At 61.0% G+C, this 57,671-nt stretch carries 48 protein-coding genes, 1 tRNA gene, 1 pseudogene and 1 riboswitch (1 of these 51 running past the window's edge); of the genes and pseudogenes, 23 read left to right on the top strand and 27 right to left on the bottom strand.

Annotated features, from left to right (window positions below):
* Positions 1 to 64 carry the final stretch of an alpha/beta fold hydrolase gene (locus tag CRI94_RS14570; protein WP_245846209.1) on the top strand. Its footprint begins 833 nt before the window's first position, so 64 of the gene's 897 nt are visible here — the last part of the coding sequence; the start codon falls outside the window, past its left edge; the stop codon is at positions 62 to 64.
* Here the strand turns inward: CRI94_RS14570 and CRI94_RS14565 are convergent.
* The 4 genes from CRI94_RS14565 to CRI94_RS14550 form a co-directional block, all read right to left on the bottom strand.
* Complete coding sequence (locus CRI94_RS14565) at positions 39 to 797, bottom strand: SDR family NAD(P)-dependent oxidoreductase (protein WP_098077392.1); 759 nt, start codon at positions 795 to 797, stop codon at positions 39 to 41. The genes CRI94_RS14570 and CRI94_RS14565 overlap by 26 nt on opposite strands.
* A 58-nt stretch (positions 798 to 855) precedes the next feature.
* A complete protein-coding gene (locus CRI94_RS14560; RefSeq protein ID WP_098077389.1) occupies positions 856 to 2,043 on the bottom strand; it encodes a DUF2914 domain-containing protein in 1,188 nt (395 codons plus the stop codon).
* A gap of 126 nt (positions 2,044 to 2,169) precedes the next feature.
* A complete protein-coding gene (locus CRI94_RS14555; protein ID WP_098077385.1) occupies positions 2,170 to 2,745 on the bottom strand; it encodes a DUF2480 family protein in 576 nt (191 codons plus the stop codon).
* 261 nt (positions 2,746 to 3,006) lie between these two features.
* Positions 3,007 to 4,164, bottom strand: coding sequence for a cysteine desulfurase family protein (locus tag CRI94_RS14550; RefSeq protein WP_098077382.1), 1,158 nt, complete (start codon positions 4,162 to 4,164; stop codon positions 3,007 to 3,009).
* 238 nt (positions 4,165 to 4,402) lie between these two features.
* On the opposite strand from CRI94_RS14550, the gene CRI94_RS14545 reads away from it, so the two are divergent.
* The 3 genes from CRI94_RS14545 (at position 4,403) to CRI94_RS14535 (ending at position 7,920) form a co-directional block, all read left to right on the top strand.
* Positions 4,403 to 6,046, top strand: coding sequence for an aspartate:alanine exchanger family transporter (locus tag CRI94_RS14545; RefSeq protein ID WP_098077379.1), 1,644 nt, complete (start codon positions 4,403 to 4,405; stop codon positions 6,044 to 6,046).
* A 73-nt stretch (positions 6,047 to 6,119) separates the two neighbouring features.
* A complete protein-coding gene (locus CRI94_RS14540; protein ID WP_098077376.1) occupies positions 6,120 to 6,773 on the top strand; it encodes an HD domain-containing protein in 654 nt (217 codons plus the stop codon).
* Positions 6,774 to 7,452: 679 nt separating this feature from the next.
* On the top strand, positions 7,453 to 7,920 hold the full coding sequence (locus CRI94_RS14535; protein ID WP_098077373.1) for a GNAT family N-acetyltransferase: 468 nt from the start codon (positions 7,453 to 7,455) through the stop codon (positions 7,918 to 7,920).
* Between the two features lie 119 nt (positions 7,921 to 8,039).
* On the opposite strand, the gene CRI94_RS14530 is transcribed toward CRI94_RS14535, so the two are convergent.
* Positions 8,040 to 9,116 (bottom strand): peptidylprolyl isomerase, encoded by a 1,077-nt coding sequence (locus tag CRI94_RS14530; RefSeq protein ID WP_098077370.1) that lies wholly within the window; start codon positions 9,114 to 9,116, stop codon positions 8,040 to 8,042.
* A gap of 249 nt (positions 9,117 to 9,365) precedes the next feature.
* Here CRI94_RS14530 and CRI94_RS14525 point away from each other — a divergent pair.
* Positions 9,366 to 9,440: transfer RNA gene (locus CRI94_RS14525), tRNA-Glu, on the top strand.
* Positions 9,441 to 9,667: 227 nt separating this feature from the next.
* On the opposite strand, the gene CRI94_RS14520 is transcribed toward CRI94_RS14525, so the two are convergent.
* The 5 genes from CRI94_RS14520 to CRI94_RS14495 form a co-directional block, all read right to left on the bottom strand.
* Positions 9,668 to 10,378, bottom strand: a complete 711-nt coding sequence (locus tag CRI94_RS14520) for an ATP-dependent Clp protease proteolytic subunit (protein ID WP_098077367.1) — start codon at positions 10,376 to 10,378, stop codon at positions 9,668 to 9,670.
* A gap of 211 nt (positions 10,379 to 10,589) precedes the next feature.
* Positions 10,590 to 12,005, bottom strand: coding sequence for a trigger factor (tig, locus tag CRI94_RS14515; RefSeq protein WP_098077364.1), 1,416 nt, complete (start codon positions 12,003 to 12,005; stop codon positions 10,590 to 10,592).
* Between the two features lie 1,093 nt (positions 12,006 to 13,098).
* Positions 13,099 to 14,403: an ABC transporter permease gene (locus tag CRI94_RS14505; RefSeq protein WP_098077358.1), complete on the bottom strand. Its 1,305-nt coding sequence runs from the start codon at positions 14,401 to 14,403 to the stop codon at positions 13,099 to 13,101.
* Between the two features lie 54 nt (positions 14,404 to 14,457).
* Positions 14,458 to 15,402 (bottom strand): ABC transporter ATP-binding protein, encoded by a 945-nt coding sequence (locus CRI94_RS14500; RefSeq protein WP_098077356.1) that lies wholly within the window; start codon positions 15,400 to 15,402, stop codon positions 14,458 to 14,460.
* 282 nt (positions 15,403 to 15,684) lie between these two features.
* Positions 15,685 to 16,020: a hypothetical protein gene (locus CRI94_RS14495; protein WP_245846208.1), complete on the bottom strand. Its 336-nt coding sequence runs from the start codon at positions 16,018 to 16,020 to the stop codon at positions 15,685 to 15,687.
* A gap of 202 nt (positions 16,021 to 16,222) precedes the next feature.
* Between CRI94_RS14495 and CRI94_RS14490 the strand changes: the two genes are divergently transcribed.
* The gene (locus tag CRI94_RS14490) at positions 16,223 to 16,495 is read left to right on the top strand and encodes a DUF4290 domain-containing protein (protein WP_098077351.1); all 273 of its coding nucleotides are present in this window, start codon (positions 16,223 to 16,225) and stop codon (positions 16,493 to 16,495) included.
* Positions 16,496 to 16,902: 407 nt separating this feature from the next.
* On the opposite strand, the gene ruvC is transcribed toward CRI94_RS14490, so the two are convergent.
* The 3 genes from ruvC to CRI94_RS14475 all read right to left on the bottom strand — a co-directional run bounded on the left by ruvC (position 16,903) and on the right by CRI94_RS14475 (position 20,160).
* Positions 16,903 to 17,448 carry a crossover junction endodeoxyribonuclease RuvC gene (ruvC, locus tag CRI94_RS14485; protein WP_098077344.1) on the bottom strand — a complete coding sequence of 182 codons (546 nt, stop codon included), beginning with the start codon at positions 17,446 to 17,448 and terminating at the stop codon, positions 16,903 to 16,905.
* Positions 17,449 to 17,808: 360 nt separating this feature from the next.
* Positions 17,809 to 18,561 (bottom strand): YebC/PmpR family DNA-binding transcriptional regulator, encoded by a 753-nt coding sequence (locus tag CRI94_RS14480; RefSeq protein WP_098077340.1) that lies wholly within the window; start codon positions 18,559 to 18,561, stop codon positions 17,809 to 17,811.
* 420 nt (positions 18,562 to 18,981) lie between these two features.
* Positions 18,982 to 20,160 (bottom strand): TMEM43 family protein, encoded by a 1,179-nt coding sequence (locus CRI94_RS14475; RefSeq protein WP_098077336.1) that lies wholly within the window; start codon positions 20,158 to 20,160, stop codon positions 18,982 to 18,984.
* 292 nt (positions 20,161 to 20,452) lie between these two features.
* Between CRI94_RS14475 and CRI94_RS14470 the strand changes: the two genes are divergently transcribed.
* The 3 genes from CRI94_RS14470 (at position 20,453) to CRI94_RS14460 (ending at position 23,568) form a co-directional block, all read left to right on the top strand.
* On the top strand, positions 20,453 to 21,835 hold the full coding sequence (locus CRI94_RS14470) for an APC family permease (protein ID WP_098077333.1): 1,383 nt from the start codon (positions 20,453 to 20,455) through the stop codon (positions 21,833 to 21,835).
* Positions 21,836 to 21,916: 81 nt separating this feature from the next.
* A complete protein-coding gene (locus CRI94_RS14465; protein ID WP_098077330.1) occupies positions 21,917 to 22,663 on the top strand; it encodes a universal stress protein in 747 nt (248 codons plus the stop codon).
* A 50-nt stretch (positions 22,664 to 22,713) separates the two neighbouring features.
* Positions 22,714 to 23,568 carry an alpha/beta hydrolase family protein gene (locus CRI94_RS14460; RefSeq protein WP_098077327.1) on the top strand — a complete coding sequence of 285 codons (855 nt, stop codon included), beginning with the start codon at positions 22,714 to 22,716 and terminating at the stop codon, positions 23,566 to 23,568.
* A gap of 164 nt (positions 23,569 to 23,732) precedes the next feature.
* Here CRI94_RS14460 and CRI94_RS14455 read toward each other — a convergent pair whose 3' ends face one another.
* Complete coding sequence (locus CRI94_RS14455) at positions 23,733 to 24,050, bottom strand: TfoX/Sxy family protein (protein ID WP_179862333.1); 318 nt, start codon at positions 24,048 to 24,050, stop codon at positions 23,733 to 23,735.
* Between the two features lie 323 nt (positions 24,051 to 24,373).
* On the opposite strand from CRI94_RS14455, the gene CRI94_RS14450 reads away from it, so the two are divergent.
* The 3 genes from CRI94_RS14450 (at position 24,374) to CRI94_RS14440 (ending at position 27,657) form a co-directional block, all read left to right on the top strand.
* Positions 24,374 to 25,150 carry a VOC family protein gene (locus CRI94_RS14450; protein ID WP_098077321.1) on the top strand — a complete coding sequence of 259 codons (777 nt, stop codon included), beginning with the start codon at positions 24,374 to 24,376 and terminating at the stop codon, positions 25,148 to 25,150.
* Positions 25,151 to 25,254: 104 nt separating this feature from the next.
* Entirely contained in the window at positions 25,255 to 26,547 is a 1,293-nt protein-coding gene (locus tag CRI94_RS14445) for a T9SS type A sorting domain-containing protein (RefSeq protein WP_098077318.1), read from the top strand.
* A 75-nt stretch (positions 26,548 to 26,622) separates the two neighbouring features.
* Complete coding sequence (locus CRI94_RS14440) at positions 26,623 to 27,657, top strand: glycosyltransferase family 4 protein (protein ID WP_098077315.1); 1,035 nt, start codon at positions 26,623 to 26,625, stop codon at positions 27,655 to 27,657.
* Here CRI94_RS14440 and CRI94_RS14435 read toward each other — a convergent pair.
* A complete protein-coding gene (locus CRI94_RS14435; RefSeq protein ID WP_098077312.1) occupies positions 27,644 to 29,437 on the bottom strand; it encodes an LTA synthase family protein in 1,794 nt (597 codons plus the stop codon). The two genes, CRI94_RS14440 and CRI94_RS14435, sit on opposite strands and share 14 nt — an antisense overlap.
* 211 nt (positions 29,438 to 29,648) lie before the next feature.
* Between CRI94_RS14435 and CRI94_RS14430 the strand changes: the two genes are divergently transcribed.
* The gene (locus tag CRI94_RS14430) at positions 29,649 to 31,760 is read left to right on the top strand and encodes a glycoside hydrolase family 97 protein (protein ID WP_098077309.1); all 2,112 of its coding nucleotides are present in this window, start codon (positions 29,649 to 29,651) and stop codon (positions 31,758 to 31,760) included.
* A 121-nt stretch (positions 31,761 to 31,881) separates the two neighbouring features.
* On the top strand, positions 31,882 to 32,085 hold the full coding sequence (locus tag CRI94_RS14425; protein WP_098077306.1) for a hypothetical protein: 204 nt from the start codon (positions 31,882 to 31,884) through the stop codon (positions 32,083 to 32,085).
* A gap of 248 nt (positions 32,086 to 32,333) precedes the next feature.
* Here the strand turns inward: CRI94_RS14425 and CRI94_RS14420 are convergent, their stop codons facing one another.
* The gene (locus CRI94_RS14420) at positions 32,334 to 33,029 is read right to left on the bottom strand and encodes a CDP-alcohol phosphatidyltransferase family protein (RefSeq protein WP_143815424.1); all 696 of its coding nucleotides are present in this window, start codon (positions 33,027 to 33,029) and stop codon (positions 32,334 to 32,336) included.
* A 119-nt stretch (positions 33,030 to 33,148) separates the two neighbouring features.
* Positions 33,149 to 34,072: an ABC transporter substrate-binding protein gene (locus CRI94_RS14415; RefSeq protein ID WP_098077300.1), complete on the bottom strand. Its 924-nt coding sequence runs from the start codon at positions 34,070 to 34,072 to the stop codon at positions 33,149 to 33,151.
* Between the two features lie 77 nt (positions 34,073 to 34,149).
* A riboswitch (TPP riboswitch) is annotated at positions 34,150 to 34,245 on the bottom strand.
* A 340-nt stretch (positions 34,246 to 34,585) separates the two neighbouring features.
* Between CRI94_RS14415 and CRI94_RS14410 the strand changes: the two genes are divergently transcribed.
* Both CRI94_RS14410 and CRI94_RS14405 read left to right on the top strand, forming a co-directional pair.
* Complete coding sequence (locus tag CRI94_RS14410) at positions 34,586 to 38,239, top strand: T9SS type A sorting domain-containing protein (RefSeq protein ID WP_098077295.1); 3,654 nt, start codon at positions 34,586 to 34,588, stop codon at positions 38,237 to 38,239.
* A 317-nt stretch (positions 38,240 to 38,556) separates the two neighbouring features.
* Positions 38,557 to 40,287 (top strand): ATP-binding protein, encoded by a 1,731-nt coding sequence (locus CRI94_RS14405; protein WP_179862332.1) that lies wholly within the window; start codon positions 38,557 to 38,559, stop codon positions 40,285 to 40,287.
* Positions 40,288 to 40,366: 79 nt separating this feature from the next.
* Here CRI94_RS14405 and CRI94_RS14400 read toward each other — a convergent pair whose 3' ends face one another.
* The 4 genes from CRI94_RS14400 to CRI94_RS14385 form a co-directional block, all read right to left on the bottom strand.
* Complete coding sequence (locus tag CRI94_RS14400; protein WP_098077289.1) at positions 40,367 to 41,179, bottom strand: T9SS type A sorting domain-containing protein; 813 nt, start codon at positions 41,177 to 41,179, stop codon at positions 40,367 to 40,369.
* 53 nt (positions 41,180 to 41,232) lie between these two features.
* Entirely contained in the window at positions 41,233 to 43,449 is a 2,217-nt protein-coding gene (locus CRI94_RS14395) for a hypothetical protein (RefSeq protein WP_098077286.1), read from the bottom strand.
* A gap of 149 nt (positions 43,450 to 43,598) precedes the next feature.
* Positions 43,599 to 44,456 (bottom strand): DUF6920 family protein, encoded by an 858-nt coding sequence (locus tag CRI94_RS14390; RefSeq protein ID WP_098077283.1) that lies wholly within the window; start codon positions 44,454 to 44,456, stop codon positions 43,599 to 43,601.
* 390 nt (positions 44,457 to 44,846) lie between these two features.
* A complete protein-coding gene (locus tag CRI94_RS14385; protein ID WP_098077280.1) occupies positions 44,847 to 45,617 on the bottom strand; it encodes a hypothetical protein in 771 nt (256 codons plus the stop codon).
* Positions 45,618 to 46,089: 472 nt separating this feature from the next.
* On the opposite strand from CRI94_RS14385, the gene CRI94_RS18055 reads away from it, so the two are divergent.
* The 6 genes from CRI94_RS18055 (at position 46,090) to CRI94_RS14355 (ending at position 51,254) form a co-directional block, all read left to right on the top strand.
* Positions 46,090 to 47,166, top strand: a complete 1,077-nt coding sequence (locus CRI94_RS18055) for an alpha/beta fold hydrolase (RefSeq protein ID WP_143815423.1) — start codon at positions 46,090 to 46,092, stop codon at positions 47,164 to 47,166.
* Positions 47,167 to 47,321: 155 nt separating this feature from the next.
* Positions 47,322 to 48,704: a selenium-binding family protein gene (locus CRI94_RS14375; RefSeq protein WP_098077274.1), complete on the top strand. Its 1,383-nt coding sequence runs from the start codon at positions 47,322 to 47,324 to the stop codon at positions 48,702 to 48,704.
* A gap of 13 nt (positions 48,705 to 48,717) precedes the next feature.
* A complete protein-coding gene (locus tag CRI94_RS14370) occupies positions 48,718 to 49,038 on the top strand; it encodes a 2Fe-2S iron-sulfur cluster-binding protein (RefSeq protein ID WP_098077271.1) in 321 nt (106 codons plus the stop codon).
* 1 nt (position 49,039) lies between these two features.
* The gene (locus tag CRI94_RS14365) at positions 49,040 to 49,702 is read left to right on the top strand and encodes a sulfite exporter TauE/SafE family protein (RefSeq protein WP_098077268.1); all 663 of its coding nucleotides are present in this window, start codon (positions 49,040 to 49,042) and stop codon (positions 49,700 to 49,702) included.
* A 48-nt stretch (positions 49,703 to 49,750) separates the two neighbouring features.
* The gene (locus CRI94_RS14360; RefSeq protein ID WP_098077265.1) at positions 49,751 to 50,353 is read left to right on the top strand and encodes an OsmC family protein; all 603 of its coding nucleotides are present in this window, start codon (positions 49,751 to 49,753) and stop codon (positions 50,351 to 50,353) included.
* A 52-nt stretch (positions 50,354 to 50,405) separates the two neighbouring features.
* Positions 50,406 to 51,254 carry a class I SAM-dependent methyltransferase gene (locus CRI94_RS14355; protein ID WP_098077262.1) on the top strand — a complete coding sequence of 283 codons (849 nt, stop codon included), beginning with the start codon at positions 50,406 to 50,408 and terminating at the stop codon, positions 51,252 to 51,254.
* 282 nt (positions 51,255 to 51,536) lie between these two features.
* Here CRI94_RS14355 and CRI94_RS14350 read toward each other — a convergent pair whose 3' ends face one another.
* From CRI94_RS14350 to CRI94_RS14325, 5 genes are all read right to left on the bottom strand, one after another.
* Positions 51,537 to 52,736, bottom strand: coding sequence for a serine hydrolase domain-containing protein (locus CRI94_RS14350; protein ID WP_098077259.1), 1,200 nt, complete (start codon positions 52,734 to 52,736; stop codon positions 51,537 to 51,539).
* A gap of 355 nt (positions 52,737 to 53,091) precedes the next feature.
* On the bottom strand, positions 53,092 to 53,637 hold the full coding sequence (locus tag CRI94_RS14345; protein WP_098077256.1) for an OsmC family protein: 546 nt from the start codon (positions 53,635 to 53,637) through the stop codon (positions 53,092 to 53,094).
* Positions 53,638 to 54,124: 487 nt separating this feature from the next.
* Positions 54,125 to 54,544: a DUF3224 domain-containing protein gene (locus tag CRI94_RS14335; RefSeq protein ID WP_179862331.1), complete on the bottom strand. Its 420-nt coding sequence runs from the start codon at positions 54,542 to 54,544 to the stop codon at positions 54,125 to 54,127.
* Positions 54,545 to 54,726: 182 nt separating this feature from the next.
* Positions 54,727 to 55,626: a hypothetical protein gene (locus CRI94_RS14330; RefSeq protein ID WP_143815422.1), complete on the bottom strand. Its 900-nt coding sequence runs from the start codon at positions 55,624 to 55,626 to the stop codon at positions 54,727 to 54,729.
* Positions 55,627 to 56,224: 598 nt separating this feature from the next.
* A complete protein-coding gene (locus tag CRI94_RS14325) occupies positions 56,225 to 56,665 on the bottom strand; it encodes a hypothetical protein (RefSeq protein ID WP_098077244.1) in 441 nt (146 codons plus the stop codon).
* A gap of 289 nt (positions 56,666 to 56,954) precedes the next feature.
* On the opposite strand from CRI94_RS14325, the gene CRI94_RS14320 reads away from it, so the two are divergent.
* The gene (locus CRI94_RS14320; protein ID WP_098077241.1) at positions 56,955 to 57,563 is read left to right on the top strand and encodes an IS110 family transposase; all 609 of its coding nucleotides are present in this window, start codon (positions 56,955 to 56,957) and stop codon (positions 57,561 to 57,563) included.
* Between the two features lie 3 nt (positions 57,564 to 57,566).
* Here the strand turns inward: CRI94_RS14320 and CRI94_RS18095 are convergent.
* Positions 57,567 to 57,671, bottom strand: a pseudogene (locus tag CRI94_RS18095) (IS110 family transposase); the annotation flags it as partial.

Here is a 57,671-nt window from a genome sequence, read left to right as displayed (position 1 = left end):
AACGGACGAAGATCCTGGCCCGCGCGTGACGGCAGGTGCTAGTGCACGTAACTCCCTGCGTTGATGTCGATCGACGTGCCGGTGGCATGATCCGCGTGCCCGCTGGCGAGGAAGACGACCGTCGGAGCGACGTCTTCCGGCTCGGTTAGCTGCGAGAGGGCGAGGTCGCTGGTGGCGTAGTCCTCGCCGTACGTGTCGATGAAGTCCTGCGCCATGTCCGTTCGAGTGAAGCCGGGCGCGATGGCGAACGCCTTGATGTTGTCCTTGCCGAAGCCGCGGGCGAGCGACTTCGTGAGGGCGACGACGCCGGCTTTCGACGCGGCATAGGCCATGTAGTCGGGCGTGTCGCCGCGGAAGGCTGCGCGGGAGGCGATGTTGATGATGCGGCCGCCGCCATGCTCCTGGAAATGCGTGACGGCGTGACGGCAGAGGAGCTCCGGCGCGCGGAGGTTCACCATCATCGTCCGCGTCCACGCGTCATCCCACGTCGGAGTATCGTCTTCGAGCGGGGCGGACAGGGCTACGCCCGCGTTGTTGACCAGCACGTCGAGTCCTCCGAGCGTGGCAATCACGTCTTCGATCAGGCGGTCGGTGTCACCGAGGTCCGAAAGGTCCGCCTGAAAGGTCTGAGCCCCGTGCCCGCATGCATCGGCGACCTCCTCGGCTGCATCGCGGCTGCTGGCGAAATGGACGCCGACGGTGGCCCCGGCCGATGCGAGGGCGAGTGCGATGGCGCGCCCGATTCCACGGCTGGCGCCGGTGACGAGAACCGTCTGATCCGACAAGTTAAGCTGCATGTATTGACGTGTGAATGTGTGGAAGTATGGAAGGTTGGACGTGTGGTACGTTCGTGCGTCAGTAGTAGAGGCGGGTGCCGTATTCGCGGGTTTCCGACGTGTCGGCGCGAACGATCTCAAAGTTGACGCGGCCGATCGGGCGCCTGTCTTCCGTTTCGATTGTCACTCGCCACTTGCCGGGCTGCACGTTTCGCTTGAAGGTCGACCCGCGATAGCCGTTGTCGCGGCCGCCCTCCACGCCGTAGCCGATCCGGTCCGTGCTGACCCACGATTCCGTCCTCTGATTCCACGTCTGCCAGCGGTGATAGACGTTGGTCTCCAGCTCCGTCGGGGCGAAGACAGCGGCAAAGCAGTGGACCTCGTCGCCCGGCGCATACTCGATGACCTCCTCGTCCGGGTCCTCCCAGAATGCATACCAGTCTGGCTTGGCATATTTCAGCGCGTACGCCTCACCCTGGACCTCCACACCGCGATACATGCCACCATGACGGAGTGCGAGGGGAACCGGCGGAATCCAGTGCTGCACGTAGAACAGGTTGACAAGAAGCAGGAGGCCGACCACGACGCTCGCAGCCCCGGCATAGGCGCGCGTCGATGGGAAGACGCCGGCTTTGAATAGCACGAAGAGCATGGAGCCGACGATCAGGGCGCTCACGATGCCGCTCAGGATGAAAAGGCCGTATCCCATCGTGCCGAAGACGATCGGCAGGAAGAAGGTGAAATAGCAGAAGACGGCCAGAAAGTAGATCCCGAACAGGATGTAGAGATTGCCGGTCCCGGTCCGTTCCCACATAAACTCGTTCGCGACCAGTAGCGTCACCAGCACGAGTAAGAAGAGTGACGCCGTTGTGAGCGACGCGCTCTGCGTGTAGTAGATGACGTATGCGCTGAAAAGGCCCCCGCACAGAAACTGAATTGCGCCGGTCGACCAGCCGCTGATTTGCTTGAGCGGCTTCAACTTGAGCTTTTCGGCCCGGTCGAACGCCGTGAGCATAATGAACGCCCCCAGTAGCGCTAGATAAACGGCCAGGAAGACGTTATCGACGATAGCATCGATACGACGGAGCGTGGCTGCATCCCAGCCCACGCCGCCGAGGAAGAGCGTCGGGGGAAGGAGGTTCTCGTGGCGACGGTAGAACAGGCGCGCCAGCCGGTAGCGAGGGCTGGCGTCGAGGCGATTCATGATGGAGCCCAGAAAGCCTGCAGCAGATCCAGCCGCTTCAGTGGCGGCAACGTCGGTCGACATGGAAGGGAACGCGGGAACGAAGGAAGGAGAGACAGGGGAACGGACATTTCGCAGAAGCCATGCCAGTCCGTCGGAAATGTAGGGAAACGTACAGAAAGCCGCGAATCCGTTCCAGAGGGACGGAGGTCACGAGTTCGGGGACGGGAGGTCCGGCTTCTTCACGCCGGTGGCTTTTGCTGCCGGTTTCTCTTTCTGTGGCTTCTGTTTCCGCCAGAGCGGTACGGACGAGCACGGCTCTCCGTACATCAGCTTGCGGCCCACGCCCTGGAGCTTCTGCGTCGCGATGAGATACGCGACTTCCGGGACACGATCCGAGCCGCAGCCTTTGATGACGACGGGACGATCTTCGTAGTCGGACCAGTCCTGTGCGTCGAGCGCGCGGACGTAGTAGTCTCGCACGAGATCATCCTCCCGGCCGAAGCTCACGGACGCCGCGATCCCCTCAAGCTTGGAGGCGATCAGCATGTAGCCCCACGTCGGGACGATGGCATCTGTCGAGCAGTACACGGCCACGTGCTGATCGTCGTACTGCGACCAGTCGTGCTCGCGGACGTCCTCGCGAAAGGGCTTTTCCTTGAGCATCAGGCCTTTCACCAGAAAGGGGCTGAGGTCCAGTTCGGTCACGGTCCGGTCGTCCCACAGATTGTCGAGGTTGAAGACCGCAATTTCGCTTTCCGCGACGCGGTTGGTAATGGGTTCCATGGTGGGTTTTCGTTGATGCGTTAAAACGTTGGGACGTTAAGGCGTTGGAACGTTCTGACGTTAGGCGTTGATGCGTTGGAACGTTCTAGCGTTGGTCGTTGATGCGGTGGAACGTTAGGACGTTATGGATTGGGGATTTGGAATTGGGGAGCGCAGGCGATCTGTACGGCGACAAATCCAACCAACCATAAACGATGTACGATCGACCCGTGTACCGTTGAGCGTTAGAACGTTGAAACGTTGGTCCGTTTGGCGTTCGTGCTATCGCAGGGCGGGTTGGCCTTTCATGCGTTTGGCTGTCTCGATCAGGACCTCCGCGGCGTGGTCGATTTCTTCCTGTGTCGTGTGTCGGCCGAGGCTGAGGCGGACCGTCGAGCGTGCGTCGGCATCCGACAGGCCGTGCGCTTTCAGGACGTGGCTCGGACGGTTCGAGTGGGAGGCGCAGGCGCTCCCGGTCGAGCAGGCGACGCCACGCATGGCGAGGAGCAGGTCTTCCGCGGAGACACCCGGCAGCGTGAGGCTCGTCGTGTTGGGTAAACGGGATGCATCGGCTCCGTTGACCCAGGCATCGTCAATCGCGTCAAGAATGCGGTTCTCCAGTCGGCTCCGCAGGCGCTCCATACGCTCCGCATCATCGGCCTGCTCATCGACGGCAATCTCGAACGCGCGGCCCATCCCGACAACAGCTGGAACGTTGAGTGTGCCCCCTCTGTGGCCGTCTTCCTGTCCGCCCCCATGAATCATCGGGCTCCACCGCACGCGGGGACGGCGATCCCGTGCGTAGAGGATGCCGGCACCCTTCGGCCCGTACATCTTGTGCGCAGAGGCGACGAGAAGGTCGGCCGGGTCGGCGGTGACGGGCAGCTTACCGACGGCCTGGGTCGCGTCCACCAGAAACAGAGCGCCGTGGTCGCGAACGACCTTCGTAATCTCCTGGATTGGCTGGATCACGCCGGTTTCGTTGTTCGCCCACATGACCGCCACGAGGATCGTGTCGTCGCGCAGGGCGGCTTCTACCTGTTCTGCCGTCACACGACCGGATTCATCCACCGGGAGGCGCGTGATGTCGGCGCCCTTGGTCTCCACGGCGTCGCATGTGTCCATAACGGCTTTGTGCTCCGTCTCAACCGTCACGATGTGCTGTCCCTTGCGTCGATAGGTCGACAGCACACCTTTGATCGCGGCGTTGATCGCTTCCGTCGCGCCGCTCGTGAACGTGAGGGTCGAGGGCTGAACGTCGAGCCCGTCCGCGACTTGCTCGCGGGCAACGCTGACCGCTTCCTCCGCCGCCCACCCGAATGAATGGCTGCCGCTTGAGGCATTGCCGAACTGATCGGTGAAGTACGGCATCATGCGTTCCAGCACCCGATCATCGACAGGCGTGGTCGCGTTGTGATCGAGGTAAATGGGGCGGTCCATCGAGAAGAACGATGCGTCTGGTAAAACACCGGGCCAATTCGGGCTTTGTCCAACCTCTGCTACAGACGTGAGTTTCTGCCACTTCGACCGGGGGCCGGCCGCGACGCGCTTCCGAAGGGGCACTACACGGTGAGAGGGAGGCATCAGAATATTCGCTGTCTTCGATTCACATCCGATCGCGAATTTCGTACTCTTCCGTCGAAACCCACCGCCTGCTGTCCGGATCGGATCTGCCCCTATGATTGACTTTCTGGTGGAAACGCCTATTCTCCTGCTCGTTCTGGTGTCCGCGCTTGGGTACCTGCTCGGTCAGATCAAGGTCAAAGGGAGCAGTCTCGGGGTGGCGGCCGTGCTCTTCGTCGGGCTCGCGTTCGGTGCCCTCGACCCGCGGCTCGGTCTGCCGGAGTTCACGACCCTGCTCGGCCTCATCTTGTTCGTTTACGCCGTCGGGCTCAGCAGTGGCCCGGGCTTCTTCGCGGCATTGCGGAGAAAAGGCGTCCGTGACAACACGTTCGTCGTCGGAATGCTCGCCGCGGCCGCACTTCTGACGGCCGGACTCGGGCTGGTGGTTGGTCTGCCCAACACGGTCACGTCCGGCCTATTTACGGGTAGCCTGACGAATACGCCGGCCCTCGCCGCTCTGCTCGAACGCATTGAGGCAAAGGCGCCGCCGGAGCTGGTGGAGACGATGCTGAGCGAGCCCGTGGTCGGGTATTCGATTACGTACCCGGTCGGGATTGCGGGCGTCATTTTGGCGATCGTGATTGCTCAGAAAGTCTGGAAGATCGACTACGCGGAGGAGACCGATGGCGTCGCCGGCGCGAAGACGACGGGCGAGGATCTTGAGAGCGTGTCGATTCTCGTGACGAATCAGGACATCGCTGGGGCGACCGTGCGCGACCTGATGCAGCGGCACGACTGGGACGTTATTTTCGGGCGCATCCGCGTAACCGGCGCCGGGCAGGAGCTGGTCGAGGCCGATACGGTTGTGCGACCGGGCAGCGTGGTGAGCGTCGTGGGCACGCGCGAGAACATCGCCCCGGTCGTCGAGCTGCTCGGGGAGCCCGCGCGGGAGCGGCTGGAGAAACGCCGGCACGAATACGACTTCCGCCGCATCTTCGTGTCGAACCCGGACGTCACGGGTCGTCCAATCCGGGATCTGCGCTTCCTGCAACAGGTCGGTGCCATCGTGACGCGGGTGCGGCGCGGGGACGTCGAGTGGCTCGCTACCGGCGATACGGTGCTCGAACTGGGCGATCGTGTCCGTGTCGTGGCGCGCCCGAGCGATATGCCGCTCATGAACGAGCGGTTCGGCGATTCCTACAAAGCGCTGAGCGAAGTCAACTTGTTCACCCTCAGCGTCGGCATCATGGCAGGCATGCTGATCGGCTTGATTCCCATCCCGCTGCCGGGCGGACTCGAATTTAAGCTGGGCCTCGCCGGCGGTCCGCTCATAGCGGGTCTGATCCTCGGAAACGCCGGGCGAACCGGACCGCTTGTCTGGTACCTGCCGTATAACGCGAACCTGCTGCTCCGACAGCTCGGGCTCGTGCTCTTTTTCGCGGGTGTGGGGACGAAGTCCGGGTATGCGTTCTTCAACACGCTGATGGCAGGTGGGACGGGGCTTGTTATCTTTGGCGTCGGTGCGGTGATCACCTGCGTCACCGCGCTGACGGCCCTCTGGATCGGGTATCGGATGCTGAAGATCCCGATGGGCGTTCTCGTGGGCATGCTGGCCGGGATCCACACACAGCCCGCCGTTCTCAGCTACGCCGTGCAGCAGTCCGGAAGCGATCTACCCAACCTCGGGTATGCGACGACCTTCCCGATGGCGACCATAGCCAAGATCCTCTTCGCTCAACTGCTGCTGTTGCTGCTGTAGGGACGCATCGCCATCCGTCCCTACAGCTGCCAAACCCCGAATACCATCCCCCATCCTCCGCACCCCAGACCCCATGGATACTTCCTGGCCCGAACAATTTGCGGCATTCCTCGACGAGCAGATGAACGATGCCGACGCTGCGCATGATCGGGCGCACATCCGCCGCGTCGTGACGGCGGCCCGGGCGCTGGCGGAGCGAGAGGGTGCTGACCTGGACGTGGTCGAGCCGGCGGCGTGGCTGCATGATTGCGTGGCGATGGCGAAGGATGATCCGGAGCGCGATCAGGCCTCGCGCCGGGCGGCGGAGGTGGCAGTGCGGTTTCTGAAGCGGATCGGCTACCCGGAGGAGACGCACGAGGCGATCCACCACGCCATTGAGGCGCACAGCTACTCCGCCGGCATCGTGCCTGAGACGACGGAGGCGCGCGTTGTTCAGGATGCCGACCGCCTGGACGCTATCGGCGCCATCGGCATCGCGCGTTGCTTCATGGTTGGCGGTGCGCTTGAGAGCGAGCTTTACAACGTCGACGATCCGTTCTGTGAGGACCGGAAACCAGACGACCACACCTACACGATCGACCATTTCTACGAAAAGTTGCTCGGACTGCCGGAGACAATGCAGACACAGGCGGGACGCAAGGAAGCCGAACGCCGCGCCGACGTCATGCGTGACTACCTCAACGACCTGCGCCGAGAGATCACTGGGGTTTCCAACCCTGAACTCTAAACCCCAGCTACCAGGCACTTTCACTGGGGGCCTGCATCACTTTCCCAGTCCCCGGCGCGGCTGCTCCCAAATGTGTGGGTGTGAGAGTATGGAAATGTGAGAGTATGAAAAGCTGTTTGGCGGACTGTCACTGGCCACCCCAAGGGCACTCGGTCGCTACGCTCCCAGCGGTGCGACTTCGTGGCTCTCGCCCTGTGAAGCTACTTCGCTCGTGTCGGCTACCGATCCATCCGCCAAACAGCTTATGAAGGTGCAAAACCACCGTCGCACGGCCGTGCGACGGTGGTTAACCTTGAACCCTGAACCCTGAACAAAAAACAGACGTCCCTTCGCGAGAAGAGACGCCTGCTGAATGCCGGGATCTGCGCGCGGTGCCTGCTCCAAAGACCCGATCGCATGCGTCCGGCGAAGACGTCAGGGTTTGCCCCTGAACGTATCTTCGAAATGTGGCTGCAGCCGGCGGTGGAGCACGTTCCGACAATTCAATACCACCCCGCCGCTCTTTAGCCGACAGACAATTGAAGGTAATACCTAATTTAGACTAGTTCTACATACGGGCCGGCTTTCAAGGAGAAGTTGGTATGAAGACCCGTTTGCGGTCTGGGGGTAGGTTCCGTACAATCATCGTCTTCAGATAATGAAGCCGTTCTACCCTTTTCGCCTTTGCCGCACGCGTCCCATGTCAGACCTGCACATCGCAATCATATCGACGACCGACGACGACTGGGCATCCGCACGGGCGGTGCGGGAGGTCGTTTTCGTGGAGGAGCAAGACTGTCCGCCGGACGAGGAGTGGGACGGCTACGACGAGAGTTGTCGGCATCTTATCGGGCGCGTCGGAGACGATGTCGTCGCCACGGCGCGCTGGCGTGCGGTCGAGCACCAGGGCCGAACGATGGCGAAACTCGAGCGGTTTGCCGTGCTCGATGCACACCGCGGCAGGGGCTACGGGCGAGAACTCGTGCAGGCCGCGCTGGACGATGCGCGAGAGGCCGGTCACAACGCGTTCTTGCTGCATGCTCAGGCGCACCTCGAAGACTTTTACGCCTCGTTCGGGTTTTCGTCCACAGGTCGACGCTTTACGGAGGTCGGAATCTCCCACGTCGAAATGATCATGGAGGTCGAGACGGATCCCTCGGCGACGTGAGCGGTCGCTTGGAGAGCGTGGCGACGGCGATTAGGGAGAAACATCAAATCAAAAGAAGAACGGCGCTGCCTCCAGATGTGGAAGCAGCGCCGCTTCGTTAGAACGTAACGTCCCAACGGTTACTCGTCGAGGTTGGCCTTCACGACCGTCGGGTTGACCCGGACGACGAGCTCCGAAGATCCTCGTAGCTCTTCCACGCGGTCCTGGAATGCCTGGCGCTGCTTCTGCTGCTCGAGGGCCTGGCGGACGCGAGCGGTGTCGGCGGGTTCGCCGCGGTCGAGCAGACGAATGACGTGGAACCCGAACTGGGTGCGAACCGGCTCCTGCGTGACCTCGGTCGAGTCGTTCAAGGCGAGAGCAGCATCCGCGAACGGCTCCGCGAGGCGCTGACGCGGCGTCGGCGGGAGGCGGCCTCCGCGCGTTGACGACGGTCCGTCGCTGTGGCGCTTGGCGAGCGAATCAAACGAAACGCCGGATTCAACGCTGTCGATCAGAGCGCTGGCGAGCTGGCGGGCGGAATCAACTTTCGCGTCGGCCGCCGTATCGCTTACCTGGATCAGGATGTGCTGGGCCTGAAAGCGGCGGTTGCGTTCGCTAACGGCTTCGATGCTGTCTTTCGACGGTGACTCCGCGTTCTTCATGATCTCCTGACGCTGGCGCTGCATCGTGAGCTGCGTCGCGATCATCTCGCGGAGACGTTCCGGGGAGAGGTTTTCTGCAGCGAGTGCATCCGCGAATGCCTGCTCGTCGAGGTTTCCATCCTCGTCGGTAAAGCGCTGCTTTGTGGCCTCGAAGCGCTGTGCGATGGCAGCGGAGTCCGCAACATAGCCGTCGGCCTTTGCGGCGCCCGTGACCACGTGCTGCGTGATCAGCTGGTCGAGAACGCTCGAGTGGATGAGCGAGTCACTGATCATGGCGCGACGCTGCGGCGGGACGCTCTGCGTTGCCATCTGCGTGTGGCTCATGAACCGCGACGTCTGTACGGTGTCGGTCCCGTACTCCGATTCAAGGATCACGGCGATCGTGCTGTCGGCGATCTCGTCGCCGATCGTGTAGGCCGGACCGCTCTCCTCCTCGCTGGCTTCGTCGGACTCCGACGCACCGTTACTGCATCCTACCCACGTGAAGAGGGAAATGACAAGAATACCCGCCAGAAGCAGCGTAGAGCGGCGGGACGTTGCGAAAGGTAAAAACATGTTAGCAGGTTCCAGTCACAGGAGAACAATGGAGGTCGACACGGCCGATCTCACGACACGAGATCGAAATCAAACCGCTTGAGTGCACGCCAGCAGTAACAATGTGTTTCTAACGTGACGCAAAATCCGGTCCTGATGCACGTATAACCGCAGATTGGAAACTGTGTGAACGGGAAACCTGCAGCCGGGCGTCAAGTTTTACGGTTTGCAATTTCGAGACGGACACCCCGGCCTCGATTTGCTAGATCTGCCGCGTTCGTCTAGCCTGGTCCAGGACGCTGGCCTCTCACGCCGGTAACACGGGTTCGAATCCCGTACGCGGTACTTATGAATACGAGCCTTTCGAGGCGCTGGCCTTCCTCCTCCCTCCCCCCGGGCCAGTGCCTCATTTTTTGTCTGTACTCAGGTTGTTGAGACAGCTGAAAGAAGGCGAGTCTTGTTTCTTTCGGCGCCTCTCGTGCGCCTACCAGCACGTAAAGACACAGAAACGGCGACGTCCCACAAGGGGCGCCGCCGTTGTTCGTTTCAGCAGGTGTTACAGGCCGACGCGCTTATTCGTCGTCCGGGCTGCCGTTCGACTTGATGTTCTTCAGGTTACCTGGATTTAGCACGTTGTCAACGAGGCCATATTCGGCAGCCTGCTCTGCGCTCATCCAGTAGTTGCGATCGGCATCCTTCTCAATCTGGTCGACATCTTTGCCTGTGTGGTGGGCGAGGATATCGTAGAGGCGCGATTTCAGCCACATGATCTCTTTCGCCTGGATCTCAATGTCCGAGGCCTGTCCTTCCGCTCCGCCGAGCGGCTGGTGGATCATCACGCGGGAGTTCGGGAGTGCGGCACGGCTTCCTTCTTCGCCGGCAGCAAGCAAGACCGATCCCATAGATGCAGCGAGGCCGACGCAGATCGTCGCGACCGGCGAGCTGACGTACTGCATCGTGTCGTACACACCGAGGCCGCTGTAAATCACGCCGCCTGGCGAATTAATGTAGAGGTTGATGTCACGGTCTGAGTCGTCGCTCTCCAGGTAGAGCAGCTGCGCAACCGTCAGGTTGGCAATCTGGTCGTTGATCGGCGTGCCAATGAAGACAATCCGTTCCTTCAGCAGGCGGCTGAAGATATCGTACGACCGCTCGCCGCGTGTGGTCTGCTCGACCACCATCGGGACGAGGCCAGACATGGGCTGATCGCCCAGTCCGCCTTTATAGATACTGCTCGGGAGAGAGGTCAGGCTCTTACTGAATTTGATAAAGTCCTCGACCATAGCGGCTTCTTCGTTCCTCAAGGGTGGAATTCGGTGAAGATGAACCTGAGGTCAAACGGGATGGTTCCTCTCGGTTCGTCGTGTGATGGGCGCATTGCAGGTGTGTTACGCCATCGGGCTCCGACCCCGTCACTGGATGATCGACCCGGCCCGCCTGCAGCGGAGTTGGCCTACATCGGGCCGAATCGGTATCCGGAACCCTGACCGTCGATCAGTGCGAGTGGTCGTGGTCATGATCGTGGCCGTGCGCATGCCCGTGTCCGGCTGGTGCACCGCCTGCGAGTGCCTGGCGCTGCTCGTGCTTTTCCTTGAGCTCGTCTTCGAACTCATCCAGCGACTTGCGCTGCGTGTCGAAGGCGTCGATCAGATAATCGTAGACCTTGTCGCTGAGGATCTGCTGGTTGGCGCGCTCCTGCATCTGCGGCATCTGGCTGTAGAACTGCTCCAGCTGATCGACCGTCAGACCGGCCTGTTCGTCGGCCTGATCCTCGTAGAACGCCTGCAGGTCCTCGTCCGTTACCTCAAGCTCGGCGTAATCGATCACGGCGTCGCGGACGAACATCCAGCGGGCCTGGCGTTCGGCGTCGTCGCGATTCTGCTGGCGGAAGGCCTGCTTGTCGAAGTCGTCCGGCAGCTCGCCGTCGTTTTGCTGCTTGACCTGGTTCTCGAAGGAATCCAGGTACATCTCGATGACGGATTCCGGAACGGGAATCGGGTGCAGTTCCAGCATCCGGTCCACGATGTCCCCCTGGACCATCTCGCGAGAGCGGTCACTCCACGCCTCCTTCAGGCGGTCGCGGATCTCCTCGAGGAAGGAATCGACATCCTCGAATTCGCCTTCCGTGATATCCTTGACGAACTCATCGTCGAGCTCCGGCATGTCGCGGCGCTTGACGTCGTTGACCGTCACCTCGTAGAGGCGCGTCTCGGTCGGCGCGTCGGCACCGGCTTCCGGCGGGGCACCCGGCGGAAGCTCCACGCGGAACGTGTCGCCAGCCTTCTTGCCGGCAATGGCCTCGCGCAGTTCGTCGCGGAGGCGATCGTCGTCGAGGAAGAACGTCATGCCTTCCTCCTTATCGCCGATGATCGGCGTGTCCGTTTCCGCATCGATGCGCTGAAGATCGATGTCGACGAAGTCTTCCTCGTCGGCGGCTTCATCATCGAGCGGGATGAGGTCGGCACGCTGCTGAAGGAGGCGCTGTACCTCCTTGTCCACGTCCTCGTCCGAAACCTCGTGGTCAAGCATCGACAGCTCCTCGTCGGAGAGGTCGGCGAGCTCAACTTCGGGACGGACGCCGAAGCGAATCGTCGCGTTCAGGTCGCCGTCGAGCTTGTAATCCAGATCGGTCAGCATCGGCTGGCCGACGGGCTCAATCTCGTCGTTCCCCTCGATCTCGTTCTGAAACGCTTCCTGAACGTAGCCTTCAGCCAGGCGGTAGCCGATGGCCTTGCCGTGCATCTGTTTCACGAGATCCATGGGCACCTTGCCCTTGCGGAATCCCTTCATATCCATCTGGGACCGCTGGGCCTGAAGCGCCTCATTCACTTTGGGCTTCAGCTCCTCAGCTGTGGCGTGGATCTCAAACTCGTATTCGACCGGAGTGGCCTGCTTGATCTTTGTTTCCATAAATGCGGGACAGAAAAAATCTGGACGAGGGTCGTGCGACGAATGTCGGCGGTACAATCGTCATCGACCGTGGGCATGCACATCGTTCACATTGCATCATCAGCCGGATGCGGAGCGGTACCGCATGCCGAAACGGCAGATGATTGGAATGCATGATGCATCGAAAAGATCACGGCAGCTTCCGTTCTTACGACCGAGACCGGGAAATCCCGTGTGAAAAGCAGATAGCAACGGATTGAGGGTTGGGGATTGAGGGTTTTGCGTTGAAACGTTGGACCGTTGGACGTTAGATCGTTCAACTCCAATTCCACGCGTTCGCCATCACACCCTTCCCCCATTCTCCCGTTCTCACATTCCTCCAATCCATAAAGGGGCCTGCTTGTCCCGGATTTCAGCGGCACCCAAGCTCTGAACCGTGACCTCTATGGGCCCGGCGACATCGGTAACACGTTGCCTTGGCAGCATGGGTAAGACCTTAGCCCCCGACTCATCCTTTCCCATTTGCTTAGATGCTGGCCAATCGGTTCTCTCGACCGGCATGTTGCTTTTTGGCTTGATCCAAAAAGCAACTCAGACGAGCGAAGCGACTCACGAAGTAAAAAGATCACGCGGCGGTGCCAACCGGCATGACCTCTCTATCGTCGGCCCTCGCGCTTAGCCTGATGTCCACGCCCGAAGCGCGCAAATGCTCAAAAGGGCCCGAAGGGTCATCCCGGTGACTCGACCTCTCTGTAACCCACTTTGCTTGAGCACGGATGACTGCTTCGAGGTCTCAGACAGTGAGCATTTGCCCCTCCGGTCGGTTTCGCTATCCTGCAATCGTTGGCGACGGTTGGAGCGCGCGTCGTCTGTGGCCATCCGGGCGGCTCACCGCGAGGGCCGAGTGCAACGAGGTCATGCCGGTTGGTAAAGGCCGCGGAAAACGAGTTTGTCAGGATGAGAGGCTATCCGTTCATTTTCGATCGGACCAAGCGTCGCAGCGCCGTGCGACGCTTCTTCGTTGAATACCTAGGTCGACATTCCCTTCAGGTCATCCGGCAGCCCGTAAAACCCTGAACCCTGAACTCTGAACTCTGAACGTTGAACCCTGAACCTATCCGTGTTGCCGTGTCGCCCAGCGCGCAATCTCGGACAGGCTGGCGGCTTTTCCATACATGAAGATGCCCACGCGGTAGATACGGCTTGCGAGCCAGATCATCACCATGAAGGTGGCGCCGAGCAGGGCATACGCAATTAGCACCTCCCAGGTCGGTACCGTGGTCGCTGACATGCGCACGGGCATCAGGACCGGCGAGAAGAACGGGATGTGGGAGAGCACCACCGACATCGTGCTGTTGGGAAGCTGAAGGACGTACGTCGCTGCGATGATCGGGATGACGAGCGGGAGGACGACAACGTAGAGCAGGTTCTGGGCGTCCTGTTGCTGCTCCACCGCCGAGCCCACGGCGGCAAACAGGCTGGCGTAGAGCAAGTAGCCGCCGAGGAAGAACATGATGAACCAGAAGATCAGGCTCAGCGGCACGGTCGGAAGAGTGACGCCAGCGGCCTCCATCATCGCCTGGCTGGACGCGTCCGGCGCGACGCCGAGATCGGCCGGGTCAAGAAACAGGGCGAGGATCGTCCCGCCGAAGGTGAGTCCCGCTCCCGCAAGTACAAGCCAGACCACCATCTGCATGAGGCCAAGACTTCCGATGCCCAGGACTTTGCCCATCAGCAACTCGAAGGGTTTCACGGAGGACACCACAACCTCGACGACGCGATTGCTTTTCTCTTCGATGACGCCCTGCATCACGTACTGACCGTAGACAAAGACGGCGATGTACACGGCGAGTGCCATCATCAGCCCGAGTAGTCCGCTGAGTGCGCTCTGCTGCTCGGTGCCCTCTTCCGTGATCGTGTGCGCCGAGAGGTTGAGGTTCGCATTCATGATCTGGCGCACCTCATCCGGCACGTTACGATCCGTGAGGCGGGTGTTGCGCACCGTTCGTTCGATCAGGTTCTCGAGTCGCATCGGGCCGGTCATACCGCCGCTCTCGGTGCTGAAGTAGGCCGGCGTACCCTCGCCGTCGAGCAGCGTCGCAGGGAGCACGAGGTAGGCATCCAGGTCGCCACGGAGGACACGATCCCGCAGCGAGTCGGCAGGAGCATCGCTCGCGGTGAACTGGTAGCGCGTACCATCGCCAGCTTCTGCCTGCAGCGCCGACAGGAGGCGCCCCGTTTCATCGACGACGGCAATCGTCTGGTCGTCGCTCTGCTGCTCGCCCAGGTAGATGAACACAGACGGCAGGATCGACGCGAGCACGATGAAGACCGGGACGAGAAGGGTCGCGAGAATAAACGCCTTCGATCGGGCGCGGCGCCAGAACTCGCTTCGGAGAATGAGGAGAATCTTTTGCATGGGGCGGGAGAGAGGAGGGGAAGGTCAGAGAGGCGTCGGCAGATGAGCGGTTCGTCAGGCGGCGACCGCCTCCTCCTGCATGCGTTGGGCTTCTTGCTCGCCAACGACCTCGACAAAGATCTCGCTCAGCGGCGGAGCAGTGCGCTCGAATCGGTACAGTTCGTCGACGTGTTCGAGGGCGGCATCCAGGACCTGTCGGGCGGGAGTCTCGCCAACGAGAGTCAGTTCCGCACGGTGCGCACTCCGGGTGTTCACGCGAACGGAGCCTGTTTGCAGCAAGTCGTCAATGAAGGCATCCGACCCGTCGAATTCCACGACGACCGTGTTATTGCCAAACTGCCGTTTGACGTCCTGCAGCTCCCCATCGAGAACGATTTCCCCGCGGGCCATCAGGCAGATGTCGTCACACAGCTGTTCGACCTGCTCCATGCGGTGCGAGGCGAAGAGGATCGTGCGGTCGTCCTGTCGAAGCTCCAGGATGATGTCGCGCAGAAGATCCGAGTTGATCGGGTCGAGTCCGCTGAACGGTTCGTCGAGGATCAGGAGCGATGGGTCATGCAGCAGGGTCGCGATGAATTGCACTTTCTGCTGCATGCCCTTCGAGAGCTCCTCCGTCTTCATCGAGGCCCAGTCGGTTGCGTCGAAGCGATCGAGCCAGTAGTCGACGCGGTCCGAGGCATCCGACTTCGACATGCCCTTCAGCCTGCCGAGGTAGACGAGCTGCTCCTTGACGCGCAGCTGCTTGTACAGCCCGCGCTCCTCCGGCAGGTAGCCCATGCGTTGCTGACTCCATTCGCCGACGCGCTTCCCGTCATACCGAATCTCGCCGGTATCTGGCCCGGTGATGTACGTGATCATCCGAATCGTGGATGTCTTTCCCGCGCCGTTCGGGCCGAGCAGACCGAGGATGCGTCCGGGTTCAGCGGAAAACGAGACATCATCAACAGCCGTGGTAGAGCCGTATCGCTTCGTGATGTTGGAGACCTCCAGGTGAGCCATGAACGTGTGCGTGGATTAGGGCCAAGTACGGGACACGAATGTGTGTCGCAGAATCAAAATCTCTACGATGAAACGGATCCGAGTGTTACAAATACATGCGCATTCCTGAACGGTTATATGACAACTGAATGGTTTCTCTGTCAGGGCGCAGGGTCGGCAGGGTTAGCGTTAGGTAGCGCCAGTAGGATAAAAAATATAAAAGCGCACCGGCCGGAGAGCGTCGGCGGTGCGCAGAAAAAGCAGGTAGAAGTTGCCAGCGGCGGAAGCGGGGAGCGGCGTCGCTCAGAGTTTAGCGAGCTTCTCCTGTGGAATCTTAATGAGATACCGCTGGTCCATGATCTCCTCATGGACGTCGAATTCGCCGGTGCCCCGGAAGTCCACGGCAATGTCAGATCCGTTCACGCGTTTGATTTCTCCGATGCCGTAATAGACCGGATGCGGGCCGTAGTAGACGAGTTGGCCTTTCTGGAGATTGCGATTGCGGATCGCGTCGCGGTGGAAAGCTGGGATCCGAGGAAGCAGCTCCAACCGATACGGACTGGAATGGGCGCTGGACTCCGTGCTCATGGTCTTGATGCTTTGGTGACGACTGCTTCCATGTACGGGACGAGTTGGCATGGAGTTCGGTAGAACCGTAGGGGTGGTGGGCAACACCGACCCGACCCTGGCGTACAAATGGAACGATTTTTAGCGGCTACACCGGCAGGTGCCGAGCGGAACGTTCCTCAGAATGCTCCTTCGTGTGCCGAGGTTTCCGCAGCGGGCTAGGTCGTTCTCTGCCGACTGTAATCCTTGTTTCTTCTACACATCTCGCTGTACGATGCGATACGACAACGTGATGGTCGACCGTCAGGTGGGCCGAAATGCAGAACTGTTCTCCCGCTCGATTGCCGACCTCGATTCCCGCGAGGAGCGCTATCCCTACCTTCGGATTTTGGTGAGCCTCGTCGAGCAGGCACATCCCGAGTGGAAGTCCACGCCGACCAAGGACGACCAGGTAACGGATCTAGTGGTTCGCCTCAGTGACGGAAAGCTGGATGAGGAGGAGGTGAAGGACGTGCTAAAGATGAAGACCAAGGAGAAGAAGCGGTAATAACCTGTTTGGCAGATGGGTCTCAAAAACGTAAGCTCGGCCGTTCATGTCGATTCGCAGGCCTGATTGTGGTCCTATGGCACGTGTGCTATAGACACGGTGCGCAAAACGAACGAGGCCTGGTTGCGCAGGCGTCCCGAAGACCGACCGTTGGGAGGGCCGTCCTTTGGGAGGGCCGAAGGCTGTCCGCCTAACAGGTTCTGAAACGGTTCTCTTCCCAACTTGGAGCCGCTTCGAGGACACAGGGTGGGCGATCCCAAGGGCACTCGCTCGTTCAGCTCTCAGCGCACGCGACGGTGTGGATCTCGTCTCGTGGGGCTACGTCGCCCGCCGGGTCGTTCCCCATTGAGGGGCCTCCTTTCAGTCGACCCCGGCTTCAAATCTATCTGCCAAACAGGTTCCCGGTCTCACTCGGACACGCGGTCCGGGTTATTGGCGACAAAGCTGGCCCAGCCCGTGTAGGATTGCGTTTCGCCGTGCGAGCCCCGATTCGAGTGGCAGAGGGCGACCGCGAGAGCGTCCGCAGCGTCATGCGTGAACCCACTGGTGCCCTTCTCTAAATTCAAGATGGAGCGCACCATGTACTGAACCTGCGTCTTCGAGGCGTTGCCGTTCCCCGTGACGGACTTCTTGATCTCCTTCGGCGTGTACTGCGCGACGGAAAGATCCTGATTCAGTCCGGCGAGCATGGCGGCGGCCTGAGCGCGGCCGAGCTTGAGCATGGACTGAGGGTTCTGGCCGTACACCGGCATTTCGATGGCCAATGCGTCGGGCGTGTGCTCGCAGATCAGGTCCGTGAGCGCGTCGAAGATTTCCTTGAGCCGATCCGGGTGGCTGTCTGACGTGTCGAGGCGGACGGTCCCGAAGGCTACCGGCGTCTCGTCCCCTGAGCTTGCGTCAATGATGCCATAGCCGGTTACGCGCGATCCGGGGTCGATGCCGAGAATGAGCATGTATGAGTTCAGAGTTCAGGGTTCAAGGTTCAAGGCTAACTACCAGACACTTTCACTGGGACCTGTGTCTCTTCCACTGTCCCTAGCGCGGCTACTCCGACATGAATGGGAGTATGTGGGTATGGGCGTGTGAGAGTGCGTCATTTCTCGACGATAGTGCCTCGCTTTCGAGACGTGTGAGACTGACGCGGTCCGTTTCTCAAGTCGCCCGGAACCATTCCGTGGTGAAATCGAACTGTCCGGTACCTAGAGTTCAGCGTTCATCGTCGTGAGCCGAAGTGGACACTGGCGTCTTCCGTGAGCCTGCCGGGACCGCGCGCGGACAATCCTATCTACTACAAGCCACAATCAATCTACGAGTCACTCGTCTGAGTCTAGGGCGAGGGCTTCGCCGTTGACGTCGAGCGTGGTGTAGACGGCGTCGACGTCGTCGTGGTCTTCGATCTGCTCGATCAGGTTGCGGACGGTTTCCGTCTGGCTTTCGTCCAGGGCCACAGTTGTTGCCGGGATGCGCACAAGGTCGGCGCTTTCCGTCTCGATTCCCGCGTCTTCGAGCGCGGATTCCACATTGCTGAACGCGTCGACGGATGACGTCACCACGTACACATCTCCTTCGGTCTGAAGGTCTTCCGCTCCGGCGTCGACGACGAGTTCGAATAGCTCGAGTTCGTCGGTTTCCGAAACCGGGATCTCGAACTGTCCCTTCTGTTCGAAGAGATAGCCGACAGAGCCGTCTTTTCCGAGGTTGCCGTCGTATTGCTTGAAGAGGTGGCGCAGGTCGGCGACGGTTCGGTTCGTATTGTCGGTCATCGCCTCGATGAAGACCGCGACCCCGTGCGGAGCGTAGCCTTCGTAGGAGGCCGGCTCGTAGTTCTGTCCCTCCAGTTCGCCGGTGCCGCGCTTGATGGCCCGCTCGATCGTGTCCTTGGCCATGTTCTCGGCCTCAGCTCGCTCGATCGCTTGCGCGAGCGTCGCGTTCATGTCCGGGTCGCCTCCACCTTCTCGGGCGGCGGTAGCAATTTCACGAGAGAGGCGCGCCCAGATCTTCGACTTTTTCTTGTCCTCCTTCGCCTTCTGGCGCTTGATTTTCGACCATTTATTGTGTCCAGCCATCCGTTCGGTCGCGTTGGTGATGCAGTCCGGTTGCAAGAACGTCTATACGGCTTCGGCTCTCTTTTCGATCCCCATGAGGCACTCGCCACAGGGTATTCGCCGTACGCGGCAGCAGTATGTGGTCCCGGATAGGGGATAAGCCGACAACCAGTCGTGCGACGTCTGAATGGGTCTTCTCCGTCTACCGGTCTTTAGATCGTACGGGAATCCATTCGTCGGTGGTATCGAGTAGGGTTTTGCAGGAAAGGATGGATGCGACGTGGGCATTCTGTTTCTTCGTTCGCGATCGGTGCCGTGATAGCCCTTCTGTCCGCCCTTCCGACGGCCGAGGTAGCGACCGCGATGGCCGGATGCCGAAGTGATCGTCGCGGCGTTTTGAGACTACGGCAGGTGCTTCCGCCGAATGCCTGTAATTGACGCTTACACCGGACTCGGCGCCGGCGACTCCGAAGCAGACGAGGCGTCCGCCCGTCCCCGCATCCATACGACGAGACCCACGACGGCGGCAGCGACCACCAGCAATCCGATGCCGACCAGTGGGCGGTAGACGATCCATCCGAGCGCAATGGTGACGAGGGCGAAGGGAATAGCAATCAAGAACGACACAAGGCCGAAACCCGTCTCCAGCAAATTCCCCAGGAATGGAACCACGTCGGCCACCACTGTAAGTGGGCGGAAGACGAGCGAGAGTCCGAATGTCATGAGCAGGATTCCGAGCCCGCGCAGGCCCCATGTCCACATCGTGTTGCTCGCCTGAGCCGATTCGAACATTGAAGCGGCGCTGTGCGTGCCGGATTCTAGCATCGACACCGTCTGTCCGTTCGATGTTTGGTACGCCTCAAACGAATCGCCCGTCTGCTTAGCGACGATGCTGACGGGGCCAGATGCAACAGCGTCGAACGTGACTCGGATGTCGCCGACCTGAGGTGTCGCAGGGTCGCCCGAGTAGAGCGTTCCACCTTGCGACGTGATGTCATGCTCGGCTTCGATGGCGGTGCGCTCGTCCGGCGTCGGCACGTAGTCATCGTAGCTCCCGATGCCGTCGGCCATCGAGCCGGGGAGACGGAACGCTCCCACCGTTACGGGATGCGCCACGTCCGACCATTCCGAAAACGGCATTGGGCCCGGGTTTTCGTGCCCAGCGGATTTCTCGAATTCCTCGGAGTCAATGGGACGCGAAGCCCACGTTTTCGAGTACGAGTACGTGGTGACGGTCTCCTCGCTGCCGCCCAGCTTCTTTTGAGTCTCCTGGGAGGTTTCTTCCGTCCATTGGTACATTTCCACGGACCGACGTAGCTTCAACGCTGACGCCTCGATGCCGAAAATAGGATCGGTTAGCGTGGCGTCGCTGGTCGCGCGTCCAGTCACGTGCACGAGCTGGCCGTCCAGCTCAGGGTCGACGGCATCGGGCGAAGTGGTCACGACGGACGCTGCGCCTTCATCGAGGCTGCGGGCGGTTTTTACGGCGCGACCCTCGTTCCAAAACAGCAGAGGAAACGCCACCAGAAATATCAGTATGCCGAAAAGGACGCCGGTGATGGAATCCCAGAGGCGATTGAGCCAGGATTCGCTGGTCACTTCGGTGTATTCGTCGGGCATGAGATGCGGTAATGTGAGACGGAGAGCAGAAGAGACAAGAAAACACGTTCGTTAGACTCGACGTAAGTTCTGTGCCTTTATGTCGTTGGTTAGCGTAGTGATGATTTCCGTCTCGCTTTTCGAATTTATCGGAGATTGAGACCGGGCGTGCTGTTACACGTCGGCAGGGGACGAGCACCCTTCGACAGGAATCATCGCTGTGCGGCTTCGTGTGCATAAGGCCCGGTTGCGTCACAGGTCAACGTGGCCTGAACGGATCTCACGTGCGCCCTTACCCTGAGATTGTGCTGTCATGAGCGAGTCGAACACGTCGTCCCGCAATTCAGGGCCGCCACTCAAAGTAGAAGCCGAGTCGCCCAACACGGAACTGGAGCGATCACTCGGGTTCGTCGAGGCGATGGCCATCGGAACGGGGACCATGGTCGGCGCTGGAATCTTCGTGTTTCCCGGTCTCGCGGCCGGTCAGGCCGGCCCGGCGGCGATGCTGTCGTTCGCGATTGGGGCTGTCATTGCGATGCTCGTGGCATTGCCGACGGCCGAACTTGCGACCGCGATGCCCGAGTCCGGCGGTGGCTACTACTTCATCTCGCGCGGACTCGGAGCGTTTCTCGGAAGCCTCGTTGGGATCGGGCAGTGGCTGGGGCTGATCTTCGCGTCGGCATTCTACCTGATGGGGTTTGCCTACTACCTCTCCGATGTGCTCAGTGTGCTGGGGATGACGGCGTCGCTGCCGGTGCAGGCCGTGGCGTTCATGACGGTCGTGGTGCTGACCGGCGTGAGCATCACCGGGACGAAGAACACCGGCGACCTGCAGAGTGCTATCGTCGGGTTGCTGCTGGTGATTCTGGCGGGCTTCCTCGGCCACGGCCTGCTCGACGCGCTTGGCTTCTTCGGGCGGGAGACGGTGCCTGAGTCGTACTTCCCATATGGCATTATGCCGGTCTTCACGACAGCCGCACTGGTCTTCACCTCGTACCTCGGCTTTGCACAGATTGCTACGGTTGCAGGGGAGATTAAAGACCCGGCGCGTAACCTGCCGCGGGCGATGATCGGAAGCGTCCTCCTCGTTGGCGTGCTGTACGTGCTCACCATCTTCCTCAGCACCAGCATCGTAGGGAGCGAAGCGCTCTCCGGGTTGGGGGAGACAGCCATTGTCGAGGTAGCCCGGGCGATCTTCGGCACGGTCGGGGCCGCGGCCATTCTGACGGGTGGTCTGCTCGCGACACTGTCGAGCGCCAACGCGTCCATTCTGAGCTCGTCGCGTTCCCTCTTCGCGCTGAGTCGCGACTCCCTCGTGCCCGACAAGATGCGCGAGATCAACCGGAAATTTCGGACGCCGCACATCGCGCTCCTCCTCACGGGCGTTCCGATCGCGGGGCTGATCCTGTTCGGCCAGGTGGAGGTGCTGGCGGAGGTCGCCTCGCTACTGCACCTGGTGATGTACGGCCTGATGTGCATCACGCTTCTGGTGATGCGAGCCCGACAACCGGCATCGTATGACCCAGACTTCCGGTGCCCCGGCTCACCGGTGCTTCCCGCGCTCGGCGCGCTCGCCAGCTTCGGGCTCATCGCGTTCATGCAGCCGCTCTCAATCGGGCTCGGTTTCGGCGTTCTGATTGCTGCTGCTCTCTGGCACGTGTTCTATGCGCGGGACGTGGACATCGTCTACGAGTGAGTCTGCACGGATGTGCAGGGCAGCGCTTCCCCTGTACTGGTTTCGCACTTCGAATTCCCCATTTCGACCTGGTTTTCCGCTATGCACACTCCGTCCAGCATCCTGATCGACGTTGAACTTCCGGATCCGAGTCCGCTCCCTCCGGCGCTCGTGAAGCTCGTCTCATCGCTGCGGGTGGTTATCGTCGGATGGTACGAGGTGCCGGAGCAGACCTCTCCAGAGCAGGCACGTGAGCAGTTCGAGGACGAAGCAGGAGACGCACTGCAGGAGATCGCCACGCCCTTCGAGGAAGCCGGAGCTGATGTCACGCAGCGGCTCGTGTTCACCGGCAACGTGTTCGACACGGTGAGCCGCATTTCCGTCGAGGAGAATTGCGACGCCGTGTACATCGCGCGGCCCGCGAAGCAGCTGCAGAATGTGCTGGTACCGCTACGCGGGACGCACAACATTGAGGAAATCATGGCGTTCGTGGCCGATCTCCTGAAAGAGCGCGAGACGAAGGTGACGATGCTTCACGTCATAGAGAAGGGCGAGAGCGAGGAGAAGGTGCTTTCGCAGATCATCGAACCGGCACGGGCCCGGATTACGGATCAGGGGATCGACGACGCCATGTTGTCCGACCGGCTCATTGCATCCGACGACCCGGCCGATGTAATCATCGAGGAGGCCGAAAAATACGACCTGGTTGTGCTAGGAGAGACGGAGCCGACGATCAGAGACATCTTGTTCGGCACGGTGCCGGAACGCATCGCGACCAACAGCAATGTGCCGGTGATGGTCGTGCGCCATCTAGCGGACGAAGAGCCCGCGGCAGAGGCGACCTCGTAGCCTCGAGACGGCACTCTGTGTTCGCCCTCAACCCCTCTTCCTTGAATTCGATGACTGACGCTTCCGTGCGAACCCTGGACATTCCTGCCATCGACGGCTTCTCGCTGGCGGCGTCGCGTTTTGGGCCTGAGGAGCCGGCGACGGTCGTGGTGGTGGCTGCGGCGACGGGCGTTCGGCGCAAGCTGTACCGAGCGCTTGCAGAGGATTTTGCCGAGCGCGGTGTTGGCGTCGTCACGTTCGATTACCGGGGAACAGGCGGCAGCCTTCCTGATTCCCTTCGTGGATTCGAGGCGTCTATGCGTGACTGGGCCGTGCGAGATCTTGGAGGCGTGGTGCGATGGGCGGCCGAGCGGTATCCGGAGGCACGCCGCGTTGTGCTGGGACACAGCTACGGTGGGTGCGCCGTCGGGATGATTCCCAACGCACCTCAGGTCGATGCCGTGGTCGTGGTGGCGGCACCGAATGCCTACTGGGGACACTGGCCGTCGCCGCAGCGGTATGGATACGCCGCGCTCTGGTATGCGGGAATGCCGATGCTATCGCGCGCCTGCGGCTTCTTCCCGGGCCGGGCGCTCGGTCTCGGCGAGGACCTGCCGAAGGACGTGGCGCTACAGTGGGCGCGTTGGTCTCGCCGGCCGGAGTACGTCGGCGAGTACGCGGGGCACGCAGCCTTCGATCGCCCCATCTTCGCCTACAGTTTCACGGATGATGCCTTTGCGCCGAAGGACTCCGTGGATGCGATGATGGCCGAGTACAGCAGCGCGAGGATCGATCGCCACCACATCGCTCCGTCGGCTGTCGGTGCCGACCGGATCGGGCATTTCGGCTTCTTCCGTCCGGGACGCGTGCCCGGACTGTGGGACCAGGTCGCGGCGTGGATTGCAGAAACAGATACCGCCTTGTAGAATTGCCAGATCCATTTCTCTTTTCCCCGACCGTGTGGAAGTTTCCTGTATAGGGAAACGTCAAACGCCCCGCTCAGCCGGGGCCGAGGACGGGGCGCTGCGGGAGAGAGTAAAGCGGAGAGAGTACGTGGAGAGTAATTCGTCCGTCGCAAACCCACGAGGCATCAAGCAGCGACGCTACCCGCGTGTTCAACCCACGTCGTGAGGGCATCATTATCTTCGAGGATGGCGTCAGGCACGCGGAAGTAGGACGCCTGAGCTACGCCTCCGCCGGCATTATACGGGGTTGCTCCCTGCTCTTCGAAGGAGGCACGATGGTCGTCGCCAGCGCGAAGATAGACGGCATCATCTTCGACAACACCGATCTGAGCATCATCGATGTATAGACCGATGGTACCAAGCATCATGCGAGCCTCAATGTCGGAAGCCACGGTACCGATGCGATCAACCAGCTTCTTCTGTTCGTCGGAAAGAAAGGACATGAATGATGGAGGATCGGGCAGGCAGAAGGGGGTGATAAGCACTTCCCCGAGGAGCAAAAAGCAGACCGGCCGGCGAGACATGACGCAAATTTATGGATGCGCACCTCAAGCAACCACGAACGTTTGCGAGAACTCGTGGGACTGAGACCTGAGCTGAATGTACTCGCGATCGGGATGACCTAGAGTGCTATCGTCTACTAGACTCGCCAAGACAAGGTGAGGCTCGGCGAGTTCATCGATTAGCCCTTCTGAAATCGGCGAACCCATCGCCGCGGCGCGGGTACTGCAGATCGCGAACCTGCCCTTCCGCTGACCTCACCGCCATGTTCTGGGCCCAGCTCAAGACGCCGGATCTCGACGCCGTAATGGCGTTCTACTCGGCCCTCCTCGGCTGGCGGGTCGATGTGAACACGGGCGGACCGGGTCTGCCGAAGGGAGCGTGCGTGTTGGGTGGCACGACGGAGCCGGTCGCGGGAATGGCGTCCATGAGCGCATGGGAGGTGCAGCAGGACGAGCCGCCTCGGTGGACGCCCTTTGTGCCGACGCCGGATGCCGTCGCGATGACGGAGCGAGCCCAGTTCCACGGTGCAACCCTGATCGAACCGGCGATGCCTGCGGGCGGCGACGGATGGCGTGCAGTGTTGTCGGATCCAACGGGCGCCGAGTTCGGCATCTGGGAAACAACGCCGTCCGCCGCCGCTCCGCCGATTGAGGTCTCCGAGAATCCTGCACCCGGGTCCCTGGTCTGGTCGGAGCTTCAGACGACCGACCCGTACGCGGCTCGCGATTTCTATGGCGACCTGCTGGTGTGGTCGTGCGTCGACGATCATCCGAGCGACGAATTCCTCGGCGACGATATCCGCTTTTCCCGCGGGAACGCTCCCATTGCCCGTCTGCGGTCCGTGACGCGCGCCGAGGTATCGGATGCGCCGCGCTGGCTCCCGGGATTTGCCGTCGAGAACCTGGATGAAGCAGCGAAACGTGCAGGTGATCTCGGCGGGGCAGCCCACGAGCCGCCGTCGGAATTGGAGTGCGAGCGTCCGGAGGTCGTGGTACTCGATGATCCCACAGGTGCGTCGTGCTTGCTCGTCGCATCGTGAGAGGGGGCACTCATCCTGCGGTGAGGGGAAAATATGCGTGGCGAGCACGAGCGACTTATACTGTATTCGCTGTTCCCCTCTTGCCTACGCCTCAGACCTCCTAGATGACACACATTCGAATCGTTCGACTCCCGCTCGCGCCCCTTCTTCTCGTCCTCGTCTTCCTTAGCTGGAATCAACCGGTTTGGGCCCAGCAACCGACGCTCCCTTACGTTGAGGATTTTGAGACAGACGGGCTCGGTTCGCGCTACACGGCATCGAACATTTTCTACGATGGGTCCAACGATCATTTTCAGCGAACGGATGGCGTGTCGTCCGGGCAGGTTTTGTCGAATGTGAGTGCTCCGTACTCGGGGATCGAAGGAACGTATTTTTGGGCAGGAGAGGATCTGGACGATGGTGGAGGTGACGGTCTGCCGGTCAAAACGTTGACGCTTCAGGAAGTCGACGTGTCGGGTGCGACAGAGCTCCGGTTCCTCGGGCGATTTGCAGCTGGTTGCAACGAAGGAGAGCAGTTTAGCTGCTACGATTTAAGCGATTCGCTCGTCGTGCGGTACAGCACGGACGGAGGCGCCACATATACCACCGGCTTACAGTTCTCGTATGTCCAGCGAACGACTTCCAGCGGTTCCATCGATGGGTTCAACGAGCCACTGGCCGTCGATGGGGACTTTGACGGAAATGGCGAGGGTGTAGAACTCAAGCCGGAGATGGCACGCTTTGGATTCGACATCCCGACGCCTGCCAGCTCTGTCATCATCCAAATTGAGGCGCATATCGATGGCGCCGCCGAAGAATTTGCGTTCGATGACCTGCGTCTGGAGCCGGTGGCCCTTCCCGTCGAGCTGTCGGCGTTCAACGCAGTTGCCTCTGAAGCGACAGCGGTGCTCACCTGGAAAACCCTAAGCGAAACCAATAACGCAGGATTCCATGTGCTTCATCAGGCGCCGGGCTCGACTGACTGGGCGTCCATTGGCTTTTTGGACGGTGCCGGTACGATCAGCGAGCCACGCTCCTATCGGTTTGAGTCCAGACCGCTTTCTGGCGGCACGCACCAGTTTCGCTTGCGTCAAGTCGACATCGATGGAACCGCGACCCTTTCGGATCCAAAGATGGTTCGGATCCAAGAGACCGGAAAGCTGAACATCGAAGGAGCGAACCCGGTTCGGGCAGGTCGTGATATCCGCGTGTCGGTGCGTACGAACGAATCACAGCAAATCGAAGTGGACCTGTACAATGTTCTCGGGCAGCGTGTCCGCTTGGTCATGAGGGGCGCTGCTTCAGCATCTGGTATACAGACAACCGTTTCGACGGCGGATCTCGCGACGGGGGTTTACTTCTTCCAACTGCGAAGTCAGAGTGGCGTCGAAGTCCGAAGAATCACCGTCGTCCGTTGACGACCGCTCTGCTGATGACAGTGGATACCTCGATCGCTCTTGTCAACGGGATGAGACTCGTTGTCCTGCCGCTTCATGATTTTCATCGTACCCGACATTGCCGGCACGCCAACCGGCGGCAACGTCTACAATCGCCGGATCCTGGACGCGTGGCCGCAGGGGTCACCGCCGCCGGACGTGGTGACCTGGCCGGTCGATGCCGGGCCGGCGGACCCGCTTCGCGCGATCGGGGACGCCGAAACCGTGGTCGTGGACAGCCTCTGTCTGCAGCATGACGACGCCCTCCGGGCCGTGCGTGCGCAGAGGCCGAACGCCCGGTTGATTCTCCTCGCGCACTACCTGAATTGTGTCGATCCGCGCGCGTCCGATGCGTCGAAGGCCGACGGCGAGCGAGGGCTGCTGCCGCTGTTCGATGGGGCCGTCACGCCAAGCGAGTACGTTCGAACGGCGCTGATTCGTGAGGGAATGCAGCCGGACGCGGTGTGCGTGGTCCCGCCGGGACTGGACGCCAGATTTCGGCCGACGGTGCCGGACCGACTCGACCGTTGCCGACCGGTTCAGCTTCTCACGGTCGCGAACGTTCTGCCCGGAAAAGGGCTCGACGTGCTTCTGGAGGCGCTGCGCACGATCCAGGAGCTCGACTGGACGTGGCGGCTGATTGGAGGGACCGACCTCGACGCCGAGTACGCCGAGTCATTTCGAGAACAGCTTCAGGCGTCTCCAATTCGGGGGCGCGTCCGGTGGGAGGGAGTTGTCGATAGCCATGCGATGCCGGCGGCATACGATAACGCCGATTTCTTCGTGCTGCCGACGCGCTTCGAGACGTGCAGCATGGCAACGCGAGAGGCGATGGCGCGCGGGATGCCGGTGGTGGCGTCGAAGGTTGGCGGCTTGCCGGAAAACCTCGCGGGCGCTGCGGCCGGTCACCTTGTGCCGCCCGATGACGCAGATGCTCTGGCCGACGCCCTGCGGGATCTCATCGTGCATCCGGAGCGGCGCCGCGCGATGGGTGAGACCGCCTGGGACCGGAGCACGCACTTCCCGGCCTGGCCGGACGCCGCCCGGCGCTTCGCTCAATTCGCCCGCAGCCTGTCCGTTATCGAACGATAATGGAGCGAGGCACGCCCTCCGGTTTTAATGGCGGAAGAGAGGCTCGTTTTTGCGCGGAAGTATCGGCCGCTACGAGCGAACGAACCGTCAGAGAGAACAGCCCTTCGTGCTTCCACTGCGGAACGTTGTTGGCCCGCAGTCCCGGGACGAAGCCGCTGTCTGTGAACGGCTGGACGAGCGACGGATCGCGGCTCAGGATGTGGATCGGCACGTCGAACGTCTCGGACGGGACGATCGGCGGCTGGTGGTCGCCCATCAGGATGACGAGGCTGCCGTCCGGGGCATCCCGCAGCAGGTACTGAACGAGCACCTCCATCTCGAATGCCACGTGGCGCAGGTAGCGGATCTTGGCCGGCTGGTCGAAGATGCGTGGCGCGGTGATGGAGTCTGGCAGCAGGTACGGAGGGTGCGCTTTCGCGGCGAGCCGGTCGCGGACATCCGACGTGTTGCCCTCGTTGAAGTCAGACCAGTGGTCGATGACCGGCGGAAGGCCGTAATTCCAGAGAGCGTGGGAGAGGACGGTTTCGAAGAAATAGAAGAACGGCCGTCCGGCCTCCGCGGCGGGTTTGAGGTGGCGTTCGTGGGACACGCCGAGGCTGTACTGATCAGACATCGGCACGACACCCCATCCGTAGGTTGGCCCTTCGTAATCGAGGTCGTCGCGGTGGAGCAGCACGTCGAAGCCGTACGGGTTTGTAATCTCTAGCCCGGGTCGGGCGACAGTGTAGGGCTGGCAGGTGACAGTGAGGTAGCCCTGATCGCTGAGGAATCGGACGAGCGACGGGACATCCTCCGGCGTTCCCTGGAAGCGCTCGTAGAGGAGCTGGTGGTCGACGCGGGTGCCGAGCAGGACCGAGGCGATGGCGAGCCACGACCGTCCGCCGCGCACCGGCGCTTCCGACAGCGCGGAGGCCGAGTGCCAGCCCGCCTGCGAGAGCGTATCTTGGACGACAGACATCATGTCGCGGTACGGTCCGCGAAGCTCCGGGTCCTGCTTCAGCACCTCGCCGAGCGACTCAATCATGTAGAGGTAGACGTGCGGCTTTCGGTCGAGCGCGACGTTTTCGTAGCCAAAGTACGTCGAGTCGACCGGCGCCCGGCCGAGGGTGTCCAGCATCGTGTAGAGCCGCGCCGAGGCCTGCGCGTTCTCCGTCACCTTTGCCGCAACGGTTCGCACGCGCGTTCGCTCGTTTGACGTCTGATACGTCAGGTTCTCGGTGCCCCATTCCTGCGCCGGAGCGATCACGAAGACGATCGGCCACGCGATGAGGTGGACGGTCGCGAGCGAGAACTGCGCCCGTCGTGACCCGGCGCCGATGCTTGAAGCGAGGCGGACGGCATGCGGCACGATCCAGGCGAGGCCGGCGGCTGCAGTAAGCCCGACAATAGCCAGTCCGCCGGTTTGCCACGAGAGGCTGTCGAGCGCGAAGTAGGAGACATCGACGAGGTATTGCACGTCCTCCGCGAAGAGGCCGCTCCGCTGGAAGGCCGTGTACGCGACCGCGTCGTAGATCTGGTAGAACAGGACGAAGAACACGCCGGCCGTAGCGATGCGCAGGCCCCACCGACGGACGGCGTCCATCGGCAGATGCATCGCGAGCACAGCGAAGGTTAGTAGCACTAGCACGTCCACCGAGAGCGGCGCATACGGACTGATCGGCAGCGGAGAGACGGTCGCCGGGAGGAACGGCAGCAGGTTCAGCAGCAACCAGGCGCCGAGGAAAATGCCGAAGGATCGCCACGAAGAGGAATCTTCGGGCGTGCGGATTGTCGAGAACATCTACGGAGAGTGGTGCGAGGTGAGACAGCGTGGGGGCGATGCGTTCACGCCCGGAGCGGCGGTAGGATCCGGTCGAGCGTGCGGGATGGTTCACGATGTACCCGCGAGAGGGGAAGCGATTCTGTTCGGGTACTTCGTCAGCCAGGTTTGCGTGTTTGTGACCGGTCTCTGCATCTTGGGTACCCGATGACAGCCCAGCATGACGCCGCCTATGCGTTCGTTTCTCGTCTCCTTCCTGCTCCTCACCTTGACCCATTTGCCCGTGAGCGCGCAGCCCGTCTCCGTCACATCCCCGGACGGCTCCCTTACCGTCCATCTTTCAGAAAATGACGGGCGTATCTCCTATCGCGCGACGCGGTCGGGGAAGCCGGTGATCGAATCATCGCGCCTCGGCCTGGAACTGCACGACAACATTTCGCTTGCCGAGGATCTGACCTTGACCGACATGCGAACGGCGTCGGTCGACACGACGTGGGAGCAGGTCTGGGGGCAGGAGCGCTATGTTCGCAACCGCTACAACGAGCTCCGGGCGACGTATGAAACGACGGGTGACGCGACGCGAACCCTGGTCGTTATCGTCCGCGCCTTCGATGACGGCCTCGCCTTTCGCTACGAGATCCCGGAGCAGCCACACCTCGGGAGCTTCCAGATTCTGAACGAAGTGACGGAGTTCAGCTTGCGCGAAGACCCGACGGCCTGGTGGATCGAGGCGTATGAGCCGAGGCGCTACGAGTATCTGTACGAGGAGTCGGATCTGAGCGAGGCGGCCGATACGCTGCACACGCCGCTCACGATGAAGACCGGTAACGGTCGTTTTCTAAGCATCCACGAGGCGGCGCTGACGAATTACTCGAGCATGACGCTCGCCCGAAACGGGGACAAAATGTTGGAAGCGGATCTCGTCCCGTGGTCCGACGGCACGAAGGTGAAAACCTCCGCTCCGATGACGTCGCCCTGGCGGACGGTGCAGGTCACGGACACGGCGGGAGAGCTCCTGACATCGCGGATGATCCTGAACCTGAACGAGCCGAATCGTCTGGAAAACACCGGCTGGATCGATCCCGGGAAGTACGTCGGCGTGTGGTGGGAAATGCATCTTGGGACCTCGACGTGGGGCTCCGGCCCGAAGCACGGCGCGACCACCGAGAACGTGAAGCGCTACATCGACTTCGCCGCCGAGCACGGGTTCGACGGCGTTCTCGTCGAAGGCTGGAACGAGGGCTGGGACGGCGACTGGACGAAGAACGGCGACGCGTTCGAGTTCACGACGTCGTATCCGGACTTCGAGATGGATGAACTGGCCGACTATGCGCTCGAGAAGGGCACACGCTTGATCGGGCATCACGAGACGGCCGGGGGCGTGATGAATTACGAAGATCAGCTACCGGAGGCGTTCGATTACTACCAAGAGCACGGAGTTCGCGCCGTAAAGACGGGCTATGTCACGCCGGGCCGGTCGATCAAGCGGATGACGGACGATGGCGACATTGCGCTGGAGTGGCATCACGGACAATACATGGTGAACCACTACCGCCACGTCGTGAAGACGGCGGCCGAGCACGAGCTCATGATCAATGCGCACGAGCCGATCAAGCCGACGGGCATTCGCCGGACCTTTCCCAATATGCTCACGCGGGAAGGGGCGCGCGGGCAAGAGTTCAATGCCCCGTGGGCCGATGGCAACGGTCCGGCGCACACGGTCACGCTACCGTTCACGCGCCTGCTTGCGGGTCCGATGGATTTCACGCCTGGCATCTTTCAGCTTGTCGATGCAGGGGATGAGCCAGAACACTCCGTCCCGACGACAATAGCGAAGCAGCTCGCGCTATACGTCACGCTCTACAGTCCGCTGCACATGGCTGCGGATCTGCCGCGGAATTACGAGGAGCGGCCGGAGGCCTTTCAGTTCATCGTCGATGTCCCGACGAACTGGGCGGAGACGCGCGTTCTACACGCTGTGATCGGGGATTACCTGACCGTGGTGCGGAGGGCGTGGAATGGCGACGACTGGTACCTCGGTAGCACCACCGACGAGGAGGAGCGCACGTTGAAGGCGCCGCTGACCTTTCTCGAGTCGGGCGTACCCTACGTCGCCGAGGTGTACCGGGACGCCGAAGATGCCCACTGGAAAACCAACCCGCTCGCGTTTGATCACACGAAGGTGCTCGTGGATGACGCAACCACGCTCACGCTCCGTCTCGCGCCGAGCGGCGGCACCGCGATCCGCTTCCGCCCGGTCTCAAACGAGGATGTAGGCGTTGGCATCGGCGATTGCAGGGGAGATGTCGTGTGCGACGCGGACTTCGTGCCGGTGTCCAAGTGACAGTTGCGGCGCAAACGGTGCAAAGAAGCATGATCCCTGCGACGTGAATCTGTATGGTTGTACCGATACAGGCCGGGTCTACGTATTCCGGTTAACGATTCTACGAACGTTTTCTTTTGAAATGATGACCTACCGAACGGGACTTCATGTTGCGATATCCGCCGCCGTCGCCCTGGTTGCCACGCTGATTATCCACTATTTCAGCGATGCGACCCTGGCTGAACTGATGAGCTGGTTTGTCTTTTTTGCGTTCATTCAGTTCGGTGTGGTGCGGAAGCTGTACCAGCGCCGGTGTGAGCGGTGCTCGGATGGACGGGTGAAGTGAGCTTCGATTCGATCTTGAGCGGCTTGCTCGTGATGCGATTGAGCAGATGGGCCGCGGCCCGTTCCGTCCAGAGGCGGTCTCATACCCAATCCAAATTCTAATGTCGGGGTCTGCTACGTTCGCCCGGGTGCTTCAAACCGCAGAACCAAGCATGGATCGTTCCCAGCGACGCCCTTTTTCCCTTTATCGACCGAACCATCCCCAGCGGCCGAGGCACAGCACCCGGACAGCGTCATTTGGATTCAGTATCAGGTGTGTCGGACCGACCACAGCCACCACGTGTAGCGGCCGAACGAGTAGAGCAGCGCTGTGGCCGCGAGGCCGACGAGGGGCTGCGTAACCGCCGGGTACGGGAGAAACGCCGCGAGCATGGCGAGGACGACGCCGACGTAAATGATGCGGGCCCACGACGACCGGTACTCCTTTCCTACGTGTGGCTGCAGAAGGAAGAGCGCCACGACGAAGAGGTAGCGCAACAGGCCGAGGCCGACGACCCAGGGCGAGAGCAGTCCGGATGTCGTCGTCATCAGGCAGAGGACGAGGAGGAAGAATGCGTCGGTTTCCTTGTCGAAGAACTCCCCAAACTCCGACGACAACTCGTAATGGCGCGCGAGCCAGCCGTCGATACCGTCCGCAATCAGGATGACGAGTCCCACGCCGATCGGGGCCGCGGGGCCAAGCGAGGCGGGGAGAAGTGGAAGGGCGAGCACCATCGCAAGTCGCACGGCCGTCACCGTGTTGGCCCGCCCGAAGCCGCCGTCCGGCGTCCACTTGTGCCGGGACTGTGCGACGAGCAGTAGCAACGCAGCGCCGCCGGTGACAATAACCGGGAGCGTTGCGTCAACGACGAGGCTCACCGCGGTTGCAGCGAGCACGCCGAGAGCATTCAGTAGGGACCAGCGCTCAATCGGTGTCGCGGATCGAAGGGTGCGAGAAGAGGGCACAGAGAGGGGCGCGTTGGCGAAAGAGGGCGTAGCCGTTCGCAGGGAACGGCTACGGTAACAAGCATGCTTCTCGACTCAAACGCAACCAGGCCCCGTCTCCGGGCAGTCACAACGGCCAATCAGGCCGCTGGGTTGGGCGCGAGCTCAGGGAGGGCGAGGTCGTTCGTCCAGTACGACACCGGTGCGTCAGGCGCGTCGATCAGGTGGCGCTTGATCATCCACGCTTCCAGTTGATCGTAATACCGATCCGTCATGCTGAAGTCGTGCGTGAAGCATGGAATGGTGGCGTCGAAGATGGCCGAGGTGAGTTCGTCGTTCGCGTCCGTTCCCGTGTGCTCGAAGTAGATGCGCCGGGCCTCGTCCGGCTTCTCGTGAACAACGTCGATCCCGCGGCGAAGAATCTGCGTGAGCGTCTGAAAGAGCTCGCGTTCGACGGTCAGTTTCTCCTGCGATGTAATCAGGATGAGCTGGCAGAAGTCCGGCACGCCCCAGTCTTTCAGGGCGAAGAAGTCGACATCCAGCCCGCGGTGCAGCCCCTCGACAATTTCGAAGTTATAGAACGCGAGGGTCGCGACATCCGCTTCGTCCTCGGCCAGAGCGTCGGTGTGGTAGAAACCTTTGTTTACCGGCGTGAAATCCTCGACGTCATACGTTCCACCGTCCGTTTCGATCATCGTGCCGACGATCGCCGGACCGCCGGGGCCCGGAGCGCCCGGATACTGAATCCGAGCGCCGGCCATGTCGCTCGGGCGCTGGATGTCGCCGTCCGTTCGGTACATGACGCCTCCGTTCGTGTGGAGGAAGCGGGCGAAGCCGACGACGGAGTGGCCGGCGGCGCCATCCTCGACGAGGTGAAGCGGTTCGGTAATGGCAAGGTCCATCGTGCCGTCTTCGATTGCGTCGACGGCGTCCAGGTGTTCTTCCGGCTCGATGACTTCGAGGTCGATGCCGGCGTCGCGAAACCAGCCGTATTCTTTCGCGATCAGGAGGGGGGTGTGGTCCGGGTTCAGAAACCACTCAAGTCCTAGGCGTACGGTTGTCATACGAGAATAGCAGGTCGTGATAGAAAAGGACACGCGTGCTGAGGACCTGCACAACCGATGTGATCGTGCGACACGCAGGTAGGGCGGGCACGCTTTTCCTTCGTCGGTACGAGCCGAATCAGGTTCAAAGGGTATGATCTCAGCCCGTTGCGGGGGCACCCCCAGCGACTTTCTCTACGACGGCCGTCGTTGCAGGTTCGGGCTCAGTCGCCCGCAGACGGCACAATGGTGTGAAGCGAGGCGAGGTATGGGGTTTGGGGTTTGCGGGGTGAGGGGGGGCGTGGGGGCTAGGATGCGCCCGAGTGCGACCGGCACTGGTTAGTGTGGTTTTGGTGTGTGGATTTACGGTTTCAGCGGTGGTCTAAGTCTCCATCTCTTTCAGTTTATCGATCGGATAGGTATCATGTATCCTATTTAATGCTCGAAGCATGCGAGTATTTCAGAATTTGAGTCTCTCATCGATTCGAGTTCGAGAGTAGGCCCATTTATTTCGGTTTAAACGGTCGACATATTTTGCGCGGTTCGCTTGTTCTTCTGTGCTTCGCACTTCTGTCCACATCCACCTTCCCGTCGCGCGGTCAACATGCCGGTGAGCGGTCGAGCACCGGTCCGCCGGATGCGATCCACGCACCGGATGCACGAAGCACGCTCCTCGAATTCCAACCCGGTAAGCAGGGCTCGCGCCGACTTATCGGAAAGGCAAGTTCGACAACGTCGTTCATGCGTCGTGGTATCGACCTTGACGGCGTGTACGATAGCTCGAGCAGCTGGGGGGATTACGACGGCGATGGCGACCTCGATCTGGTGGTTACGGGCTATGACGCCAATCGTGACGAGGTGACGCGGGTCTACCGGAATGACGGCACCGGCGGGTTCACCGATGTCGGAGCGAACCTTGCCGGTGTGGCGATCGGTTCGGGCGATTGGGCAGACTACGACGGCGACGGAGATCTCGATCTGGTTATCAGCGGCGACCACGGCCAGTCGGGGGAGATCGCGGTGATTTATCGAAATGATGGAGGCGTATTCACGGATATTCGTGCCGGGCTCGACGGCCTCGTCCTGGGCTCGAGCCACTGGGGAGACTACGATGACGACGGAGACCCGGACCTGGTCATCACCGGCCTTGAGGACGGCAGTAATCCGAGTGCGACCATCTACCGGAATGACGGTGGCGGCACATTCACGGACATCGGCGCGAGCCTTGACGGCGTGGTATTCAGTTCGAGCGACTGGGGCGACTACGACGGCGATGGAGATCTGGACCTGATTATCACCGGCTCCGACTTTGTCAATCACGCGTCCACCGTTTATCGAAATGACAATGGGACGTTTACAGACATTGGGGCTGGGCTCGAGGGGGCGTCGAACGGGAGCGCCAGGTGGGGCGATTACGACAACGACGGAGACCTGGATCTCGCCATCACGGGACGAAATAACAATTCGTCATACCTGGCGATGATTTACCGGAACGACAATGGCAGCTTCACCGATATCGGCGCCGGTCTTGCTGCCGTACGGGGTAGCACGGTTGACTGGGGAGATTTCGACGGGGACAACGACCTCGATCTCCTCGTCAGTGGCTACGATGTCAATGAGCAGCGAACGGCCCGGATTTATCGAAACGAAAACGGCTCGTTCGTCGACATCAACGCCGGCGTGACTGGCACGTCAAGAGGATCGAGTCAGTGGGGGGACTACGACGCAGACGGTGACCTCGACCTCGTTCTGACTGGTCTGAATGACGTTTCCGGCGGTCCATCGGTGTCCGTGTACGTCAACCGCACGATCCAAAACCTTCCAAATCGAACGCCCTCGTTCGGACGCGATACCGGTGAGAGTGTCGTGATGGGCGGGGCATCGACCACGCGGTTCATCGAGGCCGGAGACATCGACGGTGACCCGCTCACTCTTCAACTCGTGCAGGGTGCCGGTGTCGGCACATTTACCGATTACGGAAATGGAATCGCGTCACTGGTCGTCTCCCCGACAAAAGCAGAGGCCGGACGATCTTACACGTTCAGCATCGAGGCGACCGACAATGACGGCGCAACCACGACCAAAACGTTTACGATCGATGTACCGTCGACCTTTGCCATCCAAAGCACGAGCGTCGACGGGGCAGCGATAGGGAGCAGTCGCTGGGGCGATTACGACCGCGATGGCGATCTAGATCTCGTGGTCACCGGTCGAAATAGCAACTGGGATCGTTCAGTCACGATTTATCGCAACGACGACGGCGCGTTTACGGACATTAACGCTGGATTGACGCCCGTAGCGTACGGCTCCGGCAGCTGGGGCGACTACGACGGTGACGGCGATCTCGACCTGATTGTCACCGGACTTCTCGCGGATGACGTGAACACCGCGACAGCAACCCTCTATCGGAACGACGGTAATGACACGTTCACCGATATCGGGGCGGGGATTACCGGAGGCAGCGAGTCCAGCGACTGGGGCGATTACGACGGCGACGGTGATCTCGACCTCCTTCTGACGGGCTGGGATGGTGACGGGAATTTAGCCTCGACCATCTACCGCAACGATAATGGGAGCTTCACCGATATTGGCGCCGGTCTTACGGGCGTGTACAGCGGCGCCGGCCGATGGGGGGATTACGATCGCGACGGGGACCTCGACGTTATCTTGATCGGTGAGACGTCCGGTTCGGACGAAATCGCCACCCTTTATCGCAACGATAGTGGGGTGTTTACAGAAGCAGCCGCGGGGCTGGTTGGCGTGTCGCTCGGCTCCATCAGTTGGGGGGATTACGATCGCGACGGCGATATCGATCTGGCGATCAATGGACGTACAGCTGACTACAAAGCGTCGACGATCATTTATCGCAACGACAATGGATCGTTTGTAGATATCGGCGCTGATTTTCGCGGCGTGGTTGGCAGTTGCAAATGGGGAGATTACGACGCCGACGGGGACCTCGACCTGTTCGTGATCGGCGACAGCGGGGCCAAGGCGGACGCTGCCATGTACCGAAACGACGATGGGAATTTCCGTCGCGTAGACATGGGGTTTACGGCCGTCGAGCTCAACGCGGTCGACTGGGCGGACATGGATGCCGACGGAGATCCGGATCTCGTTGCCATGGGTATCGATCCGGGCACGGGTCCGACAACCCACATCTACGAAAATCTCAACGCCCCGGGGGCGCCGTCTCAGTCCGCAATCTCCATTGTAGATGGGCCGGGCCTCCTCTCGGCCGGCAACACGGGCATAAAACTCGATTTTGCCGCCCAGACCGCGACGTCGTCCGCTCATGTCACGGTGGCCCGTTTTGAGACCCCACCGGCCGGGATTGAGGGGATGCCGGACGAAGAGAACGTCAGCGACTACCGAATCGTGATCGCGACTGAACCCGGGATGAGCATCGGCAGCGGTACAACCGTGCGCTTCGACCTAAGTCAGTTCAGAGGGGTAACCGACCCGAGCGATATTACCGCGTACTCCCGACCGGGGACGGGTTCGGGAGCGTTCAGGGCTCTTCCCACGACCGTCGAATCGAACGGGGCCACAACGGAGTTGGTCGCCGAGGTCAATCATTTCAGCGAATTTGTTTTCTCGAGTCCGTCAAATCCGCTCCCTGTCGAACTGTCGGACCTGACTGCGATCGTCGACGATGGCAACGTCCTCGTTCAGTGGCAAACGGCGGGAGAGACGAACAATGCCGGCTTCGTCGTCGAGCGAAGAGCGATCGGACCGTCGGTACAGGCAAGCGCATGGACGAACGTCGGATTCGTCGACGGGCGGGGCTCGACCGTAGAGTCGCACCGCTATCGGTTCGTCGACACGAACCTCCCCTATCAGGCCGACCGGATGGAATACCGGCTGCGCCAGATGGACACCGACGGCACGGCAACCCTCTCGGCGGTCGTATCTGTTGATCGTGCGGCGGGCCGCGAGCTCCGGAATCCCTTTCCGAATCCGGTTCACTCCGTCGCTACGCTCCGCTACACCGTGCCGGAAGGAGAGAACATGCGTCTGGTTCTCTATGACATTCTCGGCCGCCAGGTTCGCGTCATCGCCTCGGGGCGCGGCACCGGGCGCACGGAGCAGCAACTGACCGTCAGCGGCCTGGCCAGCGGCACATATTTTCTACGGCTCGAAGCAGGAGGCCAGATGATGACGCGCACCGTGACTGTTACGCGGTAAACAGTACGGCCGCGGAGTCAAGCGCGTCAAGCGGCTGGACGCAGAATGAGGTCGCCTCGTCGTACAGATGAGGTGGCTTTCTCATGTCGTCCCAGCCCTGGATACACCGGTTTGGCAGGGCTCCTCGTATGATTCGGTGGCACCAAGGGGCGATCGCGCTGGTAGGTCTTGATTTATCGATATAAAATGGTGATTTTACACATCAGATGTTTGACACTTCACATCTGATGTTAAACGGATCGATCACTCGGGAGACTTCATCGGCTATGAAGAATACACTTCGACGACCGAGGCCGATCGATGCCGACACCGCAGCCATGCTTCGCTACGCTCTCCTGCTGATGTGGGTGGGCGTGTGTACGATTTGTCCTCCGGCAGTAGCACAGAGCCAGGCGTTCCAGGACGGACGGCTCGATCTAACCGCCGAGGAACGGGAGTGGGTTGACAGTAACCCCGTTATTCGTCACGTGGTGATCCCCGACTACGCTCCGGTTGAGTCGTATTCTGAGATCGGCAAAGCGGTTGGCATTGCGCCGGACTATCTCGCGGAAGTGGCAGGCCGGCTGAGCTTGCGGGTCGAGCACGTCGAGGCTCCCACGTGGTCGGCTGCTCTGGACAGCATCCGGGAAGGGAAGGCGGATTTGACGACCGCCATCCAGAAGACGGAGAGTCGGGATGAATACATGGCGTTCACGCAGCCCTTCCTGTCCGTTCCCGATGTTCTGCTTGTGCGAGAGCAAGCCGATCCGGTCAGCATGGACAACCTGGATGGAGTGCGGGTCGCAATCGTGGACCGATATGCTGCAAACAGCGATCTTCGCAGGCAGTATCCAGGTGCAGAATTCCAGATCGTGCCAGATATTCGAACCGGTCTGGAAAAAACGGCCTTCGGCTCCGTCGACGGCATGGTGTTGTCTCTACCCGTCGCGAGCGCAACGATCGAGCGCGCGCAGATCACGAACCTTCGCGTCGCCGGGGCGACGGGCTACGTTTACAACCTTCGGTTTGGGGTTCGGCACGACCGGGCGATGCTGCGGAGCGTGCTTGACAAGGCCTTAAGTAGCCTGACAGCGTCCACGCATCGGTCGATTTATGAGCGCTGGGTCTCGTTCGATTCATCCGAGACGGGTCCCGAGTCGGGGACCTGGTGGTATTCAATCTCGCTGGTTCTCGGAGGACTGTTGGTGGTTCTGGGAGCCGGGGCGGCGTGGAACTGGTCGCTCCGGCACGAAGTCGAGCGGCGGACGGAAGAACTGGAGCGAGCCCGGGCCGAGGCAGAGGAAATGAACCGCCTGAAGTCCGCATTTCTCGCCAACATGAACCATGAATTTCGAACGCCGCTGACAGCAATCATTGGGTTTTCCGACACACTGCTCTCGCAAGATCCCGATGAATCGACCAAGCAGCTCCTGAGGTACATCAACGAGAGTGGCCGCCGCCTGGGCGATGCGCTCGAGTCCTTGCTTCACTTTGCGCAACTTGAGTCGGACTCGATGATGCTGGAGACGGAGCGCTTTTCTGCTTCGATAGCCGTCAAGGAAGTGGCAGACCGGTACCGGGAGGAAGCCGCCTATGAGAATCTGACGCTCGATGTGGAGTTGCCGGATCGTCCGATTCAGGCACACGCGGATCGTCCTGCGTTTCAGCGCATCCTGGGGCATCTTCTGAGCAACGCCATCAAGTTTACGGATGAAGGGGGAGCGGTTACCGTGCGGCTGATCGGGGACGAACGGGATGTGATTGTTGAGGTCGAGGATACGGGTGTCGGTATCGATCCGGCGTTCTTTCCTCGGCTCTACGACGCATTCGAGCAGGAATCCGGCGGGGACAAGCGTGAGTTTGACGGCGTGGGGCTGGGCCTGGCGATCGCACGTACCCTGACGGAGAAAATGGATGGCCGCATCCGGTTGGAGAGCGAGAAGGGGCAAGGATCGCGTTTCACCGTACGCATACCGCGATATCCGTCCGATACCGCCGATTCAGAGGGGCGTAGCCGTGGTAGAGGAACGTCGCACCGCGCGCCTGCAGGATCCCAGCAAACGGCCTGATCCGCATCGCTCTCAGCATGTCGAGACAACCGAGACGAACCAGCTGTGAACGCTCCAACGCGATAACACCAAATGCGCGTCATCGTACGACGGTTAGCTTCTGTGTCCGGACCTGTCCGCCGCCAGTGAGACGGAGGAAGTACATGCCGGCCGCGAGGCCGTGGGTTTGCAGCGTTAGCGTGTGGCGGCCCGAACCGCTCACGGGCAGATCGCGCACCTTGCGACCGAGGAGGTCGTATATGACGAGCTGTGCATCATCCACGCCTTCGGGGACGGCCAGGCGCGCGGTTGCGCTCGTCCGGGCTGGATTGGGATAGGTGCCGAGAAGCGTGAGTTGGTCTACCGCGTTTCGCTCCGTGACGAGCGTCTCCGAAAACGTCTCGCTTCCATCGATGTCGACCTGCCGTAGGCGGTACGTGACGGTCTCTGTCTCGTAGGGTAGGTCGCGGTCGGTGAACCGGTAGGTGTTCGGCTCCGTGGTCGTCCCCGCGCCGGCGACGAAGTCCACATCCGAGAAGGTGCCGCTTTCTGTTTGACGCTGAACGTAGAATCCGTCGTTACCGGTCTCGCTCACGGTCTGCCAGACGAGGTGCACGGCCTCGCCATCCGGACGGGCGGTGAAGGCGGCGAGTTCGACGGGGAGACGCACGTTTTCATTGCGGACGGCGTACCAAAAACCCTGTCCGACATACGGGTCGGAGCCGACGATGCCCGTTGCGGGCTGTCCGGCACTTCCGCGGAGCGAGTAGTTAGAGCCGGTCATGGCACCGTGCCCGCTCCCTACGTGCGAGGCGCGTAGCGCGAGTTGAGCCGAGGCCGGACGGGCGGCGAGCGTCGTGCCGAGGGTGAGAAAAAGAAGCGAGAGAATGAATCGCAAACGTGAATAGCGCATCGCGTAAGCCGGGATCGAGCGGGAAGGAACGGAGAGATCAGCCAGACAGCGCGTTACCGCCGTGCAGGAGAGGGCGACGTTCCTTCCGAACGATCCATCGCGGCTTCCAGACGCCGCAGGCGCTCGTGCACGGACTGCAACTGCTGGACCTGCTCGCGTAGCGCGTCGATCTCTGCCTGCTGGACGTTCATCGCCTCGCGCTGCTTCTGAATCTGCTGGACGAGGGCGTCGGTGTCGCTGAGGCCGACCTCCGCGGTCACGGTGCCGCGTCCGCTACCCTGTTTGGCCGTCCACGCGCGTCCCGCGATCGGGCCGTCGGTGTCGGGGCTCCACGCGTCCGGTGCCACGGCGCGGGCCGTGCCGTCATTCTTTCCGCTCGCGACGAGCAGATCGCCTACGTTGACGGTGCCCTCGACCGTAACGGGCACCTGTCCGACGAACGCTACCGGTGATCCATTGTCCGCGTGGATATTGCCGAGAACGGCCGGGCGGTCGGTAATGACCATGAGTCGGTCGGCACCATCTGTGTTCTGCGTGATCTCACCGCCAATCATGCCGACGACGTCACCGGGCGAAAGACTCTCCCCGGCGCGAGCATGCGGAAGCATCTCTGCGAAGTCAGCACCGCCCGACGTGTAGACGACACCGCCACTACCATTTCCTTCGATCGAGCCTACAGCTGAATCGTTGCCGTCGTAGAAGGTGACGAAGTTTGCTGACCCGTCTGGCGACGTCATGCTCGTTTTCAGAGCGAGCACGTCTGGTCCGTCCGTTGTGCTTGCGCTCGTGTTTTCGATCGTCGCGACGTGGTTGGCCAGCGTAGCGGAGCCGGTGATGCTCTCTTCGACGTGGAGTTGACTCAGTGGTGCGTTTGTCCCGATGCCGACGCCGCCCGCCGCCCGAATGAGAAACTGGTATGGGGCCGTAGAAACGAATCGATTGAAAGTGGTTTGGGAGTTGTCCGACCACACAAATGTGCCTTCATGCGCGTCTTCTACCGTAGCACCCTCGCCCGCCGCAAAGCTGTTTCTTGCCCGTGCCTCATTTGAATAACCGCCTGCGACGATGGCGTACGTTCCAGTGGCGATATTGTCGGATCCACCTCCGACCGAGGAAGCGAATCCGCTAGCAGTGTTGTCCCGTCCTCCAGCGACCGTGGCGTACGAGTCGCTGGCGGTGTTGCCTTCTCCTCCACTGACCGTCGCATCCTCGGCACTGGCTTCGTTTCCTCCACCGCCGCTAATCGTAGAGGTGGTACCAGTAGCGGTGTTGTTCCAACCACCTCCGACCGTGGCATACGACTCGCCAGATGTATTAGACCGACCTCCAGCGATGGTGGCGTGAGAACCACTGGCGTCATTACTGTAGCCGCCCGAAATTGTGGATGTGCGGCCACTCGCGACGTTGGCCTGACCTCCGCCGATTGTGCCATGATCGGCTGTCACCTCATTCTGCCAGTTCCAATTGTTCTCTGGATTGACGGAACCACCGCCTGCGATTGTTGCTCCGTCAACGCCACTGGCCACACTGTTCGCAGGATGACCGGCAATCACGTTCGGTGTGATGTAACCGTCACTATCGGTAGCTGGCTCGATACGCAGTCCCCGTGTGCCGTTGACGTGTAGTTCCAGCGGCGAATCGTCCGTCGTCCCGAGGACATCCCCGGTCGAGGGATCGGTCCCGCTGTTTCCGCCGAGCATCCAGACGTTGCCCTGCGATGTGCTGGCGGAGGTTTGCGTCGTGCCATCCGGAAAGATGATGCCGCCGGAGGTAGACTCGATGGCGCCATTCACGGTCAGCGGGCTCGTTGGGCTTGTTGTCCCCACACCCACTTTTCCGTTCCCGTCCACGCTGACGTTTGGTAGAGACATCGCCCGCTGTGCCAGGATCGACGCGGGCGTCGGGCGCATGGCTTCCCTTGGGCTGAGGGACGTGTACGAGTCGGTGGATGCACCGTCGCGCACGGCTACCTCCAGGTAGGACGGGTTGCTGCTGAAGAATGCCTTCCCGAAGTCGAGCTCGACGGCAAAGACACCGTCGTTCACCTGCACGTCATCGAACTGGATCGTGGTGCCGAGCTGGGAGCCATTCGTTTCGGCGTCATACAGCCGGAATCGAAAATCAAAAATGCCGGATGCAGGTGCTCCGCCATCTTCCAGATAGCCCTGGTAGGTAAAGGGCGTCTTTTGAGCCTGCGCGCTTCGCGGAAGCGTGCCGGCGACGGCAAGGAGAAGGCAGACAACGAACAGACGACGGATATCAATCGGCATTAAATCGAATACTTATTACTGATTAGGGGGCAGTAATAAGAGATGCGAAAAGAAATTAATCTACCGGACAGAATCAGAGAATTACGAGATTGATTGCCCGATGCATGTAGTCGCCATCTATGGTGAATCTGACCCCTCGGAGAGTGGCTTCAATCTGCAAATTCATATCCCAAGTCGGTGATGTGGCCTCGCCAGTACGGCCGTTCGCCATCTGGGAGAAGCCACGCCACTTCGCCGTCGGCGGGCACCAGCATGCCGTCCCGTTCCTCGTAGTTCCAGAAGCGTCCGCGCCACGGCGTCGGCACGACTTCACCTTCTACCGTTCGGCCGCGTGCCTCCGCACGAACGGTGTCGATCAGGCCCTCGTCGTTAAAAGAGAAGAGCAGCGTGATGGTGTTGTCGCCGTCGGTCAATGTGCCGTACGCCGAGTGGTCGTCCACAGCCTCCCACGTCACGCCCTGGCTCGGCAGGAGGGCTGTCGGGTACCAGGTGGCCTCTGCGAAATAGCGCATCAACTCGCCTCGGGCCAGCTCGCCCTTGCCCCGGAGGTCTGCCACGGACACGGCGCCCAGCAGGGAAACGTGTAGGATGCCCTGCCCCGAAACGTACGCGTCGTGCACGCGCACCGGCAGCCCCGGCGCCATGGCCACGCGACCGTTCCAGACAAAACCGGGGCGATCTGTCACGACCCACTGCTCCGAGGTGAAAGCTGACCAATGCTCGTCGGTCTCGCTTGTGTTAAACGTACCGTCGTGCTGGACGTGGACGCTCGTCACGATCGGCTGACCGTCCTCGAGCACCGTCCGGAAGTAGCGCTGCACCGGGGCGGGAAGGTCGTCGAGTTCGCGAAAATCGACCGTCCGCTGCTGGAGGGGAGAGCGCGCGAATTCCAGCCGGTCGCGTAGTTCCTGCGTCTTCGTCTGCCACCGGGAGGCGCCATACAGAAACGCCGCCGCATAGATGGCTATGAGCGCGATCAGGATGACGACAAGGATTTTCAACCACATTCTGGGAATGGGGAATTCGGGGATGGGAAGACGCTCGGTCGATCTGCGACCGATTCAGCGTGCCTGCGCGGGGACGGGCAAACGGGGGAAATGGGGGCCGATTTCCGGTTTCATTCCCGCTCGAGATCGCCGTTGGAGCCGAATGATACCATTTTCTACCCCATCACACCCGGTGTTGAATAAACTGCAGGCGCTGTGAGTGTTTGCAGCGCATCGATAGGCAATCACCGCTCCTGCTCGAGGTGTATTCTCGAGCTGTGGCTTGGACGAATTGATGTTCGACTCAACAGAGGTGTTCTGGCAGCGGGGATGACGGCGTTATGAAACCGTTCCGTGTTGTGGAGGGTCACGAACGTTCGATGTTTCAGCGCCGACACGCGGAGTGCCGCGTCAGGGGCGATCTTGCTCCGTCAGCGTTCGAACCAGGAAGCGTCCGAAGTTCGGATCGACCGGATGGACCCGTCCTGTCGTGGCGGCTACGCCCATTCCGCCGCCGGGACCGCCCGTCGGCTGCATGCCAAATCCGCTCAGTGACCAGTAGGAGGGTGGACGTCCCTTTTTCCCTTTCACCGTGACTTTCATTCCAAAGAATCCCCCCTTCCCAATCGTTGTCTCGCCCCCCACCTCATTTTGACGGGTAACGTATCGCAGAGGTGCTATAGAAACGGGTTGGTCGTTTAGTTTGAAGTCGGCCGAGTCCTCGTCATGGAATAGGCGACCGAACACATAGATCTTATTGTGCGAGAAATGATTCTCATTCTCCTCCAGTACGGAGTCCGAGACCTCGAACACGTCTAGTTCAACGATAACCACATTCGAGTCCGGCGGACCGATGGAGTGGGTCACTTTGAAGGCGTTACCTCCCAGTTGCATGGCTTTCCCACGGAGGGCATGCCAGACAACGTCCATCGGAGCGAGGTCTGCCTTCTCCGACACGCGTATGCTTCCGACGTACTGTGATGAGTCGGTCGCAGCCTGATCCGCCAAGAAGTGAAGGGCGATGTACTGTTCTGCGGGTTCGTGGTCAGATTTTGCGTCTACCACGCGAACGTCCTCCGACGACAGCGACCGTCTCTCCTCGAGTACCGATGGCGGCGGGCCACATCCGGAGACGAGCAGTAGAAAAAGGCAGGCGGTGTAGATTGCGGTCGCTCTAACCACAAGACGATCGTGTTTTATTCGAAGGAGGATCCCGCCAGCCGATCGGTGAAATCGAGCAGCGAGGCAGTGTGCGGTCGATGGCGCGTTTGGCAACTGTGTTAAATATACAAAGATACTCGTGTAAATGATATCTATCTTTCGCTGGGTAGCACGCGGCATCCAGTGGGGCATCTTCGTGCGTTTATTGCCGCGTTCGTCCAGGGTTGAGCCGTCGCCTAACAGGCAAAGAATTGATTCCCGGTGTGATGTCGGTTCAGTGACCTGACACGGGTTGCCCTTGACAAGAGGGAGAAGGCCTGGACGAACCGAAAACAGCCAGCCTCCTAGCTTGGCCTCGGACCGAAGAGCTTAACCTGTTTTCCGAGTCGAACCCAAGCGCCCCATCTTCACGTCGGATCCTAGCCTCATTGCGATCATTTTAAATATTAACACCATGTGAAGTTGTTAGATGATTCCGGAGACGGTCCTTGCCATGACCCAGCAGATCCGCTTCTGCACGTCGTTTGACGGGACCCGGATTGCGTACGCGACGTCGGGGACGGGCCCGCCCCTGGTACGGGTGGCCAACTGGGTGACGCACCTCGAACTCGACTGGGAGGGGCCCATTTGGCCGCCCTGGTTCGACGAGCTCTCGCGTGATCACATGCTCGTGCGATACGACCTGCGCGGCTGCGGCCTTTCGGACCGTGAAGTGGAGGACCTGTCGCTCGACGCCTGGGTGCAGGACCTGGAGACGGTGGTCGACGATCTGGGGCTCGACCAATTCTCTATGCTGGGCCTCTGTCAGGGCGGAAGCATCGCGGTCGAATATGCGGCGCGTCACCCGGAGCGAGTGCGGCAGCTTGTGCTGTATGACACCTACACGCATGGGGCGCTGGTCGAAGGACAACGGATCTTCGAGCGCGCCAAAGCCGAAGCGCTGACGCAGATGATCAAAGTCGGGTGGGGGCGGCGCAACGCCGCCTTCCGGAAGGTCTTCGTGGACCTGCTCGTGCCTGAGGGCTCCAAGGAGCAGCAGCATTGGCTGGCCGATCTGCAGCGCGAGAGCACATCGCCCGAGATGGCGGCCCGTCTGTGGCGCGCCTTCCACGTGATCGACATCCGCGACGCGGCGCCGCGGGTGGAGGCACCCACGCTCGTCTTCCATGTGAAGCACGATGCCATGATTCCCTTCCAGATGGGATGTCGTCTCGCTTCCCTCATTCCGGAGGCCCGCTTCGTCCCGCTGAATGGTGAAAACCACATCCTCCTGCCTGGCGAGCCGGCCTGGGATCGGTTCACGTCGGAGCTCCACGGCTTCCTTTCCGAAGACGAGTTGCTAGATCACCAGGCGGCCGGCTTCTGCGAGCTCACGCCTCGCGAACGCGAGGTGCTCGACCTCGTGGCCCAGGGCATCAGCAACGGCCAGATCGCGGAGGAACTGTTCATCAGCCCGAAGACGGTTCGCAATCACGTCAACAGCATCTTCCGCAAGTTGAACGTCAGCCGTCGCGCCGAGGCGATCGTTCAGGCGCGCGAGGTCGGATTCGGGCAAAATAGAATCTTGTAACGGCGCGTTTGGGACGTGCGTCCCACGCCGGCGGCCGCTTTCCCCGATATCCATCTCAAAATTGAGACCTGCGTCTCATGACAAGCCTCCCCGCGTAGGGTACCCTGTGATCAGCATGTCCGCTGACATCGCAGAGATCCGACGAGGAGGTTGTTATGACGCACGCCGATGCTTCCCATTCCGACGACGCACACGTCTGCTGTGGTCCCGGCTACGCCTCACCCGAAGCGGCCATGCAGGCCGACCGCGAAACCGTGCTCTACACGGTCGCCCTCTACGTGGGCACCGAAACGGAAGCCCCCGACTACCTGGCGACAATAGACGTCGATCCCGACTCGCCGACCTACGCTGAGGTCATTCACCGGACGCCGATGCCCACGCTGGGCGACGAGCTACATCACTTCGGCTGGAACGCCTGCAGCTCCTGCTACGACGACGAGAGTCAGTCGCGCCGCTTTCTGATCGTGCCCGGTTTCCGCTCCGGTCGCATACACGTCATCGACACGGAGGACGCGCGTGCACCGACGCTGCACAAGGTCATTTCTCCCAGTGAGATCAAGCAGCGGACGAATCTGAGCGCGCCCCACACGGTCCACTGCCTTGCCGATGGTACCGTCATGATCTCCATGTTGGGCGACGCCGAGGGCCACGCGCCCGGGGGCTTTCTGCTGCTCGACGAGAACTTCGACGTGGCCGGCCGCTGGGAAGCCGACGCCGACGGCATGCCCTACAACTACGACTTTTGGTATCAGCCACGCCACAACGTGATGGTCAGCAGCGAGTTTGCGGCGCCGAAGACGTATCTGCCCGGCTTTGACCTCGACGACGTGGCCGAGGGGCGGTACGGGCAGCGCCTCAACTTCTGGGATTGGGAGGAGCGTCGCCTCGTCGATAGCGTGGACCTGGGGGAAGACGGGCTCGTCCCGCTGGAGGTGCGCTTCCACCACGATCCCGACAGCACCCACGGCTTCGTCGGCGCGGCCCTGAGCAGCAACATCTGGCACTGGGAGGGGACCAACGGATCGCGATCGGTCGAAAAGGTGATCGACCAGAAGGCGGTCGAGCGGTCCGGTTGGCCGTTTCCCGTTCCGCCGCTCACGACCGACATCGTGATCTCGATGGACGACCGCTTCCTGTATCTGTCCAACTGGCTGCACGGCGACATCCGCCAGTACGACATCAGCGATCCGTCCGCCCCGAGACTGGCTGGGCAGGTCACGTGCGGCGGCGTGCTGGGCGAGTCGGTCACGGTGCAGGGCCACGAGCTCGTCGGTGGTCCGCAAATGCTGCAGCTCAGCCTGGACGGCAAACGTCTGTACGTGACGAGTTCACTGCTCAGCAGCTGGGATAATCAGTTTTACCCCGACATGGCGGATCAGGGGTCGTACATGCTGCAGATCGACTGCGATACCGACCGCGGCGGGCTGGCGATCAATGAGGACTTCTACGTCGACTTCGGCGAGGAACCGGCTGGTCCGGCCCGCGCACACGAAATGCGCTATCCGGGTGGCGACTGCACCTCCGACATCTGGGTGTAAAGGCCGGTTTGTGATGGCAGCCTACCGCATCGACATCCGAAATCGGGGTCGCCGTGTTGTCGAAGTATCCGACGACGAGCCCCTGCTGGATGCACTGGAAGAAGCCGGGCTTCGTCTTCCGTACGGCTGTCGTCACGGCGCCTGCATCACCTGCGCGGCGCGGCTTCTCGACGGCGCGGTCGATCAATCCGATGGAACGGCCCTGAAGCCCAGACACCGGGAAGCAGGGTACGTTCTCCTCTGCATCGCGCGTCCCCGCTCCGACTGCGTGATCGAGGTCGGCGCCGCATGCCAGAAGGATCTTTTCAACAATCCATTCAAGCACGAATCGTGACATGATCGACGTCTCGCTCGTCTTCGCAGCCGGATTTCTCGGGAGTGCGCACTGCGTCGGTATGTGTGGGGGCTTCATCCTGGCCGCCAGCACGGCGCACGGACGGGGTGTGCGCCTCACGCGGCAACTCATGTATTTCACGGGCAAGACGCTGACCTACACGATCATGGGCGCGGCGGTCGGTTTCGCCGGGGCGACGGTTGGCTCGGCCTTTTCGGGCATCCAAGACGCAATTAGCATCGGGGCGGGCGCGGTGATGCTTATTCTCGGCCTCCACCTCCTCGGGGTGCTGCGGCACCTCAAAGGGATCGGTACGCTGATGAATTGGCGTCCTTTCCGCGCGGCGTCGCGCTACCTCATGCAGCAGCGCTCGGCCGTGGGCGCGCTGGGGCTGGGCCTGCTAAACGGCCTGCTGCCGTGCGGACTCGTCTACAGCCTGCTGGCGATGGCGGCGGCGACCGGGACGATGTTCGGTGGTGCACTGACGATGCTCGTGTTCGGTGTCGCTACTGTGCCGGCTCTCTTCGCGCTCGCGTGGATCGGGGATCTCCTTCAGCCTGTCTGGCAGCACTGGCTCCATCAGGCGAGCGGCATTCTCGTGGTCGCGCTCGGCCTGATCACCGTGCTGCGCGGCACGCCCGCGATGCACCTACTGATGTCCTAAGAAGCTCTTTCACCATTTACGTACCCATCCTACAACGAGGGACACGTCATGGCAGCAGACGACAGACACCCATCGATCTCCGAGCGAGCGGCCGCTGCCGTGCGGCTGGCTCAGAACGGAATCAAAGCAATGACCACCGAGAAAACGCTGCAAACCATCGTCGAGCGCGCAACAGCGGCCGTTACGCTACGACCCGCCCTCGGGCAGGGCACCGACACGACCGTCGTGCACCTGCGCGCCGGGCCGACGTGCGAGGTTGAGGGCGGCTCCTGGAAGATCGTAACCGATCTCACTCCGGAACTCGGCGGGAGCGACAACCATCCCGGCCCTGGCGTTCTCTTTCGTGCGGCGCTGGGATCCTGCTTCGCACATACGGCGGCACTCTGGGCCGCCAAACTCGGCGTGCCCATCGATCATCTGGACGTTGCGGTGGAGGCGCACCACGACGCGCGTGGCCTGCTCGGCGTGGATGGCACCGCCCCGCGCTTCACGGGGCTACGGTATCAGATCAGCGTCGAGAGCCCGGCACCGGAAGAGGACGTGCAGCGCGTCCTGGACGCCGCGCATGCGCACAGTCCGGTCAACGATAGCTTAGAACACGCTCTCACGATCGAGCACGACGTGCAGATCGTGACGCCGGGGTCGTCGTGACTCGGAGCCGAGTTTTCACGCCAAGTGGTTCATCGAGACGGAGTACTCAACCATGAAAGATAACGTTCAACGACGCGTACAGCGCTACGGGTGGGACCAGGCCGCCCGTGACTATGACCCCTGCTGGCAGCGGCCGCTCAAGCCCGCGCAGGACGAACTGCTCGAACAAGCGGCGCTCCGGCCCGGACAGCACGTCCTGGACGTGGCCTGCGGCACGGGTCTGGTGACGCTTCCGGCCGCGGACGCGGTGGCTCCCGGCGGCGAGGTCGTAGCCACCGACATCTCGGCCGGCATGATCGAGCAGGCCCGGGCTCTTGCCAGGGAGCGGGGGATCGGCAACGTGACGTTCGAGCGCATGGATGCGGAAGCGCTGGAGTGGACTGATCGCGCTCCTGGGTCGGCGTCGGGTCCCGGCTTCGACGCGGCGCTCTGCTCGCTGGGCCTGATGTACGTGCCTGATCCGGAGCAGGCGCTTCGGGAGATGCACCGCGTGCTTGCCCCCGGCGGACGGGCTGTCGCCAGCGTTTGGGGCGCGCGCAGCCGTTGCGGATGGTCCCCGGTGTTTCCCATCGTCGACCGACGCGTTCAGTCGGACGTGTGTCCACTCTTCTTCCGGCTTGGTACCGGCACCGCCCTTGAGGCAGCCTTTCGAGCCGCCGGCTTCACCGATGTTACCTCCGATCGATTTCGCACCATGCTGCCTTTCGAGTCCAAAGAGGACGCCTGCAGGGCTATTTTCGAGGGCGGCCCCGTGGCACTGGCCTGGCGCACGTTTGACGAAGAAACGCGGGAGGGCGCGAGTGCCGAGTATCTCGACGCGATCGGACCGTACCGCGAGGAAGGTGGCTACGCCATCCCCGGCGAATTCGTCATCACACGAGGGCGGAAACGGGCCCGCTGAAGGGGCTTCTCATGAAGGGCTCGAAGCGTTCATATTAGATCCTCGATTTCCATCTGTCACCGTCGTTGGCATATGATGCCAAATCCAAATGACAATGTCGGGGTCACGATCGCCTATGGAAGCGTTGCGCAGGCTTGACGGTACCAGAAAACGTTGACTCCTGCGTCTCTTCCCCTTTTTCGGTCGAACCGACCCCACATCCGAGGCACGGCATCCGGATACGATCGCTTGGATTCAGTATGAGTGTGCCCCGTGCCGGACGTGCGAAGGGCCTCCCGCCCGTCATTTTGTTGCGTGTTCTTCGGTCTTCTCTCCGTACTGTTCGAGCAACGCCTTTCGCAGTTCGATCGTCGCTTCGTCTGCGTCTTCGTGTCCGGCATTTGTGACCACAGCGACGGCAAGGTCGCGCGACGCCTGAATCGTGGCTCTGGCCTTGAACGTGCCGACGCTGCCAGCATGGCTGCTTGAGCGCGCCCCGAGGTAGTCGTGAACGACCCAGCCCAGACCATAGCCAGGGATGTCCGTGCTGTCCGACATCGCGCCCCGTGACGTGTGCATGTCCCGGACGGTTGATGCGGCGAAGAGCGTGGTCTTGTTTCCTCTCAAGCCGCGCAGGTGAAGCTGGAGGAAGCGTCCGTAGTCCGGCATGCTCATGTGCACATCTCCCGGAGGGCCCCACAGCGGGCCAAGTCGGAAGCGGCCGTTCGGATCGTGCGCTCGGAGCGAGTCTCCTCCTCGGGTTCGGTGGCCCCACGGTTGCGTCGAATCGACTGCAGCAGGCCATCCAAATCCTCCGCTGATATTCAGTGGTTTGAACAGGCGTTCGCGCATCATCTGCTCCCACGACGTGCCACTGACCTGTTCGGCCATCGCGGCTGCGACCGCATAGCCAGCGTTGGAGTAGAGAAATCTAGATCCGGGTTCGTACGACGGGTCGCGCTGGAGCACGTACGTCGCAAATGCGGCACGACGCTCTTTTGGGTCGTCGACGAACGGCGGGAGCTCCCCGTATTCCCGCGTGTTTGTGAACGGCTGGAGCCCGGATCGGTGCGCAAGAAATTGTTCGAGCGTGACGCCGCGAAAGGCAGGATGAATAGAGTCCGCAAGTCCGGGGAATACCTCAGCGGGTGTCGTATCCCAGGACAACGTTCCGTCCTCGACGAGCAGAGCGATGAGGGTGGCGGTCATCGCCTTGGTGTTGGAGCCGAGGTGGAACGCGTCACGGGCCGAGACCGGGTCGGGGGCGCCCCGTCGGCGAACGCCCGTCGCTCTGGCAGCGAGAATCGAGTCCGACCGAACGACGATAGCCGCCACTGCCGGGATGTCGTATGTCTCCCGGGCATCGTTCAGCAAGCTATCCACGACCGAGGTTGATGGCAGCTCCTCCGGGTCGGGGACGGTAGACGGCTCCTGCGCACAGCCCCCGACGATCAGCAAGACTAGCGAGGCCGTCAAGATGAAGCGAACGAATGGGGGCACCATGTAGACAGGTAGAGGTGGGATAGCAGGTCGACGCTCGCGGCAACAGCGCGATGAGCAGTACGAGCTAAATGTAGCACGGAGTACGACCAAATGCTGCTGCCTATTTCAGGGTGTACCGACGCGGCGATCACGGCATGGGGCAGGCCAGAGTCTGATGGGGACTCTTTGCCACGTTCATATGTCGATACAGGGCGAACAGCAACCGCCGTCGCTTGACATCTAAGAAAGCATCTAACGATTTGCCGCTCAGCGGTGCAGGGCCGGATTACTGCTCGAACGTGTTGGGGATTATGGCTGCTGCCAATTCCTGCGTGCGCTTGAAACCGCTGGTTACGCAGTCAAGCGTGGTTGCTCTTCATTCGGCTTCGCTGAAGTTCGTCTCGACGGGGATACCTGAACGCAATGTCTGCAATACGACGCAGCTTTGCTCTGCAGCGGCCAGGACCTTCTTCATGACCTTCGGATCGGTACCCTCCTCGACCTGCATGTGAACGTCGCACTGCATCGACTGAAACCCCACGGGGACGGTTCGGTCGACGTGCAGTGTCCCTCGAACATCGACCTCAGCCGTGACGTCCACTCCAAGCGAGGTCAGCCTGACGCCGAATCGCTCGGCAATCATACGGATGGTGGAGTCCAGGCAGGTAGCGAGAGCGGCGCACAGGATGTCTCCCGGATTTGGAGCGTCGTGGTCCCCTCCGACGGCGTGGTGGATGCCGAAGGGCCAGGTGACGTCAAAGTTTTCACTGCCGGGTACAACGAAGCCGTGGAAGGGGTCGGTGTCGGTGCCTCCCGTCGTTTTTGCTCGGTCCGTAATAGTGGCTTCCTCGGGTACGGATTTATAGCGTTCCCGGAGAGGGTCTTGCCGTTTGCGTACGCTCGTTGCGTCTTGCTCAGTCATGGCGTCTCCGTGCTTACCAGTTGCAGGATGAGTCGAATCGCTCGCTTGAGTTTGCTTGTCGCGGGGGCCGCACAACGGTTCGATTCACCGCTGGTGCAGCGCGTGCTGTTTGGCGTCTCGCTGTGCATGGGTCGATCCGTCATTGCCGATGGCCTGACCCTAGCTACTCGATTTGCCTGCGCCGCTGTGTGCAGCGTTCCAGGCTGTGTATGCTTGGTATCCGATCACCCCTGCCAGGAGGAATGAGACGCCCGAGATTAAGAAGGTATTGGTCAATGACTCACCTACGACCAAGTTGATGACACCGATCGTCGACAGGACGGGGACAAGGACCATTTTAGCATGTTCGTCCGGCGATAAACACGCTAGGCGGGACCGAACCGAGATCTCTTGGTCGTTAGCGGAACTCATAGCAGTCAGGTTGGGCAGATCAGAATCGAGTCGTGATCAGACGGCGAAGTTTTATCTCGCCGTACAAAGGATAACGTTATGCCGCCTCCTCCTCGCCGAAGTGATACTCAATTGTGAACGTATGCGTACCGTCCGCCTCTCGGTTGATTTCCACTGTGCCGACGAGCCCCGTCAACTCAGCCGTCCCGGAGCCGGGCACGACGTGGCCGAACGTGTGGGGCTCTACCTCCGGCCCCATCACACCTCCGTGCTGCATGACGAACGTACCGTGCCGATTGCCAAGCCGCCCTGTAAACCGCTCGCTTACGACGTATCCTGCTCCGGCTTCTGGATCGTTCATTCCGCAGAACAGCCCCTCGCCCTCGCTGTGGCCTTCGAGGTCGTCTCCCGTGAACGCTTTCTGGACGGCGATGCGGGACATCTCAGGTCCTTTATCAGGCTGGTCGGAGGACGCCGGGTCCCAGCCCGTCACGTCGAAGTGCGCAGTGGTTTTCATGGCGGGGTCTGTAAGGAATCTACACGGAAGACGGGGGGATGTCGCGCGACGTAGCGGCCCGGTGACCTGCGGCGCAGAAGGTACTTCGGTGCAGGTGGCGGTACTCAGGCAGGCGAGCAGCGCGTTCAAAACATAGCAAGATGTGCAAACAAATGCTTCCTGCGATCTAAACCGGGACACGCTCATCGTTCGGGTGAGTCGTGTGGTGATAAGCCACCCTCCGATGATGGCACCTTCGGCGGGGGAACCGAATCGACCTGAAGCTCCAGTTCGATCTCGTCTGGGCTCGTTGCCCCACGATCTGTGAGCTTCCCGTCTTGAATCGGAATCACCACATTCATTTCGGGCAAACGGATGCTCACCAAGGCCCGACCGTTTGTTTCCACAGTCGCATTCTCCCCATGCGTACGTACTCCATGTGCGGATTCGGGAGAGAACTGTCTAACAAGTTCGATCGTCGGCGAAAACGCGGCATACTCGCGGGATGAGTACGTCTCCTCAGCTGTCATCGACCCGGAACGAAGAAGAACGCGGCTCAAGTTGTCTTGGGCATCCGCCATCTGAAGGACCCCAAACACACTGTCTCGCTCCACGATGACGGGGGCCGATAACATGCCTTGCATCGATCGATACCCGACCAGCCACGTCTGGCGGGGCACCACGACCTCCTGTTCTTGATCAAAATAGGAATCCCTTTCGATTTGGAGGATCCCTGCGTCCGCTGTGATTACGTGATCTCCGGTCTCAAGGTCATAAATCGCAGTGGTCGTCTCCCCGCTGCAGCACCCTCGTTTGACCGTCCGGTAGTAGTCCGAGTCCCACACTGCACCCGTGTCTGCGGAGTCACGCAAGGTCCAGCGAGGAGCCTCCAAATTCGAAGGAGTGAATGCCTCGACCGTTAGCTTTGATTTCGGACTCGCCAGTCCACGCGTCCACGCTTGATCGACCTGCTTCCGAAAGACAAGATCGCCCTCACGTTTGGCATAGTAGTGATAGCTCTCACTGATGATGCGGTAATCCCATGCATCTACCGAATCAGGAGCGAGCTGAAATGAAGAGCGGCCTACAAGTTCTGGCGACACGGTCGGTTTTGGACTGCGTTCATCGTGCTCGACCCGCGTATCGTCTATTTCGGACGTCTCCGTAGACAGTGCACTGCTTGTGTCGGGAGACCCCGATGATGAGCGACGGCTCTCCGAACCGCATGCGCTGAGGAAGAGCACAGCCCACACGATGACTGCGTAACGCGAATATTCAGATACTGATGACAGGGGACTAATCAAGACTGTAGAGGAAGGGCGTGTATCATAACGGTGAAAACCTACTGCGAAGGGTGCTGAAGCGTTATGTGGTCAGCACCGGAGGCACTGCCGTAAACACCTGGCTCCAGCCCTTTGCCGGCAGCAGTGTCGCTTCATGCGGCGGGGTTAGATGCTGTAATTGTCGCTGTCAGGCTGCCATCGAAGCATGGATGATTCAGTCTTACGATGTGATCGACATGGTCAAACCTCTCAGCCATGCATTTGAGATGACCGGGCGAAGTCGATGCGCATGACGCGTTTGCGATACGTTCTGAACGTCGACGTATCCAATCGGATTATCGCGTCAGTTTGCTATTGGTCGCTTGTGCGGCGACCAGGAGGTTGGATTCGTACGACCGAAAAACCGAACGACGGCAAACTAGAGCGTGCTTAAGAACCCCGTAAACAAAATTGCAAATCCTCCGATTTCAGCGATGATCAGCGCCGACATAAATGCGATAACCACCCAATTCGGAAGCGTGAATGATCCCAGTTTGTGGGGCCTTTTCATCTGATTGTCGGTGTCTCTCAGAACTCCATGAATCACGTATGTTGAAATCGCCAGGGCGAAAAACAGGATGGGCGCCGCTGCCGACCAGAACGTCACCGCCTCGGAATAAGGACTTAGCTCCACAAACTTGGCAAGCACCAGTGTGGCAAAACTATACATCAGTGAGGTTCGATGAGCGATATTCACATAGACGGGCGCCTGTGCTTCCTTTGATGAATGGATGTGATAGTATTTCCAAACACCGGTGAGTAGACCGGTTAGAAAGAAAATTCCATAGGCTGTGTACGTAAATAGCAGTGGTGACGGCACAAGGTTATTCTAGTCGACAGATTAGATATCCAGATAGCTGCTAGACATGAACAATAGCAGGACGTGATGAGATGGCCGGCCTCGATCTTCTCTTCCATACGAGGTACGCTCTCCGGCGGTGATTACGCTGAGACTCGTGGTAAGCGGACGAGAGGAAACAGTCGATTCAAGGTGCACACTGCCACCGCCCGGTGCACCGTACCTTTATGCGAAGCACAGCAAAGAAGAAGGGGCCTCGCTACACTGACTCAGGTCCTTGATTCCATTCATCAGCTTCGCTTAGCCCCTCATGCTCAAGATCGTAGCTGCGACTCCCACCGTCAACCCTTCCACGGATCTCGTCTGCTGCTTCGACGTCTCGAAGCACTCGCTCTCCCTCTACACCGAGTACGGTGCCGGGTCCTCGGTCTGCCGCGTCGAGGACACGATTCCAAACCAGACAGAGCGGATCGAAGCGCTGCTCCGCCGCCTTGACCGCCTGGCGGGCGAGGTCGACCTCAACTGCGTGCGGGTCTGCGCGGAGGCCACCGGCGGGTACGAGCGCAAACTCCTGCACACCGCTCGGCGGCTCGGCCACCCCACCGCGTTGATTAGCCCCGAACACGTCGCCAAACTCAAAGCCGTCGAGTCCAACGACACCGGCAAGACCGACCATAAAGACCCGCGAGTGATGCACCTCGTTGCCCGTCTGGGCAAAACGCAAACCGACCGACTTCTACCCGAGGTATACCGCCGGATCCGGCTCCTCACCGCCTACTACGACGAGGATGAGCAAACGCTCGCTACTGTGCGCCAGCGTATCCAAGCCGGAATTGAAGCTCTCTTCCCCGACTACGATAAGTCCGCGACGTTTACGTTCGGCTCCACGGGTCAGGCACTTATGGAGCAACTGTCTTAAAGATCAAGAGGTGAGGCCGTGATAATCTGGATTCCACGGCTCTTGTTCGCGCATGATGGCATTGAGCCAGACGAGCAGTTTGCGCATGCAGGCGACGAGGGCGACCTT

The organism is Longibacter salinarum (genome assembly GCF_002554795.1).
In the GTDB taxonomy this organism is placed as follows: domain Bacteria; phylum Bacteroidota; class Rhodothermia; order Rhodothermales; family Salinibacteraceae; genus Longibacter; species Longibacter salinarum.
Note: the sequence above shows the minus strand (reverse complement) of the source record. Positions and strands in the feature narration are given on the sequence as shown.

Coding starts and splice junctions, on each gene's coding strand:
- CRI94_RS14345 (WP_098077256.1), bottom strand. CDS start 53,637: ATGACTGAGCAAGACGCAACGAGCGTACGCAAACGGCAAGACCCTCTC.
- CRI94_RS14480 (WP_098077340.1), bottom strand. CDS start 18,561: ATGGCTGGACACAATAAATGGTCGAAAATCAAGCGCCAGAAGGCGAAG.
- CRI94_RS14475 (WP_098077336.1), bottom strand. CDS start 20,160: ATGCCCGACGAATACACCGAAGTGACCAGCGAATCCTGGCTCAATCGC.
- CRI94_RS14465 (WP_098077330.1), top strand. CDS start 21,917: ATGCACACTCCGTCCAGCATCCTGATCGACGTTGAACTTCCGGATCCG.
- CRI94_RS14350 (WP_098077259.1), bottom strand. CDS start 52,736: ATGGTGCCCCCATTCGTTCGCTTCATCTTGACGGCCTCGCTAGTCTTG.
- CRI94_RS14335 (WP_179862331.1), bottom strand. CDS start 54,544: ATGAAAACCACTGCGCACTTCGACGTGACGGGCTGGGACCCGGCGTCC.
- CRI94_RS14560 (WP_098077389.1), bottom strand. CDS start 2,043: ATGTCGACCGACGTTGCCGCCACTGAAGCGGCTGGATCTGCTGCAGGC.
- CRI94_RS14445 (WP_098077318.1), top strand. CDS start 25,255: ATGACACACATTCGAATCGTTCGACTCCCGCTCGCGCCCCTTCTTCTC.
- CRI94_RS14375 (WP_098077274.1), top strand. CDS start 47,322: ATGACGCACGCCGATGCTTCCCATTCCGACGACGCACACGTCTGCTGT.
- CRI94_RS14540 (WP_098077376.1), top strand. CDS start 6,120: ATGGATACTTCCTGGCCCGAACAATTTGCGGCATTCCTCGACGAGCAG.
- CRI94_RS14370 (WP_098077271.1), top strand. CDS start 48,718: ATGGCAGCCTACCGCATCGACATCCGAAATCGGGGTCGCCGTGTTGTC.
- CRI94_RS14395 (WP_098077286.1), bottom strand. CDS start 43,449: ATGCCGATTGATATCCGTCGTCTGTTCGTTGTCTGCCTTCTCCTTGCC.
- CRI94_RS14550 (WP_098077382.1), bottom strand. CDS start 4,164: ATGGACCGCCCCATTTACCTCGATCACAACGCGACCACGCCTGTCGAT.
- tig (WP_098077364.1), bottom strand. CDS start 12,005: ATGGAAACAAAGATCAAGCAGGCCACTCCGGTCGAATACGAGTTTGAG.
- CRI94_RS14505 (WP_098077358.1), bottom strand. CDS start 14,403: ATGCAAAAGATTCTCCTCATTCTCCGAAGCGAGTTCTGGCGCCGCGCC.
- ruvC (WP_098077344.1), bottom strand. CDS start 17,448: ATGCTCATTCTCGGCATCGACCCCGGATCGCGCGTAACCGGCTATGGC.
- CRI94_RS14535 (WP_098077373.1), top strand. CDS start 7,453: ATGTCAGACCTGCACATCGCAATCATATCGACGACCGACGACGACTGG.
- CRI94_RS14435 (WP_098077312.1), bottom strand. CDS start 29,437: ATGTTCTCGACAATCCGCACGCCCGAAGATTCCTCTTCGTGGCGATCC.
- CRI94_RS14440 (WP_098077315.1), top strand. CDS start 26,623: ATGATTTTCATCGTACCCGACATTGCCGGCACGCCAACCGGCGGCAAC.
- CRI94_RS14365 (WP_098077268.1), top strand. CDS start 49,040: ATGATCGACGTCTCGCTCGTCTTCGCAGCCGGATTTCTCGGGAGTGCG.
- CRI94_RS14565 (WP_098077392.1), bottom strand. CDS start 797: ATGCAGCTTAACTTGTCGGATCAGACGGTTCTCGTCACCGGCGCCAGC.
- CRI94_RS14470 (WP_098077333.1), top strand. CDS start 20,453: ATGAGCGAGTCGAACACGTCGTCCCGCAATTCAGGGCCGCCACTCAAA.
- CRI94_RS14500 (WP_098077356.1), bottom strand. CDS start 15,402: ATGGCTCACCTGGAGGTCTCCAACATCACGAAGCGATACGGCTCTACC.
- CRI94_RS14520 (WP_098077367.1), bottom strand. CDS start 10,378: ATGGTCGAGGACTTTATCAAATTCAGTAAGAGCCTGACCTCTCTCCCG.
- CRI94_RS14415 (WP_098077300.1), bottom strand. CDS start 34,072: ATGACAACCGTACGCCTAGGACTTGAGTGGTTTCTGAACCCGGACCAC.
- CRI94_RS14490 (WP_098077351.1), top strand. CDS start 16,223: ATGCGATACGACAACGTGATGGTCGACCGTCAGGTGGGCCGAAATGCA.
- CRI94_RS14495 (WP_245846208.1), bottom strand. CDS start 16,020: ATGCCAACTCGTCCCGTACATGGAAGCAGTCGTCACCAAAGCATCAAG.
- CRI94_RS14450 (WP_098077321.1), top strand. CDS start 24,374: ATGTTCTGGGCCCAGCTCAAGACGCCGGATCTCGACGCCGTAATGGCG.
- CRI94_RS14360 (WP_098077265.1), top strand. CDS start 49,751: ATGGCAGCAGACGACAGACACCCATCGATCTCCGAGCGAGCGGCCGCT.
- CRI94_RS14355 (WP_098077262.1), top strand. CDS start 50,406: ATGAAAGATAACGTTCAACGACGCGTACAGCGCTACGGGTGGGACCAG.
- CRI94_RS14320 (WP_098077241.1), top strand. CDS start 56,955: ATGCTCAAGATCGTAGCTGCGACTCCCACCGTCAACCCTTCCACGGAT.
- CRI94_RS14455 (WP_179862333.1), bottom strand. CDS start 24,050: ATGTCCTTTCTTTCCGACGAACAGAAGAAGCTGGTTGATCGCATCGGT.
- CRI94_RS18055 (WP_143815423.1), top strand. CDS start 46,090: ATGACCCAGCAGATCCGCTTCTGCACGTCGTTTGACGGGACCCGGATT.
- CRI94_RS14400 (WP_098077289.1), bottom strand. CDS start 41,179: ATGCGCTATTCACGTTTGCGATTCATTCTCTCGCTTCTTTTTCTCACC.
- CRI94_RS14530 (WP_098077370.1), bottom strand. CDS start 9,116: ATGTTTTTACCTTTCGCAACGTCCCGCCGCTCTACGCTGCTTCTGGCG.
- CRI94_RS14425 (WP_098077306.1), top strand. CDS start 31,882: ATGATGACCTACCGAACGGGACTTCATGTTGCGATATCCGCCGCCGTC.
- CRI94_RS14545 (WP_098077379.1), top strand. CDS start 4,403: ATGATTGACTTTCTGGTGGAAACGCCTATTCTCCTGCTCGTTCTGGTG.
- CRI94_RS14405 (WP_179862332.1), top strand. CDS start 38,557: ATGCTTCGCTACGCTCTCCTGCTGATGTGGGTGGGCGTGTGTACGATT.
- CRI94_RS14390 (WP_098077283.1), bottom strand. CDS start 44,456: ATGTGGTTGAAAATCCTTGTCGTCATCCTGATCGCGCTCATAGCCATC.
- CRI94_RS14430 (WP_098077309.1), top strand. CDS start 29,649: ATGCGTTCGTTTCTCGTCTCCTTCCTGCTCCTCACCTTGACCCATTTG.
- CRI94_RS14460 (WP_098077327.1), top strand. CDS start 22,714: ATGACTGACGCTTCCGTGCGAACCCTGGACATTCCTGCCATCGACGGC.
- CRI94_RS14555 (WP_098077385.1), bottom strand. CDS start 2,745: ATGGAACCCATTACCAACCGCGTCGCGGAAAGCGAAATTGCGGTCTTC.